Origin of the sequence: Asticcacaulis sp. (assembly GCF_047605585.1) — a bacterium.
Taxonomy (GTDB): Bacteria; Pseudomonadota; Alphaproteobacteria; order Caulobacterales; family Caulobacteraceae; genus Asticcacaulis.
Map to the genome: position 1 here is coordinate 1 of NZ_JASGFK010000012.1, position 57,671 is coordinate 57,671.

At 58.6% G+C, this 57,671-nt stretch carries 49 protein-coding genes (1 of these 49 running past the window's edge); 15 read left to right on the top strand and 34 right to left on the bottom strand.

Annotation, left to right across the window (positions count from 1 at the left end; genetic code table 11):
• The first annotated feature begins 55 nt into the window (after window positions 1-55).
• Window positions 56-514: a methyl-accepting chemotaxis protein gene (locus QM647_RS18165; protein ID WP_414997041.1), complete on the top strand. Its 459-nt coding sequence runs from the start codon at window positions 56-58 to the stop codon at window positions 512-514.
• Window positions 515-879: 365 nt separating this feature from the next.
• Here QM647_RS18165 and QM647_RS18170 read toward each other — a convergent pair whose 3' ends face one another.
• Complete coding sequence (locus QM647_RS18170) at window positions 880-1,578, bottom strand: GntR family transcriptional regulator (RefSeq protein WP_414996970.1); 699 nt, start codon at window positions 1,576-1,578, stop codon at window positions 880-882.
• A 644-nt stretch (window positions 1,579-2,222) separates the two neighbouring features.
• Window positions 2,223-5,162, bottom strand: coding sequence for a TonB-dependent receptor plug domain-containing protein (locus QM647_RS18175; RefSeq protein ID WP_414996971.1), 2,940 nt, complete (start codon window positions 5,160-5,162; stop codon window positions 2,223-2,225).
• 705 nt (window positions 5,163-5,867) lie between these two features.
• Here QM647_RS18175 and QM647_RS18180 point away from each other — a divergent pair.
• Both QM647_RS18180 and QM647_RS18185 read left to right on the top strand, forming a co-directional pair.
• Window positions 5,868-6,476, top strand: a complete 609-nt coding sequence (locus QM647_RS18180; RefSeq protein WP_414996972.1) for a transposase — start codon at window positions 5,868-5,870, stop codon at window positions 6,474-6,476.
• 128 nt (window positions 6,477-6,604) lie between these two features.
• Entirely contained in the window at window positions 6,605-7,465 is an 861-nt protein-coding gene (locus tag QM647_RS18185) for a MerR family transcriptional regulator (protein ID WP_414996973.1), read from the top strand.
• A gap of 451 nt (window positions 7,466-7,916) precedes the next feature.
• On the opposite strand, the gene QM647_RS18190 is transcribed toward QM647_RS18185, so the two are convergent.
• The 13 genes from QM647_RS18190 to QM647_RS18250 form a co-directional block, all read right to left on the bottom strand.
• A complete protein-coding gene (locus QM647_RS18190; protein WP_414996974.1) occupies window positions 7,917-8,129 on the bottom strand; it encodes a DUF2274 domain-containing protein in 213 nt (70 codons plus the stop codon).
• A 2-nt stretch (window positions 8,130-8,131) separates the two neighbouring features.
• Window positions 8,132-9,319 (bottom strand): TrbI/VirB10 family protein, encoded by a 1,188-nt coding sequence (locus tag QM647_RS18195; RefSeq protein WP_414996975.1) that lies wholly within the window; start codon window positions 9,317-9,319, stop codon window positions 8,132-8,134.
• A complete protein-coding gene (trbG, locus tag QM647_RS18200; protein WP_414996976.1) occupies window positions 9,312-10,295 on the bottom strand; it encodes a P-type conjugative transfer protein TrbG in 984 nt (327 codons plus the stop codon). Before trbG ends, QM647_RS18195 begins: the two co-directional genes overlap by 8 nt.
• 11 nt (window positions 10,296-10,306) lie before the next feature.
• Window positions 10,307-11,038, bottom strand: a complete 732-nt coding sequence (gene trbF, locus QM647_RS18205) for a conjugal transfer protein TrbF (RefSeq protein ID WP_414996977.1) — start codon at window positions 11,036-11,038, stop codon at window positions 10,307-10,309.
• A 52-nt stretch (window positions 11,039-11,090) separates the two neighbouring features.
• A complete protein-coding gene (gene trbL, locus QM647_RS18210; protein ID WP_414996978.1) occupies window positions 11,091-12,392 on the bottom strand; it encodes a P-type conjugative transfer protein TrbL in 1,302 nt (433 codons plus the stop codon).
• 43 nt (window positions 12,393-12,435) lie between these two features.
• Window positions 12,436-13,155: a P-type conjugative transfer protein TrbJ gene (gene trbJ, locus QM647_RS18215; RefSeq protein WP_414996979.1), complete on the bottom strand. Its 720-nt coding sequence runs from the start codon at window positions 13,153-13,155 to the stop codon at window positions 12,436-12,438.
• Between the two features lie 68 nt (window positions 13,156-13,223).
• Window positions 13,224-15,653: a conjugal transfer protein TrbE gene (gene trbE, locus QM647_RS18220; protein WP_414996980.1), complete on the bottom strand. Its 2,430-nt coding sequence runs from the start codon at window positions 15,651-15,653 to the stop codon at window positions 13,224-13,226.
• Entirely contained in the window at window positions 15,647-15,910 is a 264-nt protein-coding gene (locus tag QM647_RS18225) for a VirB3 family type IV secretion system protein (RefSeq protein WP_414996981.1), read from the bottom strand. The genes trbE and QM647_RS18225 overlap by 7 nt, the downstream gene beginning before the upstream one ends.
• Entirely contained in the window at window positions 15,910-16,269 is a 360-nt protein-coding gene (locus QM647_RS18230; RefSeq protein ID WP_414996982.1) for a TrbC/VirB2 family protein, read from the bottom strand. The genes QM647_RS18225 and QM647_RS18230 overlap by 1 nt, the downstream gene beginning before the upstream one ends.
• Window positions 16,270-16,315: 46 nt before the next feature.
• The gene (gene trbB / locus QM647_RS18235; RefSeq protein WP_414996983.1) at window positions 16,316-17,287 is read right to left on the bottom strand and encodes a P-type conjugative transfer ATPase TrbB; all 972 of its coding nucleotides are present in this window, start codon (window positions 17,285-17,287) and stop codon (window positions 16,316-16,318) included.
• Window positions 17,280-17,699, bottom strand: a complete 420-nt coding sequence (locus QM647_RS18240; protein ID WP_414996984.1) for a CopG family transcriptional regulator — start codon at window positions 17,697-17,699, stop codon at window positions 17,280-17,282. Before QM647_RS18240 ends, trbB begins: the two co-directional genes overlap by 8 nt.
• Window position 17,700: 1 nt before the next feature.
• Complete coding sequence (locus QM647_RS18245) at window positions 17,701-19,743, bottom strand: conjugal transfer protein TraG (protein ID WP_414996985.1); 2,043 nt, start codon at window positions 19,741-19,743, stop codon at window positions 17,701-17,703.
• 459 nt (window positions 19,744-20,202) lie between these two features.
• Complete coding sequence (locus QM647_RS18250; RefSeq protein ID WP_414996986.1) at window positions 20,203-22,833, bottom strand: ATP-binding protein; 2,631 nt, start codon at window positions 22,831-22,833, stop codon at window positions 20,203-20,205.
• A gap of 615 nt (window positions 22,834-23,448) precedes the next feature.
• Between QM647_RS18250 and QM647_RS18255 the strand changes: the two genes are divergently transcribed.
• On the top strand, window positions 23,449-23,856 hold the full coding sequence (locus QM647_RS18255; RefSeq protein WP_414996987.1) for a response regulator: 408 nt from the start codon (window positions 23,449-23,451) through the stop codon (window positions 23,854-23,856).
• Window positions 23,857-24,134: 278 nt separating this feature from the next.
• Here the strand turns inward: QM647_RS18255 and QM647_RS18260 are convergent, their stop codons facing one another.
• The 8 genes from QM647_RS18260 to QM647_RS18295 all read right to left on the bottom strand — a co-directional run bounded on the left by QM647_RS18260 (window position 24,135) and on the right by QM647_RS18295 (window position 32,665).
• Window positions 24,135-26,099, bottom strand: a complete 1,965-nt coding sequence (locus QM647_RS18260) for a DUF3363 domain-containing protein (RefSeq protein ID WP_414996988.1) — start codon at window positions 26,097-26,099, stop codon at window positions 24,135-24,137.
• 163 nt (window positions 26,100-26,262) lie between these two features.
• Window positions 26,263-26,865: a lytic transglycosylase domain-containing protein gene (locus QM647_RS18265; RefSeq protein ID WP_414996989.1), complete on the bottom strand. Its 603-nt coding sequence runs from the start codon at window positions 26,863-26,865 to the stop codon at window positions 26,263-26,265.
• The gene (locus QM647_RS18270) at window positions 26,862-27,350 is read right to left on the bottom strand and encodes a S26 family signal peptidase (protein ID WP_414997042.1); all 489 of its coding nucleotides are present in this window, start codon (window positions 27,348-27,350) and stop codon (window positions 26,862-26,864) included. Before QM647_RS18270 ends, QM647_RS18265 begins: the two co-directional genes overlap by 4 nt.
• A 535-nt stretch (window positions 27,351-27,885) precedes the next feature.
• A complete protein-coding gene (locus QM647_RS18275; protein ID WP_414996990.1) occupies window positions 27,886-28,302 on the bottom strand; it encodes an ATPase in 417 nt (138 codons plus the stop codon).
• A gap of 11 nt (window positions 28,303-28,313) precedes the next feature.
• Entirely contained in the window at window positions 28,314-28,613 is a 300-nt protein-coding gene (locus QM647_RS18280) for a hypothetical protein (RefSeq protein WP_414996991.1), read from the bottom strand.
• A gap of 317 nt (window positions 28,614-28,930) precedes the next feature.
• A complete protein-coding gene (locus QM647_RS18285) occupies window positions 28,931-30,916 on the bottom strand; it encodes a ParB/RepB/Spo0J family partition protein (protein WP_414996992.1) in 1,986 nt (661 codons plus the stop codon).
• Between the two features lie 373 nt (window positions 30,917-31,289).
• Window positions 31,290-31,631 (bottom strand): DUF736 domain-containing protein, encoded by a 342-nt coding sequence (locus tag QM647_RS18290; protein ID WP_414996993.1) that lies wholly within the window; start codon window positions 31,629-31,631, stop codon window positions 31,290-31,292.
• A gap of 314 nt (window positions 31,632-31,945) precedes the next feature.
• Window positions 31,946-32,665, bottom strand: coding sequence for a DNA methyltransferase (locus QM647_RS18295; RefSeq protein ID WP_414996994.1), 720 nt, complete (start codon window positions 32,663-32,665; stop codon window positions 31,946-31,948).
• A 265-nt stretch (window positions 32,666-32,930) separates the two neighbouring features.
• Between QM647_RS18295 and QM647_RS18300 the strand changes: the two genes are divergently transcribed.
• The 5 genes from QM647_RS18300 (at window position 32,931) to QM647_RS18320 (ending at window position 36,930) form a co-directional block, all read left to right on the top strand.
• Window positions 32,931-33,263 (top strand): hypothetical protein, encoded by a 333-nt coding sequence (locus QM647_RS18300; protein ID WP_414996995.1) that lies wholly within the window; start codon window positions 32,931-32,933, stop codon window positions 33,261-33,263.
• A 160-nt stretch (window positions 33,264-33,423) separates the two neighbouring features.
• Complete coding sequence (locus tag QM647_RS18305) at window positions 33,424-34,032, top strand: GntR family transcriptional regulator (RefSeq protein WP_414996996.1); 609 nt, start codon at window positions 33,424-33,426, stop codon at window positions 34,030-34,032.
• 186 nt (window positions 34,033-34,218) lie between these two features.
• Window positions 34,219-34,359: a hypothetical protein gene (locus QM647_RS18310; protein ID WP_414996997.1), complete on the top strand. Its 141-nt coding sequence runs from the start codon at window positions 34,219-34,221 to the stop codon at window positions 34,357-34,359.
• 63 nt (window positions 34,360-34,422) lie between these two features.
• Window positions 34,423-35,088, top strand: a complete 666-nt coding sequence (locus tag QM647_RS18315; protein ID WP_414996998.1) for a lasso peptide biosynthesis B2 protein — start codon at window positions 34,423-34,425, stop codon at window positions 35,086-35,088.
• Window positions 35,089-36,930, top strand: coding sequence for an asparagine synthase-related protein (locus tag QM647_RS18320; RefSeq protein WP_414996999.1), 1,842 nt, complete (start codon window positions 35,089-35,091; stop codon window positions 36,928-36,930).
• On the opposite strand, the gene QM647_RS18325 is transcribed toward QM647_RS18320, so the two are convergent.
• The 4 genes from QM647_RS18325 to QM647_RS18340 all read right to left on the bottom strand — a co-directional run bounded on the left by QM647_RS18325 (window position 36,899) and on the right by QM647_RS18340 (window position 43,573).
• The gene (locus tag QM647_RS18325) at window positions 36,899-38,980 is read right to left on the bottom strand and encodes an Atxe2 family lasso peptide isopeptidase (protein ID WP_414997000.1); all 2,082 of its coding nucleotides are present in this window, start codon (window positions 38,978-38,980) and stop codon (window positions 36,899-36,901) included. The two genes, QM647_RS18320 and QM647_RS18325, sit on opposite strands and share 32 nt — an antisense overlap.
• A 41-nt stretch (window positions 38,981-39,021) precedes the next feature.
• Window positions 39,022-41,562 carry a TonB-dependent receptor domain-containing protein gene (locus QM647_RS18330; protein ID WP_414997001.1) on the bottom strand — a complete coding sequence of 847 codons (2,541 nt, stop codon included), beginning with the start codon at window positions 41,560-41,562 and terminating at the stop codon, window positions 39,022-39,024.
• 105 nt (window positions 41,563-41,667) lie between these two features.
• On the bottom strand, window positions 41,668-42,642 hold the full coding sequence (locus QM647_RS18335; protein ID WP_414997002.1) for a FecR family protein: 975 nt from the start codon (window positions 42,640-42,642) through the stop codon (window positions 41,668-41,670).
• 58 nt (window positions 42,643-42,700) lie between these two features.
• The gene (locus QM647_RS18340) at window positions 42,701-43,573 is read right to left on the bottom strand and encodes a sigma-70 family RNA polymerase sigma factor (protein ID WP_414997003.1); all 873 of its coding nucleotides are present in this window, start codon (window positions 43,571-43,573) and stop codon (window positions 42,701-42,703) included.
• 207 nt (window positions 43,574-43,780) lie between these two features.
• Here QM647_RS18340 and QM647_RS18345 point away from each other — a divergent pair, with 207 nt between their 5' ends.
• Window positions 43,781-44,119: a helix-turn-helix domain-containing protein gene (locus QM647_RS18345; protein WP_414997004.1), complete on the top strand. Its 339-nt coding sequence runs from the start codon at window positions 43,781-43,783 to the stop codon at window positions 44,117-44,119.
• A gap of 259 nt (window positions 44,120-44,378) precedes the next feature.
• Here the strand turns inward: QM647_RS18345 and QM647_RS18350 are convergent, their stop codons facing one another.
• A complete protein-coding gene (locus QM647_RS18350; protein ID WP_414997005.1) occupies window positions 44,379-45,941 on the bottom strand; it encodes a reverse transcriptase domain-containing protein in 1,563 nt (520 codons plus the stop codon).
• Between the two features lie 217 nt (window positions 45,942-46,158).
• Between QM647_RS18350 and QM647_RS18355 the strand changes: the two genes are divergently transcribed.
• Together QM647_RS18355 and QM647_RS18360 are read left to right on the top strand one after the other, a co-directional pair.
• Window positions 46,159-47,922: an SIR2 family protein gene (locus QM647_RS18355; RefSeq protein WP_414997006.1), complete on the top strand. Its 1,764-nt coding sequence runs from the start codon at window positions 46,159-46,161 to the stop codon at window positions 47,920-47,922.
• A complete protein-coding gene (locus tag QM647_RS18360) occupies window positions 47,919-49,331 on the top strand; it encodes an argonaute/piwi family protein (protein WP_414997007.1) in 1,413 nt (470 codons plus the stop codon). The genes QM647_RS18355 and QM647_RS18360 overlap by 4 nt, the downstream gene beginning before the upstream one ends.
• Window positions 49,332-49,444: 113 nt before the next feature.
• On the opposite strand, the gene QM647_RS18365 is transcribed toward QM647_RS18360, so the two are convergent.
• Window positions 49,445-52,675 (bottom strand): error-prone DNA polymerase, encoded by a 3,231-nt coding sequence (locus tag QM647_RS18365; protein WP_414997008.1) that lies wholly within the window; start codon window positions 52,673-52,675, stop codon window positions 49,445-49,447.
• Window positions 52,676-52,826: 151 nt separating this feature from the next.
• Between QM647_RS18365 and QM647_RS18370 the strand changes: the two genes are divergently transcribed.
• Window positions 52,827-53,135: a hypothetical protein gene (locus QM647_RS18370; protein ID WP_414997009.1), complete on the top strand. Its 309-nt coding sequence runs from the start codon at window positions 52,827-52,829 to the stop codon at window positions 53,133-53,135.
• Here QM647_RS18370 and QM647_RS18375 read toward each other — a convergent pair.
• Both QM647_RS18375 and QM647_RS18380 read right to left on the bottom strand, forming a co-directional pair.
• On the bottom strand, window positions 53,115-54,512 hold the full coding sequence (locus QM647_RS18375) for a Y-family DNA polymerase (protein ID WP_414997010.1): 1,398 nt from the start codon (window positions 54,510-54,512) through the stop codon (window positions 53,115-53,117). The two genes, QM647_RS18370 and QM647_RS18375, sit on opposite strands and share 21 nt — an antisense overlap.
• Window positions 54,513-54,552: 40 nt before the next feature.
• Window positions 54,553-55,311 (bottom strand): ImuA family protein, encoded by a 759-nt coding sequence (locus QM647_RS18380; protein ID WP_414997011.1) that lies wholly within the window; start codon window positions 55,309-55,311, stop codon window positions 54,553-54,555.
• Window positions 55,312-55,585: 274 nt separating this feature from the next.
• On the opposite strand from QM647_RS18380, the gene QM647_RS18385 reads away from it, so the two are divergent.
• Together QM647_RS18385 and QM647_RS18390 are read left to right on the top strand one after the other, a co-directional pair.
• Window positions 55,586-56,050 (top strand): hypothetical protein, encoded by a 465-nt coding sequence (locus QM647_RS18385; protein ID WP_414997012.1) that lies wholly within the window; start codon window positions 55,586-55,588, stop codon window positions 56,048-56,050.
• 116 nt (window positions 56,051-56,166) lie between these two features.
• Window positions 56,167-56,442, top strand: coding sequence for a hypothetical protein (locus QM647_RS18390; protein ID WP_414997013.1), 276 nt, complete (start codon window positions 56,167-56,169; stop codon window positions 56,440-56,442).
• Between the two features lie 5 nt (window positions 56,443-56,447).
• On the opposite strand, the gene QM647_RS18395 is transcribed toward QM647_RS18390, so the two are convergent.
• The 3 genes from QM647_RS18395 to QM647_RS18405 all read right to left on the bottom strand — a co-directional run.
• The gene (locus tag QM647_RS18395; protein WP_414997014.1) at window positions 56,448-56,951 is read right to left on the bottom strand and encodes a DUF1810 domain-containing protein; all 504 of its coding nucleotides are present in this window, start codon (window positions 56,949-56,951) and stop codon (window positions 56,448-56,450) included.
• A gap of 119 nt (window positions 56,952-57,070) precedes the next feature.
• Window positions 57,071-57,265 carry a DUF6496 domain-containing protein gene (locus QM647_RS18400; RefSeq protein ID WP_414997015.1) on the bottom strand — a complete coding sequence of 65 codons (195 nt, stop codon included), beginning with the start codon at window positions 57,263-57,265 and terminating at the stop codon, window positions 57,071-57,073.
• 144 nt (window positions 57,266-57,409) lie between these two features.
• On the bottom strand, window positions 57,410-57,671 hold the end of the coding sequence (locus QM647_RS18405; RefSeq protein WP_414997016.1) for an O-methyltransferase. It continues 392 nt past the right edge of the window; 262 of the gene's 654 nt are visible here — the last part of the coding sequence; the start codon falls outside the window, past its right edge; its stop codon occupies window positions 57,410-57,412.

Sequence of the window (57,671 nt, forward strand, 5' to 3'; positions counted from 1 at the left end):
TGGTCCAAGTTTTCGTCCGCATCCCCCCTGGGTTAGTTCTTCGCGATAATCAACACTGCTTGCCCTAAACGCGACGATCGAAGCGGCCAGAGCCGGAGACGCGGGAAAGGGGTTCGCGGTGGTCGCCACAGAGGTCAAGAGCCTTTCAAATCAGGTGTCGAAGGCTCTAGACGAAATTTCGCAGCAGATTTCCGATATACAGACCGAAACGAGTCTCTCGGTTACCGCGATGACAGAAATCCTGACCACTATTCATGATGTAACCGAAAGCTCAGTCGTGGTTGCGTCCGCTGTCAGCCAGCAATCCATAGTAACGGAAGAAATCGCCCAAAATATTAATATGACTGCCAGTGGGGCTCAAAGTATTGCAGAGACCCTTATCGAAGTGACGACGTCTGCGGACCAGACAGGGCTTTCCGCCAGCAAGGTTCGCGTCGCTGCCGAAAGAATGCAACAACAGTCCGAAATCCTCGAGCAAGAAATAGAGAGTTTTGTACGTCGCATTCGTCCTTAGCGGTTCTCTCCCTTGCGCTTTGCTAATGCGAAAGACATCAACACGGCAAACGCCGTGACGACATCGCTCTGGCGCCATGGAAGCACGCCGGTCCGGTGACGAGCCTTGCGTTGATCCCAACCTAGGACCGTACGATTTATAGCCATCAGGTCAGAGCCCTGCTTTTTTTATATAATAGATATCTCTGGCGTGAGACCGTATCCGGCTACCCGAAGACCTTATCTATTCGGCGTATGAGTAGAGGCGGGCACCTGACGATAAAAAAACCGTGGTTATCAGCAATACAAGCCTCTCTTTCGCAAAGTTTATTCGTCGCTTGCACCGATCCCTAATACCAGTGCCAATTTCTGCAATAGGTGCAGGTATTACGTCGAGTTTGACGGGGGGAAGCAGGTACGACAGTTTCGCTCTATGTCTTCACGAACCTTTGCTGCGACTTCGCTGGATCTAGCCGCTGTCCATGCGTGGTAGATTGATACAGCAGTTTGGAGATTTACTGAATGTGCCCAATCTCCTTGCATGTGTTGGATCCATGCCTGAGCTGAAAGTCTAATAAGTCGAATGAGAATGTCAAAGATTATCTCTTGATTGAAAGGCTGCAGGAGAGAAATGCTAAAACCGCTTCTGGCATACTCAAAGCCTTCCGGATCGCGCTCATAAGCGCTGTTGAGCTGTTGAAGAGCCCTTTTTGCCGAGGACCTCTCCTCGAAGGTCGCTACTGTGCTTGCGAGAGCAATCGAGTCGGGTTCAAGCTTTAACCTCAATGTGTATAACTCGAAGAGTTGTGCCTCGGTAAAACTTCGTACAAAATAGCCTCGATGCGCCAAATAGCATAGCACCCCCTCATGGTGAAGACGTGCCAAAGCTTGGCGTAGCGGTACAACACTTACATTTAGCTCTTCAGCTAGACTTTCCTGCCGGATAACCTTTCCTAGCTCCATTTTACCACGCAAAATTCTTTCTCGCACAATAGCAGAAATCTGTTCAGACATTGTCTGAATACCTATCAACATTTCGTCCTCTAAATTTTCAGCTTTTTGTACTTTCCACCCCAGTGATTTCACCTAACAGCGAACAATGGCGATTCCTTTGGCTGGCAAGTCGATATCCAATTTGCACATTGATTATCGGAGACAACTGGAAAACCACATCGCTCAGAAATAACGCTAAACCCAGCGTTTCGAGGACCATCAGTGATGTTCCAGTTGGACGAGCTCGGGCTGTTCCCGTACGTGCATGGTCATTCAGCGTGCCCTTGATGACGAAGTCGGGGGCCTTTCACAGCACGCAGGAAAGCGACCGCCTCCTCTCCATGAATTTCGCCGGCGATGGGCATATGCCGAAGGGGAATCAAAATGTTTTCCCGCGCCTTTTTCACTTTCATCACGAAAGCACGCGAATAGCCCCTGTATCGTCACGCTTGACCCGATGGCCGATGTCAGGAATACGCGCCCACGATGACAGGCTTGGTGACACAGTTCGACCCATGCGGTAAGCCCCCCCCGCACGTGCTTCGCTGCCGACGGTGTGCGCCGAAAGACCGATCGGCGCGACCAACGATTTGCCGATTGAACTAACATCGCTCCGTGAGATACATTATGATTTCGTCCAAGGACCTCACAGTTGGATGCGCGATATAAAATAATAACCCCCGCCATAGTTGACGGGAGTTATCCTTCATCTGACGCATAGATATCACGAGTGCAATTTAATTGGTGAACTTCAGACCGATGTGCATCGTACGGCCGATGACATCGTAGATGCCCGTTTGCCAGCCTTCGTCACCGAAGTAGGCGCCACCGGCTTCCGCGCCCGGATAACGCGGCGGCGCGGTGTTGAGCAGGTTGTTGATACCCACATTCAGGATCACGTTCGGCTTCAGACGGTAGGTTGCGTAGACATCGTGATAGAAGATCGGCTTGGTCTTGTAGGGGCTGTAGTCTTCCGGTGTGATGGTCGTCGTCTGGCGCATACCCGAGAAGTTGCGGATATTCCAGCTGATCCAGAACGGCCCGCGGTCATAGCTGATGCGCGTGACACCCTTCCATTCCGGGAAACCAAAGACACCGAGGGTATCGGTGATGACCTCGGGATGATCCGGGTCTGCCGTATAGGTGTTTTCCAGCAGGTGCGTATAGACGGTGTTGATGGCGATACGGCCGCTATTGCTGCCCAGGCCCACGTCCGACAGGTTGAAGTTATAGTCCAGTTCCATGTCGACGCCGCGGTTGATACGCTGCGCCAGGTTGATGTTTTGCTGTACGACCGAGACGAGGTTGTTCGTCGTCGGATCGCGCACGATCATATCGCAGTATTCATTGTCGAGGGTCGGCGCATCCATGCACTTGTTGATGATGGTTTGCGGCGCCATGGCCGAGACGACATTACGCATATCGATGTCATAATAGTCGACCGAGGCCGACAGGTTCTTGATGAAGCGCGGCTGGAACACCAGACCAAGCGTCAGGGTCTTGGCTGTCTCAACCTTGAGGTCGGGATTGCCCTTCTTAATGACATCCAGCCACAGCCAGTAATCATTCTTATTGGCAGGCATGACGGCGGCGCAGTTCGCATCCGTATACTGGGTTTTATCGACGCGCCGCGGCAGGTTGTAATAGTTACACGGATCGCTCAGCCAGGCACCGCTGATCGACGAGGCCGTGAAGACTTCGCTGATATTCGGCGCCCGAACAGCCTCACCGAAGGTACCGCGGAAGCGGACGTCCTTCACCGGCGCCCATTGCAGGCCATACTTGTAGGCCGTGGTCTTGCCGGCGGTCGAATAATCGGCGCCGCGGATAGCGGCATCGACCGACAGCTTCTGGGCAAACGGCAGATCGCTCAGGATCGGCACGCTCAGTTCGGCGAAGGCTTCCTTGACATCATACTCGCCGTGCAGCGGATGTTGCTCGATGCCGTAATCGGCGACATAGGCAGGGTTATCCGGGTCATATTCCGGCACGGCGCCGATATCGGCGATTTCCTTGCGGAATTCGCCACCGATCACAACCTGGACCTCACCAGCCGGCAGGTTGAAAATACCGCCGGTGGCATAACCAGACACGACGTGCTGCTGCAACGTCGAGGTCGCCGAGCTGGAATCGTATTGCAGGTAGTTGATAACGTCCTGCGTCAGCGGCTTGAATGGATTGAGCGCTACGCAGTTCGGATCATCGTTCGTCAGGTCGGAGTCAGCATTCACCCGACAGACAGGTGTACCGCCTGGCCCTGCGACCGCATCCAGTGCCTTCACATAGCGGTCATTCGAGGTATTGTTGGTGTCGTGATTGGTTTCCTGCGTCTTGCCGTAGGAATAGTAGGTCGACCAGTTCCAGTCATGGTCTCCGATCAGGCCCGGCAGATCCCCTTCGAAACCGGTGACGATCTGGTAGAGATCGCGCTTATATTCCGACTTGGCGCGGCCCATTTCAGGGTACTGACGCACAAAAGCGAGATCATCGATCGTGCCGCCATTGGCTGCCCGCATTTCGTCCGTGATAAACGGATTATCGCCTGACAGGCGATTGCCCCCCCCTTCATAGAAGACACCATATTCGCCATGGGATTTATTGGTGGCGAAGTCGGCTTCCAGGAAATAATGAATGTTCGGCGTCAACTGATAGCCAAGGGTCGCCTGGGTAATAAACCGCTCGCTCGGCACGGAAAGCAACCAGCCGTCATAACGACCGCCGTATTCACCGCCATCTGTATTGAGATTGGCGATAGTGCCCGAATCCGTCAGATCATAGGTATTCGGCAAAATACCCGATGGACCGAGGATGGGGTCGCGCATCGTGCCGTCGTCATTGAACGTATAGGGCTTGCCCCCGAGCAGGACCTGGGCACGCGGCGAATAAGCAAGCAGTTTCTGACCGTCCAGAACGGTATTATGGCCGCTGGCGTCCCTCACCCACCACGGATTGCCGGTCGCCGTCCACGGGCGATCCTGGCCAGAGACTGTACCATCGGACTGATCGTAGCTGGCAAACAGGGTGAAATTACCGCGATCATTGTTGAAGTTCTTGCCATACAGAATATCGGCGCCGTAGCTCGGCATGTCATTATAGGTAGAATTGCCGTATTGCAGGTTGGCTTCATAGCCCTGGTAGTTCTTCTTCAGGATAAAGTTCGCCACACCGGCCACGGCATCCGCGCCGTACTGCGCCGAGGCGCCGCCCGTGATGATTTCCACACGCTCGACCAGGCTGGACGGAATGGTGCTGATATCAACAGCGGAACTGCCCGGCGCGCCCGGCACATGGCGGCGGCCATTGACCAGCACGAGAGTCCGCTTGGTGCCCAGGCCACGCAGGTCGAGTGCGTTCAGGCCCGGATGGCTGGCATCCATGGAATCCTTGTCGCGGTTGGCATTGGAGGTTTGATCGCTCTGGCTGATAACCAGGGCCGGCGTCTGATTGATCAGGTCAGCGATCTGGCGCGTGCCACTTTTTGAAATCAGATCGGCGCCGATAACCGTTGTCGGCGTCGCGCTGGCGGCACCACGATGGCGGATACGCGACCCTGTGACGACGACAGTGGTTTCGCTGGTTGCCTGATCCGTCTCGGCTTGGTCTGCCTTTTTCTCGGATGTGACCTGATTTGTCTCCTGCGCAGAAGCAAGCCCAAACCCACCTACTGACAAAATCAAAACCAATGCCGAACTGACTTTTAAATAGCTATGGAATTTACTTTTTGACACATTCGTCCCCTTTTTATAAGTCACGAAAAAGAATATAACGTGTTATATAAATTACTACCGTATACGGTATAAATAATTCAATTTCAGTTATGATGTCTCATTTTTGTCGCATTTGCTATCGTGGGAGCCGTGTTTTATGTGTTTGCCGACGCATATGATAACGGGCAAGCAGTCCTCGTGACAGCTTTAACGGCACAGATTATTCCGCCCACTGAGGTAGGCGCAGTGGGTCCTACCCCGAATGTCGCCGCTATTTTTCGACACGGCGGTGAGGATTATCGACGGAGGCGCCATGGGCATATTGGTCGTGTTGAGCGCCGCATTTTGTCTGCGATTGAAGCCGCCCTCGGCGGCCACGCCGAGGCTTGTTCATTGCGGCCTAGTGCGATACGCTTTTAACAGTTGCCGTAACCGCCAATGGCAGAATTCCCAGGGTTTGACGCGACCGCTGGCTGGCGGATCCTAAGGCCGAACTGCTTCAAATGCCTTTCCACGTCTTCTTCACTATGTCAACGCCCCTGGCTGCGACCGCTTTTCAGGCCAAGGACATCGGCTACTCGATCCCACTTCGGGCCATAGCGAGACAGTCCGGACAATCGGTGCGGGCCCGAAACACCTCGGTGCCGAACTCAGTGTAGTCGCTGTGCTTCACACATGGGGCAGAATCTCCATCCCCACCCTTATATCCATTGTATTGTCCGCGGAGGCCGCGCGGCGACAGATGGCTCGGGATGGGGCGGATGCCGGCCTAGATTCTTCCTGCCGGTTAAGGTTTTGTCGCTTCTGTTTCTAGAGGCTTGGCCACCGCATTCGATGCACGCCCACTTGGCTTCTAGGGTGATCTCATTTATCTCGCCTAGCTACCCCCCCCTTTCACTGGCAGATCACCACCTTTCAAACCCATCGAAACGCTATGCCAGACAGATTTCACGGCATTCGCCACTACGGGCTCCTCGCCAATGGCCACAGATCCGAACGACTAGCGATGTGCCAGCAGTGGCTGTCGGCTCCCGCGCCGCCGCTCCCCCTCATCCGCCATTGGATTATCGCGAACGGTATGCAGGGTTGACTGGACAATTTCTTGATATCTGCACGTGTCGTGGCGAGCGCATGCTGCCCCCTAGTGCCCATAGGTCTCAGACAATGGGCGTAGATGGTAATCAATGCAGGTTGGTATCACCTGATCTACTTTGCTACCTAAAAGTTCTCAGGCAACTCCATGCTCCCCGGCTCGCCTCTGATCGCCTTGCCTACTTCAGATAAAGCAAATCCCCGCCCCCTGTCTGGGTAGGTTTAAATGAAATAAAGCACTCGTGGGCGCAAATCTTCTGTCCGCATCCCCTGGGTCGGCATTGCGCGACAGTTATAATTGTTGCGCGAGGTTACATTTTATGCTTGCGCTGGCCCCAAGGGCCGCCTCGATAAACCAGACGGTTCGAAGAAAGGACTTTAGCTTGCAAACGACTGGACCTTATCTCAGCGTGGCGGAAACCTGCCGACGGCTGGGTGTCAGCCGGAAAGCGCTACGCCTCTATGAGGCTCAGGGGCTGGTCCGTCCCGAGAGGACCCAGGCAGAGTGGCGCGTCTTTGGTCCAGAGCAGATCCAGCGTCTGCATCAAGTCCTGGCCTTGAAACATTTCGGCTTTCCGCTCAACCGGGTGGCCGATATTCTGAATGGCGAGGCGCCGAATGTCTCCAGAGTTTTAGCGCTTCACGAAAAAGTCGTGGCATGCGAACTGGAGCGTTTGCAACGGGCCGCCCATCTGCTCCGCGCGGCGCGGGCCAAATGGGAGGCGCAAGGCGACCTCTCTTCGAACGACCTTATAGCTCTTACGAAGGAAACCCTGATGACAAAACGGTCTTATACGCTTGACGATATCTACAAGGACATTGCCGCCAACCACCTTACGGAGGCCGAACGCGCGACCTTGACGCGCGACGGTGTTCCCGTTTTGCTTCAACCCGATCCCGTCTGGCCTTGCCTGCATGCAGAAGCAGAGCGCCTTATGGCGATCGGCGATCCAAACTCGATCGAAGCGATCGAGTTGGCCAGGCGGTGGATGGAGAAGGTCTTTGAGGTGACCGGTGGCAATCCGGCACTCACGCGGAAGGTCCGCACTGTGGCGCGTCATCTGCATGATAACCCGACCTACCAGGCCGCATCGACGTCATCGAACCCGATGATGGATTTCGTCCAAAAGGCCTATGCTTCCGCCATCGCAGCCGGCGTAATGCCCAAACCAATACCATAAATTAGGCCTTGCTGTACCATAATAGCTTAGGGCCGCAAGTAGAGGCGGCCCTAAGCCGATTTGCTGCCATACCTAAGTACCGCATTCCTATCATGATGTGGTAAACGTCAATATCCATGTACCCGATCTCGCATTGTCGTTTCAATGGCCAGACCGTGAGTGCAAAGCCACCACTGGCAATCATCGCGCCGATTGTCTGATCCGGCTAGACAAGTTGCTGGAGTTCGTACCATTTCAGGTGGGTGTAATAACATCCGACCGCGATGACCGCCGCAAAAGTAATGCGTGGCCACGAGGAAGCTGGAAAAAAAGGCATACCGGTTCGCACGGATGCTTGGGAACAAACGCCTCCGTTTTTCATATGCTTTGACAGCACTGCTGCAGGGTAATGGGCCAGCGGCAAATGGGGCGAGCAATTTGTCAAATAATCTGCGCGGGCATGGCCACGGGATTATCTCTTGCCTATGCGCAAAAAGCCTTTATCCGCGACCAAAAACGCCTCGACGATAAACGGAACTAAGTCGGCGACCTGCTCGGCCACCCCGTATGCGGCTTCGTATCGGGCTGCATATTCTCTAAGCGCCTGATTCAGATCGGCGCTCAGAACAATGGTCAGTTTCACCGGCGTGCGGTCCGGTAGCTTTGGCAGTTTCAGCTCACTCATGGTCACAACCCCTCCCCGATAGGCGACAGATCCAGATCCTTCTGCACGATGACCCGGAAGGCGGCCCCTGGGCGTACCGCCAGCGTCGGCTGAACGTCGAGCTGGCGCGAGACTATCTTCTGTCCGGCTTGATTGGACGTGTCTTGAACGGATCGACGCAAGGCCTCGATCAGATCGTCGTCAGTGTCTCGTCCAAGTTCACCTGTGACGCCCAACAAGGTGGACAGACCAATACCCTTCAGCAAGGAAGCTATATGGTAATCCACCTTGTCGGACAGCCCCGCAAACCCGGCGACATCCGCTCCCGGCAGGTTGTCTATGACCAGCGATCGTCCGTCCGGCCAGATCAGCCGCTGCCAGACCACAAGCACGCGAGACTGGCCGAACGAAAGACTGCTGTCGTACTTACCGATCAGTCGCGTCCCTGCCGGAATCAGCGTGAGGCGACCTGTCAGGCTGTCATGGACGTCAGACGTCACCTGCGCCAACACCAAACCCGGCAGATCCGAATTCAGGCCCGTCACCAGCGAGGCCGAAATTACCGTTCCGGCCATAACCATATAGGGCGACGCCGGTGGCTGGACCGCAAAGGGGTTCACCGTCGCGCCAGCTACAGTGCCTTCGATGAATGCGACTTTCGCCGCCTGACCGACCGGCGCCGCACCTGTGGCGCCGGTCGGCAAAGCCATCAATGACCGGTTCAACGCGGTCACCGCGTCGTTGGCATTGGAGGCAACGGTCGGCGCGACCTTATCGTTGGTTGCGAAGAACAGACCGCTTGTACGGGCAGTTTCCGCCGGGGATTGGCGGCCGCCGCCACGATCTGCGGACACCCCGGCCGTCCCGTCGACACCCCCATGCGTGCGCTGGTGCTCCAAAATCGGGCGGCCAAGATCGCCCGGCAAGGGCTGGCCGAGTTGGGGCACATCGGCATAGGTTTTCGGGAGGGCGCTCACCTGGTCCGGCAAGCCGGCCTTGTGCTTTTCCGGGTCTTTGTCCGACGCGGCAGGTGCCGCGGGTTTGAGCATGGACGGGCCGAGACCCAGCCATACCAGCCCGACCAGGGCGACGCACCCTACCGCCGTGACACCGATCAGGAGGTTGCGCTTGATGCGGACGACACGCCTGGGCTTGGCGCGCAGGACGAGGGTTTCGGGATCGAGCTTTTCCGAGGGGATTGTGTCAGTCATGGCGGCCTCCCAAAACCCCGTCGCGGGTAATGCGCACGACGAGCTGCGGCTTGGTCCCCAGGCGCAGCTCGGCCACATCGAACAGGCGATCGATAATGTAATAGTTGCGGTTGACCCGGTAATTAACCAGCTCGGCCTTGCCGCCTAAGCCTGCGATGAACAAGGGCGGCGCGTCGGTGGTCCGGAGTGTTTCCGGGAACTGGATGTAGACCCGCGCCCCGTCGTCGAACACCCGAACGGGGCGCCACGCCGGCGAGGGCCCGCTGACCGTATAGCCGAACCGCAACTGATCCAGGGCGATCCCGTCGACAGTAGGCGCCACGGCTTCCGCCCTCTTAGCCGCCACTTGCATGGCCAGCAATTCGTCCTGCGGGTACCGCCACGAGAGCGCCGCCATAGCGGTGGCGGGCGTGCTCTCCATCTGGAGATGGTAGGTTCGCCGATCGGTCGCGATCACGAGGTTGGTCTTCAGCCCCGCCACTTGCGGCTTGACCAGGATGTGGACCGTCTGGTCGGCGCCTGAACCGCTATGGGTGTTCCCGATCACCCAGCGTGCGGTGTCGCCGGCGGAGATGGCAATGAGCTGCTCCCCGCCCTGGAGGGCGATGTCGGTCACCCGGTCCGGCGCGGTGTACATCCGATACACACTGCCTTCCATAAACGGAAAAATCTGTATGGCCTGAATGAAACCGTCCGTCCGTGGCTCCTGGAGGGCCGCCTTGTTGGCACTGGCCACCCGGTCCAGCGGCTTCGACGGAGACGCCGGCCCGGCGGCGGGTAAAGGCAGGGTGGCAATCATCCCCGCTGGAACCGCCACAGACGGTAACGGCGCGACGACCGCCGCCGGTGCCGGCTCAACCACCCGCGCAGCGACGTGGAATTCGGGCGGCACGCCCGGGGGTGTCTGCGCGCTGACGCAACCGGCCAGCCCGACCAAGGGCACAGTCAGGGAAAGGCACAAAATGAGAGTACGCATTGCAAAGCTCCTTAGGGCTGTGAGGAAACGGGAACGGACGAACGCACCGGGGCCGGCAGATCGCCGGCATAGTCCTTCGACCAGGCGAGACGGGTGACGTAGAGGCCAAGCGGGTTCTTGCGCAGGACATCGGCCGTGGTTGGGGTCTTCTGGCGAATGCCGAGCAGCGCGGTCCAGCGTGTGGTCGATACCAGGGTGCCGGCGTCAAAAGTCTGTTCCACCCATTTGACCTGGAAGGAATTGCTGGAGGCGCGAACCGCGCTGGCGATATTGACGGTGACGGAGCGTTTGCCGGCATCGGCCAGGGGATCGGCCAGGCGGGCCTGCTCATTCAGGAAGCGGCCGGCGTCTTCCGTGGCGAAGACGTAGGCTTCCAGCCAGTTCTGCCGGGCCAGCACTGGATCGGTCGGCAGGGACCGGACGTCGGTGATGAACCGCGACAGGAACCAGGCGATCTGTGCATCCGATGGCGTGATCTCCGGCGCGGCCGGCCCGACCGCCCTCACCCCTTCGCCAGGACCTACGGCCACCACATACGGTGTGACGCGGCTCTGGCTGCCCTGGTAAATCAGGCCGGCCGCTAAGAGCCCGCTGACGGCGACCGCGCCGAAGGCCAGCGCGCGCCAGTTGGCGGCCTGGGCGATGGCCGATCCGATCCGTTGGTCCCAGACCTGTCCGGCCCGCTGATAGGGCGTGGCGGGTTCGGGGGTTACGCCATAGCGCTGAATACTGCGTTTGAACATGGGATCTCCTTCGGCCCGCGTGGGCCGTTCCAAAAAAGGCGAAAACAAAAGATCAGGACTTGTCGGTGATATCGGGGGCCGGCCCGCTGCCCCCTTGGTCGCCGGAGGTAATGGCGGATTGCACCATGTGGATGTGGGCTTGGCGCCGGTGCTCTTCGTGCTGGCGGCGCGCCCAGGCCGGCGCCACCTCGTCGTCAGGCGCGCCGCTTGCGCCTCCGGTGGTTGCCGGTCCTGACTTCGGGCTTGCCGCCCCGCCCGCACCACCACCGCTGCCACCGCCGTTGCCACCGCGGGCTACGGGGCCAGCTGTTGAATTTCCGCCTGCGCCATTGGCGCCTCCGCCTGGACCACCGCTCGGACCGCTGCCCGGTCCTCCGCTGGTCGGGCCACTGCCTGACCCAGCGCTACCGGGCCCACCGGACAGGCCGGCGGCCGCCTGGATGGCGCCCGCTGCGGAGGCGGCGCTGCCCATCAGGCCGCGCACGGCGCCTGCGCCCAGAAGACCGGCGCCAACAGCTGCGGCTGCCGTGCCGACAGCAGCGCCCGCGCCCAGCTGCGGCGCGCCGGATACGAGCCCGGTGGCGATGGTTGGTCCAAAAATGCCAAGACCCAGAAGGGTCAATGATGCCAGGGCCAGGGTCAGGGCCTGCACGAGATCGGGTGTGTCACCGTTCAAGCCGGTGACGTACTGGCTGAAGAAGGTGGCGCCGATCCCGACGATGACAGCCAGAACCATGACCTTGATGCCCGAGGTCACGACATTGCCCAGCACGCGTTCGGCCAGGAAGGCCGTTTTGTTCCACAGCGCAAAGGGCACGAGGGTAAAGCCCGCCAGGGTCGTGAGCTTGAATTCCAGGATGGTGATGAAGAGCTGGATGGCCAGGATGAAGAAGGAGAGGATGACCAGCAGCCAGACGATCAGGAGCACGACGATGACGAGGAAGTTCGTGAAGAAGGTGTCGAGCCCCATCAGGTCGGCCAGCTGGTCCATCAGGGGCTTGGCGGCATCAAACCCGATCCCGGCCAGCCGCCCCGGCTTAAGCAGTTCGGCGGCCGATAAGGTATTGGCGGACGCATCCAGTCCCAGGGTTGAAAACGACGTGAAGATAAGGTCGGCCAGGTGTTTGAAATTGCTGATGATGTAGGCGAACGCGCCGACAAACAGGACCTTCTTTATCAGGCGGGCCAGGACATGGGCCTCTTCGTCCAGCAGCCAGAACAGCGCTGCCAGGGTAACGTCGATGGCGATCAGAATGGTCGCCACATGACCGACGTCGCCTTTGAGCAAACCGAACCCGCTATCCAGATATTTTTCAAACACTTCCAGGAATGCGTCCGCGACGTTCATATTCATTTCCAGCCTCCCAAAACCAAAACACCCCTGCTTCCAACCGGCCCTAATGAGCGGTGTAAGCCGCCCCGGTGCCGATGAAGGCCTTGGTCATGGCCTTTGCGGCCGCCTCCCCTTGCGCCTTGCGCGCCTGGTCGAGGGCTTCGGCACGATACTGGGCCGCCAGCAGGGTTGCGATCTGCATCTGCTGCTTGGTGTTCAGGGCGAGGAGCTGGTTTGCCGCCTGCTGAGCCTGCAAGCTGCCATCTGATGTTTGCGAGGCTGAGACCAGATCGCTCAGTGTGCTGGCATCGCCGGTGAGGCTCTCATTGATCTTGGCCTGAACGATCAGGGTCTGCTCAAAGGCCTCCATGGTGCTCTGCCATCTGGTGACGGCGTCGGCGGCCAGCCCAGACGATTTCACCGTGCCGTAGGTCGTCGGGTACTGCCCCTTGAAGGCCGCCTCCGTCTTTTCGACGGTAAAGGCGATGCCCTTGGCCTGCGTCATCAGTGCGTTGATGGCGGCGATGTCACTATTGAGCTTAGCCAGCTCGTTGAGGTCGAGGTGCTGCAGATGCTTGGCCATGGAGACCAGCATGGTCGCTTCGTTCGAGAGGCTTTGAATCTGATTGTTGACCTGTTCCAGGGCCCGCGCCGCCTGGAGCACGTTCGAGGCGTAGTTGGTGGGATCGTAGACGACGAGCTGCGCCTGTGCCGGTGACATCGCGGTTAGGCCGATCACCAGGGCCATCAGACTGGGCAGAATAGCGGTCTTTACGCGAAACATGAAAACCTCCTGAAAACAGAAAAACGAAAGCGAAAACCAAATGGCGGGCGAACCCGAACGAAAGGCGCTCAGTCGGCCAGGGTGATATCGAACATCGGCAGGATGTCGCGGGCCCAGCCGGGACCGCGCGCATTGATCCAGGCGCAGGCAAACCCGTCTTGGCCGTACTGCTCCAGAAGCTGGTCCATCAGCGTCTGATCTTCCGGCCCGGCGGCCGCGCACACGGCCAGGGCCAACGGCCCCAAATCCAAGTCGAACAGGCGATTGCCCCGTCGGGACTGGAGGTAATATTGCCGCTTGGGCTGCGCCTGCCCGATGACCTCTATCTGGCGGGGGTTCAGCCCCATCCGTTCATACGCCTGCCGCATCTGGGGTTCGGCAGCGCGATCGTTCGGCAACAACAGCCTTTGGGGACAGGACTCGATGATCGCCGGGGCAATCGGGCTGTCGATGACGTCGGCCAGGGATTGTGTTGCGAAGACCACGCTGACGTTCTTTTTGCGCAGGGTCTTCAGCCATTCGCGAATGCGGGCGGCGAACACCGGATTGTCGAGGAATACCCAGGCTTCGTCGAGGACCAGCATCGTGGGGCGGCCGTCGAAACGGCGTTCCAGGCGGTGAAACAGATAGGTCAGGACCGGCACGAGGAGATTGGGTTCCGCCATCAGCTCCTCGGTTTCGAAACAGGCTATGTCGGCCAAGCTGACCTGTTCGTCATCGGCATCAAGACACTGGCCGAAAGGGCCGTCCAGCGTGTAGGGCGCCAGCGCCGCCTTGAGGGTATTGGAAGCGACCAGCATGACGAGGCCCGTCAAGGTCCGCTCGGCAACGGGTGCGAGCGCCAGACTGTTCAAGGCCGACCAGAGCCCTTCCTTGATATCCGGCGTGATCGACACCTTCTCGATCGATAACAGTCCGAGTAGCCAGTCGAGCGCCCAGCCGCGTTCCGCCTCATCGTCGATATGGCGCAAGGGCTGGAAGGCCAGGCCGGCCTGACGGCCGAGCTGGTAGTGGCGACCACGGAGGGCCAGGGTGACAGCGCGGGCCGATCCCCCCTTGTCGAAGACAAAGACCTGGGCGTCCCGGTAGCGCTGGAACTGCAAGACCATGAAGGCCAGCAGGACGGACTTGCCGGCGCCGGTAGGCCCCAGCACCAGGGTGTGGCCGACGTCCCCGACATGAAGACTGAACCGAAACGGCGTCGCGCCGGAACTGAGCGCATGGAACAGCGGCGGCCCGTCCAGGTGGTCGTCGCGTTCGGCGCCGGCCCAGACGGCCGACATCGGCATGAGGTGAGACAGATTCAGGCTATGGACCAGGGGTTGGCGCACATTGGCGTAAACGTGGCCCGGCAGACTCCCGAGCCAAGCCTCGACCGCGTTCAGGCTCTCAGTCAGCGTGGTGAAGCCCAGGCCATTGATGACCTGCTCCACCCGCCGCAGGCGTTCATCGACGACGGCGCGGTCCGGATCGCTGACGGTCAGGGTCGTGGTGAGATAGCCGAAGGACACGTGATCTGCGCCCACGACCTGCAGCGCGGTGTCGGTATCGACCACCTTGTTGTCGGCGTCAGTATCAACCAACCGGCTTTCCTGACTGTACATGACTTCGCGCAGGATCGCGGTGACGGACTTGCGCTTGGCAAACCACTGGCGGCGGAGTTTGGTCAGGGTGGAAACCGCTTCGGTCTTGTCGAGCGGCAGGAACCGCGTCACCCAACGATACGGGATATCGAGATGATTCAGGGCGTCCAGTATGCCGGGATAGGTATGGTTCGGGAAACCCAGTACGGTCAGGGTACGCAGCCAGTCTCCGCCTAGTTGTGGCGCGACGCCGCCAGTCAACGGTGTGTCGGCCAGGATGGCGTCCAGATACATCGGCGTGGCGGGGACGGCGACCGGGTGCGATTTTGGGGATATGCAAGCGTGGAGATAGGTCAGGGTCTTCGCGTCATCCAGCGCTTCGATATAGGTCAGGCATCCGGACAGCAGATCCTGGAGGGCATCGGTCCGGCGAACGAACCCCGCCAAGGCGTCTCGCCAGTCGCGGCCCTGTACCGCCCCTTCCCCCACCTCAAAGGCGGCCGTGGCCAGCGCGTCCGTCTGGTCGGCATCGGGCAGATACACCACCGTGAAATAGTAGATGGTCTCGAAGGTATGCGCCTGCCCGCCCTGGAAGCCAGCGCGGCGTTCCTCATCGATCAGGCGGGCGATGCCACGGTCGAAGCCGGGATCAGGATAGGCCAGCGCCGGCCCCCGCCGCGCCTCGAAAAACAGGGCCCAGCCGGTGCCGAGCCGCCGCAGGGCATTGTTCAGGCGCGCACAGACGCCGACCAGTTCCTGCGGTGTGGCGCTTTCGATATCGGGGCCGCGGTAGCGGAAGGTCCGTTGAAAGCTGCCATCCTTGTTGAGGACTACGCCCTGCGCCACCAGGGCGGCCCAGGGGAGATGGTCGGTCAGGCGATCGGCCTGACGGCGGTATTGCGTGAGGTTCAGCATGTCCAATAGCCTTTCTGGCGGAGATGACGCAGCAGGACCGGCACGAAATCGGGATCGCGCCGGGCAGCGAAGACGGCGAAGCTATGCCCGGCCAGCCACAGGGCCAGGCCGGGCAGCCACAGGTGAAGGCCCAGCCCCAGCGCGGCCGCCAGGGTGCCGTTGACGATGGCGACCGAGCGGGGCGCGCCGCCCAGGAGGATGGGTTGGGTCAGTGCCTGATGAACCGGCACGTCGAAGCCTTCGACCGGGTGCGCCATCAGATGACCGCGCCTCCCCCAAAGCTGAAGAAGGTCAGGAAGAAGCTGGAGGCGGCGAACGCGATGGAGAGACCGAAGACGATCTGGATCAGCTTTCGGAAGCCGCCCGAGGTTTCCCCAAACGCCAGGGTCAGGCCGGTGACGATGATGATCAGGACCGCGACGATCTTGGCGACGGGCCCTTGAACGGAATCGAGGATTTGCTGGAGGGGCTCCTCCCACGGCATGTCGCTGCCTGTGGCGGCCGCTGCCGTGGCCATGCCGAACGCCAGACCGACCGTGAGCGGTGTGGTCAGGTCTCTCCAGACTGGGCGTCCATACGGACGAATGAACAGTGATCGAAAGGCCGGTGTACGCATTGAAATCTCCTTCAGGTTAGGGGTGAGTAAACAAAGGTCTTCGGGCCTAGATCAGCGGCTGAAGCTGATATTCGCCGGTACCGTCGAGCCCATGGATTTCCACGATGGACTCGACACGACGGGCGGTATGGGTGAGCGGGTTCTGGCCGGCGATGAACACGACGACATCGATGCCGTCGGCGATCAGGGCGCGCGGCACATGGGTGACCGCCTCCTGAATGAGCTGCTCCAGCCGAAACAGGGCGCCGCGAGCGGAATTGGCGTGCAGGGTGGCGATGCCGCCCGGATGTCCGGTGTTCCAGGCCTTGAGCATGTCGAGGGCTTCGCCGCCTCTCACCTCGCCGACGATGATCCGGTCGGGCCGTAGACGCAGGGTCGATCGGACGAGGTCGTTCAGCGAGACCAAGCCTGGCCGGGTCCGCAGCGCCACGCAGTCACGGGCGGCGCAGCGCAGTTCGCGGGTATCTTCGATCAGGATGACGCGCTCCCCCAAATCCGCGATCTCGGCCAGGAGCGCATTGGTTAGGGTCGTCTTGCCGGAGCTGGTGCCGCCGGCGACGAGAATATTCCGGCGGTCGCGGACAGCGGTGCGTAGCGCCTTGGCCTGACGAGAGGTCATCACGCCGTCAGCAACATAGTCGCCCAGGCCGTACAGCCGATGGGCGGGCTTGCGGATGGAGAAGCAGGGCGCCATCACCACCGGCGGCAGAAGGCCTTCGAACCGTTCGCCTGTCAGGCCGTTGCCGGCAGGCAGTTCGGCGCTGACGATGGGATTGTCGCGGTGGACCTCGGCGCGCACATGACTGGCCACGAGGAGGATGATCCGCTCGACCTCCGCTGGCGCTAAACAACTGCCGGTCTCGATACGCCCCTGCCCCAGCCGATCCACACGGATCAGGCCGTCGGGATTGACCATGATCTCGGCGATTTCGGGATCGTTCAGGGCGGCCGCCAAGACGTCGCCCATGGCGGTGCGCAACATGGCGCGCAAACGGCGGGCGGATACGGTCTCAGTCATCCATCCCTCCCATCAGCGAGGGATCGAAACTCGGTTCTTCCTGGGCCAGGCGTCGGCCGACCTCGGCGATAAAGGCCCGGAAGCGTTCAATGCCGCGTGCCCGGGTCGCCTCGTCTGTGTCCGGCAGAAACGAGTCCCGCTGCAGGTTCAGGCGGATGAACAGGGCGACGGTTTCCAGGAGGATGCGCTGGTCGCGCTCGAACCGGTCGAGTTGCTGGGTGTAGGTCTTCAGGCGCTGGCTAAAGCGATCATCCAGCTCATTCGCGCCCTTGCGATCCAGCCAGGCCGTGATTGCGGCTGCCAGAATGGCTGACTTGTTCGTGCCGGGGCGGTTTGCTACGGCTTCGAAGCGCTCGGCGACCGGGCCGTAGAGATATATCTGGTATTTTTTCTTGATGGGGAGCTGGGTCATGTCAGAGGTCCCGGAAGAAATCGAGGTTCAGCGCTTTGGCGGATTTGCGGTCGGCGCCCATGGTCGCCGCCTGGGTCACCGCGCGATTGGCGCGCGCCCGGTCGATGGCCTTCTTGTCCTGGACGGCGTCTGCGTCCTCCTCGGGCGTGACCTCCACTTCCGGCGCTGGCGAGGGATCTTCGGTCTTCTCAATGTCGAGTTCGGGGACGCGTTGCAGCTGCTTGCCATCCTCGACATCCTTCTTGTCTGCGACCTTCAGCGCCTCACGCAGGGCATTGGAGATGCCGCGCACTTGGGACGCCCAGTCGTCGACACACGCGACCGGTTTATCAGCGTAGCCTGAGACCTGAAGCATCGGCGGCGCCAGACGGCGTGCGGTGAAGTTGGCGTCCTCAAAATAGCGCAGCTTGCGGGCGCGGATCGGCGCCAGGCCGGAGACGAGCACCAGTTCATCGCGCGGCGGTAACTGCATGATTTCGCCAGGGGTCAGGAGAGGACGGGCGGTTTCCTGACGGCTGACCATGACGTGGGCGAGCCAGGGCGATAGCCGGTGGCCGGCATAGTTGCGCTGGGCGCGTTGTTCCGTCGCCGTGCCAAGGGCATCGGAAATGCGTTTGGCGGTGCGTTCATCATTGGTCGAAAAGGCGACGCGGACGTGGCAGTTGTCGAGGATGGAGTTATTGTCGCCATATGCCTTAGCGATTTGGTTCAGGCTTTGGGCGATGAGAAAGGCGCGGATGCCGTAGCCGGCGATAAAGGCCAGTGAGGTTTCGAAGAAGTCCAGACGGCCCAGGGCGGGGAATTCGTCGAGCATCATCAAAAGCTGGAAGCGGTGCCGGAAGCCTTCGTTGCCGTCCAGCTGTTCGGTCAGGCGACGACCGATCTGGTTCAGGATCAGACGGATCAGCGGCTTGGTGCGCGAGATATCGGAGGGCGGCACGACCAGATACAGGGATGCCGGGCGCGCGCCATCCATCAGATCCGCAATCCGCCAGTCGCAGGCGGCGGTGGTCGCCGACACCACCGGATCGCGGTACAGCCCCAGGAAGGACATGGCGGTGGACAACACGCCGGAGCGTTCGTTTTCGGACTTGTTCAGGACTTCCCGCGCGGCCGAAGCCACCACTGGGTGGACGACCGGCGCTTTCGGCGTGCCCAGATGATTGGTCGTCATCATGCGGCGTAGCGTGTTCTCGAATGTGCGCTCGGGATCGGAGAGGAAGGTGGCGACGCGCGCCAGGGTCTTGACCTCTTCCGCATACAGAACGTGCAGAATGACTCCTACCAGGAGCGCGTGGCTGGTCTTGTCCCAGTGGGAGCGCTGCTCCAGGGCGCCTTCTGGATCGACGAGCACGTCGGCGATGTTCTGCACGTCGCGAACTTCGTTCGGGCCTTTGCGGACCTCCAGCAAGGGATTGAACCGGGCAGAGCGGACGTCCGTGGGATTGAACAACAGGCAGTGTGAGAATTTGGAACGCCAGCCGGCGGTGAGTTCCCAGTTTTCGCCCTTGATGTCATGAACGATGACGGAACCGGTCCAGGACAGCAGGGTAGGAATGACCAGTCCTACGCCCTTCCCGGAACGGGTCGGCGCAAAGGCCATGACATGCTCGGGCCCAGTGTGGCGGATATAGCCGTCGCGCCACCGGCCTAAGAAGACCCCCAGGTCGCGCAGAAGGCCGGATTGCTCGATTTCGCGGTGGGTCGCCCAGCGGGCAGAGCCGTAGGTCGTGACCAGTTTGGCCTGCCGAGCCCGCCAGACGGAACCGGCTATCGCGGTCGAGCATCCGATCAGGCCACTGGCGGCCGCCACCATGCCCGACCGCGCGAAGACCTCCGGCGCATAGGCGTCGTAAAAGTACCACCAGATAAACAGCTGCCAGGGACGATAGACCGGCAATCCAAATAGCCGGAACCAGTCAGGTCCCAGTTGCGCCTGATACCCCAACTGCGCCGCTGCCCACTGGGTGGCCGCCCACACGCCCAAAAGCGCGGTCAGCAGCACGACCAGTATCTGGCCAAACAGCAGTTTCGTCGGGGTCATCGACAGGGTCCGGGATGAGAGATTTCAGTCTCTTCATCTTCGGACAACGGTCTGGAATCAGCGATTCACCGCCGGGGGACTGGCGCGGACATCGAGGGCCACCACGGCTAGTAGCGAAATTATCTGGCTTTTGCCCATTCACTCGAATGATCTCTGCAAATTTCTGCACGTTCAATGCGGGACAGGCTTCTTTGTCCTCAGTCCGAGGACAGCGGACAAGTTTGCCAGGTCGCCCCCGGAAAAATTCCTTGTAGGCCAACCATTTGCGCTAATCTGCTATGCGCCCAATCCGGACCTTAGGTTCCACATTGAATTCAGTGCCTGAAAGCGGACCAAAGGCGGACATTTTCAGATCGGGTTCACCTGCCGAGCAGCAGACATCCAATGCCAATAATGCCAATTTTGCTCTTGTTCGATAGTGGAGAGTGTGAAGTCTGGCAGTCACTCGGCCGTTGAGATTTATTCCGAATCCAAGACCTGACGGAGTTTCGCTGCCAGTTGATCAATGGTGAAGGGCTTGGCCAGAAAATTCGTTCCTGGGTCGAGAATGCCATTATGAACCACGGCATTGCGCGTGTAACCCGTCGTGTAGATCACTTTCAGCTCCGGCTGACTCTTGTGCAACTCGTCGGCCAACTGCCTCCCTGTCATCTCCGGCATGACGATGTCCGTGAACAATAGCGACATGGCCTGGCCCTTGCGTATCAGACCAAGGGCTTCTGACCCGCTCGACGCATGAACGACCGTGTAGCCAAGTTCGCGTAAGGCATCCACGGTCACGCTGCGGACACGGTCTTCGTCTTCAACGACCATGATGACTTCGTGACTATGGCCCCCCTTCGATGGCCCAGTCTGCTTGCGGGCAACGGGCGTCTCCTCTCCCCAAAAGCGCGGGAAGTACATCCTGAAGGTCGTGCCATGCCCAGGTTCAGAATAGGCGCGAACGTGACCGTGCGACTGCCGGACAAACCCGAAGACCTGGCTTAGTCCCAGGCCCGTGCCCTTGCCCACGCCCTTGGTCGTAAAGAAGGGATCGAATGCCTTTGCCAGCACATCAGGCGACATGCCTGAGCCGGTATCTGTTACGGCAAACACAACATACTGCCCCGGCGCGATGTCAGCGTCACGGGCGTAGTCATCTTCGACGTGTGCATTCGTGGTTTCGATTGTCAGTTTGCCGCCGTCCGGCATGGCATCACGAGCATTCACTGCGAGGTTCACAATGGCGTTTTCGAGCTGGTTGGGATCGAGGTTCGTCTTCCAAAGTCCGGCGCCGAGTACGGTCTCCAGGCGAACGGCTTCGCCCAGCGAGCGTGCCAGCAGTTCAGACAGGTTCTGAACCAGGCGATTGCCATCGATAGCTTCGGGAGACAGTGGCTGTTGTCGTGAGAATGCCAGAAGGCGCTTTGTCAGTTCCGCCGCGCGATTGGCACCTTCCATGGCGTTATCGATGTATTTGATGACGTCGGTATCGCCACGTGCCAGACGACGTTGCGTGAGATTGAGGCCACCGATGATGATCGCCAGCATATTGTTGAAGTCGTGCGCGATGCCACCCGTCAGCTGTCCGACGGCTTCCATCTTCTGGAGCTGCCTGACCTGACCCTCGGCATCGGCCCGACCTGCGCGTGAGTCGACCAGATCCTGAGCCGCACCATCGAGTTCGACTTCCTGGCGATCAATTCGGGTATTTAGCCGAACGAGCGCTTCGGCACGCTCAACCGCCAGCCAGGTCAATTCGGCAATCTCCTTGACCAGAGACACCTCGGATGCCGTCCAGTGCCTGACCTCGGCATGGTGCGCGTAGATTCCCGCGCTCCAACGGCCGGCATCCATTAGCGGCACGCAAACACCAGACAAAACGCCGCCGTTGTAATAAGGCGCCAGATCACCGTTTTCCTCGTGCCGGCTGTCGCTGAAAACGAGCGTTTTACCGCTGCGGCGTTGCACCTCGGCGCGGCGTCCAAACGTCGACACCGGATGCTCTCCAAGAAGCGGCGCGAGATTGCCATCGGCCCAGTTGCCGGAGTGGCGCATGCGATCCTGGCTCAGCAGACGATAAAAGCCGACACGGTGAACACCAAGGCGCTGCCCCAGCGTCTCGGATGACAGGCGGATAATCGCTTCAGGGTCTTTCAATGCCCGCTGTTTGGCTGTCAGCGAGATGACAAAATCCCGCTCATCCTTGGCAGCCCGGATCGCTATGTCCGCCAGCTTCCGGTCGGTAACGTCAAAGCTCACGCCCGGAAAGCGGACGCACCTGCCTTGATCGTCAAGCAGGCACTTGCCTTGCGCCGACACCCAGCGCGTCGTTCCGTCGGCATGAAGGAGGCGGTATTCTGAGATGAACGTACCGCCAGACCCGACGGCAACGGCGATCTCATCTTGGACACGCGGCAAATCTTCAGGATGAATACCGGCGAAGAAATTTGCGATAGGTGCGCCCTTCGCGGCTTTTTCCGGATCGACGCCGTACAGGCTGGCGAACCGTCCGTCAGCCGTCACCCAATCCTTGACAACATCCCAATCCCAGGTGCCGATGCTGTTGCCTGCCGACAGCGACAATTCGAGACGTCCCGCGACTTCATCGCGCTCGCGTTCCGCAATCACTCGGGGTGTGGTCTCGCCGGTCACGCAGAATAGCCCAGCGACCGATCCATCTGAATCATAGGCTGGCGAATAGGTGAAGGTCCACCAGCTCTCCTCGGCCGAGCCTTCACGGCTGAGATCAAGCTTCATATCGGTCATCACCGTCGCTTCGCCGGCCAACGTTTTCTCGACCAATGGGCCAATGTCATCCCATATCGTAGCCCAGACTTCCCGAAAACGCCGGCCCAGGGCTGTTTCCAGCCGATAGCCCAGAACAGGGCGGTACGCATCATTGTAAAAACACGCGAGATCTGGCCCCCAGGCCAGAAACATCGGTGTTGGACAAGCCATTACCAGAAGCAGCTGTGCACGCAGAGCGGACGGCCACTCTTCAAGGCCCCCTAATCCACTCGCCGTGAACCCAGGGCTGCACATTTCTTGCCCGGATAAGGTTTGGCAGGCCACTCGTCTGAGGGCATCCGTCTCGGCAGACTGGGTCATTTGCGAGGTGTGCTCCGCGGAATTGTAGCGGACTTACCGCAGGTTTAGCATCGAGGATGTCAGACACATCGTATAGCAATTTGATAATTCTGGCGATATCCCAAGCCTGTATATGCTCTGTTTTTACTGAGCACGTAGAGACAACGAACGCAGGAAAAGCCAATATCCGCAACACTAACCGCTTATAGGACCCGCCAGCTTATATTGGCAGCGGAGGCGGCCTTTGCCGTTTACACCGTGTTGCCACGGCATTGGCTGCATAACGCCGCTTGCCTGATACAGGGATCGATCATAGGTCAGGTCGAAAAAGAAGACGTTTCCGATTTCCTCTGTGCCCTCAACGCGATCGCCGCAAGCTGTACAGCCGATATCCGAAGCGATAACCTCCTGAGCGCGTTACAAAGTTCAGTTCTCAGCGAATGGGTATCTGACCTTCTACAACGGGGGCACTACAACGAACGCCTTTTAATCGACAGCTTGATATCGCTAATCACTATTCGGGCGCATTGCCGAACGCTCGCTTACCCATAAATCACATCAGCTTTTTACTTCCTCAGGCGGCCAATAGCGGTGATATTTGGATTGGATGGCTGGCAACAGAATGGAGAGGTTCCAATGTCCAGGGCACTTCCCAACCTGCCCAAGGAATATGCAGTTCCTACTGGTCGTCGCATCCTGATCATCGACGACAATGAGCCACTGAATCGATCGCTCGCGGAGGCATTGACTGACCACGGGCATGAAGTCCTAGCCGTCGTCGACGGGGAAACCGCCTTCGTACTGGCCCACGACTTCAATCCGCATATTATGCTGCTGGATTTGGCCATGCCTGGGGGAATGGACGGCTATGAAATTTGCCAACGCTTCAGAGCCCTGCCGAAATTTGATGACACCCGCATCTATGCGCATTCGGGCACGGCGGCGTGGACCGACCAGCAAAGGGTCGCGGACAGCGGCTTTGATTTTCTCCTGGGCAAACCAATGAATTGGGACCTCTTGATTACGCTCATAAGTATTCATTAGATCAGACGACAAGGGCGTTGAAACGCACGTGGCTGTCGCCTTTCCGACGTTGGAACGCGAATGCAAAACCCCAAAATAACAAAGTTATCTCAATTGACGCGAGATCGGTGTGCGTGAAGGTACACCTTCATCATCCGGGGGATTCCATGACTAAGCATTTCCGCATTTGGCTTACAGTTCTAAAACGTGGATGTCTCTTAACGGCCATCGACGGAAGCCAGCTAACTTCCGCTTAATCCCAAAAGCTGAAAATCAAGACATCCTGTGTGTGGCAGAAACTAAGAAATCCCCCGCCCGCGACCACGACCGATGGTCCAGTTGATGCCCTGTTCGCGGTGTATGCCGGCGACACGCTTGCCGATATGATCGTCGAGTACCGAACGCCAAGGCACGAGTGTGAATTCCTTCCCCTGCTCGACCATGGCGAATTTCCCACTGGGTAGGTTAACCGACTGGCGGAGCTGCCCGTCAATACGATCGCCGAGCCGAGATGGCAGGTATTCCATCCCAGATTGCTTTGACAGGCGAGTCGCTGCGTTCGCCAGATCACGTCGTTCAAGGGTCGCAAGCATATCAGGCTTGGACCGGAAGACACCATCAGTGTCAAATGCCAGATCCTGTTGCAGCAACCAGGCCTGACGCTGCTGGAGGGCGGCGGCCATAGACTTGCCAAAGCCCGCCTCGGCCGGTGTAACCGTAGGTTCGACGAGTTCCCGATCCAGCCAGGTGGCGCCATTGTACGTTTCGAGGCTGCCCAGCTCGATCGGTGACAACAGGTGAACCTCGACCGGGGCCAGATTTAGGCGCTTCTCCTCATATGCCAGCGCGTGGTCCAAGTAGGCCGGATCAATTCGAATGGCGCCCTCTTCCGTTCGCTCGACCTTGCCGGTCATGCGGCGAATGGCTTCCAACCGGCGAAGATGTGTCTCGGCATATGCTTCTGTGGCGGTCCGATCAAAATTGAGGTGGGCCGCGACATCATAGAGGTCGTTATTGGATGCGGCGACTTCCATGATCGTGCGATCTGCTCCTTTGATCTCCGCGACTTTGAATTCAACTCTGACAAGCGCGTTGTCATCAAGCGGCTTCGTTCGATCGGCCTGACCGATATCGATCCAATGAACCGCTCCGTCGACCCCATCCACCATGAGGAAATGTCGATCAAGGTCGCCGTCCAAGAGCCCGCGCTTGAGGACCTGCCCAACAATAGACGCCTGAGACCCGCGGCCTTCCTCAACCTGATGAATAACCCCCTCTTCGGCGGCGCGCTCCATACCTTTCAACTGAAGCTCGCGGTGAAGGGATTTGATGATGTCACCGCGTTCCCCCATCCGACGGAGTGTCGCGTCCATCCCTTCCGCCAGTCGCCAGCGTCCTTTCCCCATGTCCTCGGCGAGGCCAAATTCATGCAGCTTGCGCAGGCGACCGGTCTGGTAGGCGCGAACTTTCTGATCCAGGGCGTCCGGCTCCACGATGCGATCCAGTGACATGTTGCGGATCAGTTGGCGATCAAGACTGGTAAGCCGCGCCTGATCCACCTCCTGTCGCCGCGCCAGATCGATTTCACGCTCGGATCGAGGCCCAAGGTCTAAGGTGACGAGCGCCTGAAGACGATCGCGCATACCTTCGGCAATATAATCGCGGGCGATGGTCAAGTCCTTCCCATTTTCGTCCCGTCCTCGGACCACGATATGGGTGTGCGGATGACCGGTATTGTGGTGGTCGACTGCGACCCAGTCGAGCTGGGTGCCGAGATCCTTTTCCATCTGGTCCATGAAGCGGCGGGTCAGGGATTTCAGATCAGCATATTGATCGCCATCTTCCGCCGACACTATAAAGCGAAATTGGCGCGTATCGTCCGCCGCCCGGTCCATGAAATCGCGCCCGTCGGATTGGTTACTTGCCCGGTCATACAAGGTGCCTGGCTTCCCTTCCAACGTCACGCCATCACGCTGAAGATATCTCAGGTGCGCCCGCGCTGCCTTCAGGCCTTTGCCGGTTAGGCTCGTGTACCGGGCTTTGAGGATGACACGGCGAGCGGCTGGCCCCCTTACGCGACCGCCGGCTGTCACCGTCGAAATGCCCGCTCCCCTACCCCGGCTAAACCTCTTACCGACTCCGCCTCGTCCGATTGGTTTCAGACCGCCGGATTTGCGTGCGGCTTTGAGCACTTTGGGGACAAAAGACCGGTCGCCCTTGGCCCGAATTCGCCCCAGTCGGGGCGTTACGTCGTCGTCTTTCATCTCAATAGCCGATCTGAACAAATTCAACGAATTACAGCGAAACAACTCCTGGCAAATTTTTCAAATCCCAGAAAACGATGTGCAGACAATCACTTACGCGAAACGAGAGTTGAGCCTTTATCTTGCCTTCATTCTGTTCCCGTTTCGATCACGCTCCAGCCCCTCACTCCAAGGGCACAAAAATGGTGGGCGTCTCTCCTGCCGACCGATCGTCCGCCCCCTCCCTCAAGGTAACGAAGACCGAGGGGGGATTGACGGGCTGATCGGTCGTCAACCGTGTCAGTTTAGCCAGGTACAGCTTTGTTTCCATCGGCAGTTTCTCGCCTGCCAGACTGCGCCCGTAACGATCCGGCCCGGCATTGTAGGCGGCGAACAATCCGGGGTATCCGAAGGCGTCATAAGCCAGTCGAAGGTAGGCCGTGCCTGCCATGATATTGTCCGCCGCATCGTAAGGATCGCTGCCCAGACCATAACGTTGTCGCATCTCGGCGTAGGTCTGGGGCATGAGTTGCATGAGCCCAATCGCGCCTTTTGGGGAGGTGTTCGGGCCGCCGTTCAGCATCGTCTGACCGCCGCTTTCCGCCAGAATGACGGCTTCGATCCAGGCCCCAGGAATGTTGAATTTCAGCGAGGCCTTGGCGATTTCCGAGCGCCATCTCGTGGCGATTTCGGTGTGTGATCCCCCGTCCGGAGGTGCCGCGTCCGCCGTCGCCGATAGACCAAAAATGGCGAGGCTTAAGGCGATCCAGCTGACCCGCCACCTCATAAATGCACCAACCGGGCGCGGATCGCCTGCCGCTGGATCACCCCGAAATAACGCCCGTCGAATGATGACGGGGCACCTCTGTTCAGTACGAAAACCTCGTTGTTGTTGAGGGTCAAGCAGCCGGACCACCAAGGCATAGGCCTGCCTCGATGATCCAAACGCATGCGGGTGGCAACGACTTTCCCGTTGATCGAAATGAGACCGTCGGCGGCGCAAACCCGGTCACCACCGAGCGCCGCCACAGATTTGATCATGGGCACGGTCTTTGGCGAATACCCACGCGCATCGGCTAGTTCACGGGCCGGGTCCGGTGCCGTGATCAAGACCCAATCGCCCCTTGCCGGACTCGTCGGGGCCAACGTGCGATAGTATCCGAGGGGCGCACTGGGGCTGGGGTTATAGATTATGGCGGGTCGTTCGGACCGGCCTGCCAGCGCCAGACAGCCGAACGCAATGGCGGTGGCGGTAAGATAGACGCGCCGCACACTGCGAGCCTGTCCGAGACGGGATCGAGGGAATATGCGGATGATCAAAGCGCCTCTCCTTCGTCCAGGCGCGGCGATTTGGTAGAGGTTTTCCCTTGGCTCCAGGCCGTCAGGTCATCGATATGATATCTGACTGACCAGCTCAGTTGGCGAAATGCCGGACCGGTTCCGGATTGTCTGAGACGTGCCAGAGTTTTGGTCGAAAGGCCCAAATAGTGCCCCGCCTGTGAGGCATTGAGATAAGGGCTACCCTTACGCGCCTGTGCCGCGCGTGCGATTGCGTCGTCCATGTTTTCTGTCCCAAAAACGCCGGGCGCGACGGCGTCCGGTCGTTTGGACAGGGTGGTTTTTGGAGGGGGGTTGCGGGAGATTCGGAAACGGGTCCCACCTGAAATCGAATCCCCCTAAAGGGCCGACTTTACGCGGTGATCGGCATCGATTTCGCCCCCCCGCGAGCCATGCCGCTGGCATGGCGAGCCGCCGGAAACTGTTCCCAATTCCCGGCTTCACGTCTCATTTTAGGGCCAGCCATCCGTTAGTCCGGCGGGTCTTCCTGCCCGTCCGGGGCGGGTCGGCTGGTCATCGCCTCTAAGTGGTCAATCACGGCCTGTTCAACGAAAACACAGGCCTCCGTGTCAGCAAGGGCGACGTTGAAAATGTCCCGCCAGACCGCTCTTCTCAGGTGCGCCACGCGGCCTGTTCGGTAGGCATTTTCGGGTGTGAGCCGCTCATTCGCGGTCGATCCACTGCGGTGTGGATCGCATTCGATAAGGGCAACAAAGCCGTCATCGGCCAGCGTTTGATGCTCTGGACAAAGCCCCCAGCCGGTCGTTGTATGGCGCTCCATGCTGGCGCGTAGTCGCTTATCCAGAAGTAAACTGCCGGTATCAAACATAATACCGCAGATCAAACATGCCCGCTGTTCCATCGAAACAAATGATTTATCGCTCATAGCTGCGGCTCCTAGTACGGCACATAAACGAGGCACGTCAGGGCAAGGTAGTCGGCGGGTGTGAACTCCCAAAGAGCGAGGCAAATGCTGTCAATATCGCTCTTTAACAGAGTGCAGCCACCGTCCGGATTTGGCTTCACATTCAGAATGCCCTCCAGAATGCACACCAGTTCTGGAGCCACAGCCATCGCCTTTGCCATGGTTTCGGTCGGCATATCGTCAAGCCCGTCAGGGGTCATTGTAGCTACTAGGGTGCGCGCAACATCATCCTGAACAATCTGCTTCTGGTCAGGCAGGTAGATCAATTTCATTGAATTCTCTCCTATCGAGGCTGGGTTTCAGCGAGCCTCTTGGCCCGCCTGAAACCTTGGCCGTCGCCGAGACCGGGGTAGCAGAGGTCAAGGGCGGTCAGGGCGGAGGGGTATCTCCCGGTCTGGCAGGCGCTCTATCGCGCCGAAGACTGGGGATACCGCCCTGACCGGTCCCGCTTGCGGGACTTGACCCTTGACCGGCGCGAGGGCAGCGCCCTTAGTCTTGCCTCGCTTGAAATGACAAAAGCCCCGCGCCCTGAGGCGCGGGACTATCCTGTCTAATAAGAAAGAGGCCGCTGACGCGGCCCCCTCCCCGGCTATTCCGCTGCTTCCGGAAGCTCCGTTTCAGCCTCCGCCACAAGGGCCAGAGGTACCACCCGCAACAGTGGCGGGAACCAGCCAGTCGGCATGACCAGCGTCTCAGCTTCGGCCGCCATGTCCGCCTTCTTGAATTTGGCGATGCGGTCAGCGGCAGCATCCCCGACCGCTTCCCGCACGGCCTCCGTGATCTGATCCTTGGTCACGCGACTGAAATACCGGCGCGCCGTAGGCCGCCAATGCGCGCCCATTTCAAGCGATAGGCTGGTGGCCAACGCTTCCGCGAACCGTTCTGCTGGACGCTTGTCAAATGGCTGACGCACCACATTAATCGTGAGGCCAATGCAATGTGCGATTAACAGGCCGAGGTCCTCCGGGTCCATGGCCAGCAGGTAAGACCAAAGCGCATCCGCCTCCGGCAATCGCATAGCCCACGCGTCATGACGCGCCTGCAATGCTTCGACAGCGGTGGATTGATCGTAGTCCTCCATCCACCCCTTGAGGTCGGTGCTGACGGAACGGATTTCGAGGCAAGAACTAGATCGGTCCCCATAGAAGGCGTCCAGCACTAGTAAATGGGCCAAGGCGCGCCCTGCGATCTCCGGTTGCTCGCCCAAGGCCAGACGCATGGCGACTGTGCGATGGGCCGTCAGGTCACGAACCAGCCCGTCTGACAACTTTGTGCTGACGACCTTCTTCTCGTCGTCCTCACCATCCTGATCGTCCCGATAGTCCCCGCCGTCGCCGCCTTCATCTGCCGTCTCGTCATCGTCGGCATCATCATCCTGCCGCTGCGAGGCCTCCCAATCCTCGGCGCGGATGAGGCCACGTTCCACCTTTACACTGCCATCATAGGTCAGACTGACGATGACACCAGCGCGGGCGATGTCATCCGGATCAAAGGCCGAGGCACGCGCCTGAAGTTCAGCGATGTCCGTTTCCAGTTCGGTCATCTTGGCATCGATGTCGTCCGGAAACTCGTCGTAGTCTTCATATGCTTCCGACAGGTTGCGCAGTTCGGTCTTGGCTGCATCCAGCGTCATCGCATCTTCGTCCGACAAAGCCACGACCTTCGGGAAGGCACGGCGCATACCGGCGATATACGGGAAGTCGATATGAGCCTCGACCCATTTCCAGCCTTCGGCAGTCTGGACGGCTGCGCCTTCTTCCATCAGCAGGTCCAGCACCAGCTTATCGAGCAGCACACCATCGGTAAGCCTGCCGCCCCCCTCTTCGGTAAAGAGATCGCGCTCGACCTGCCCGCCCGATGCCTCGTAAGCTTCGATGCCGATGAACTTCGCCCGGCGATCATCGCTGTCCACATCGCCCTGCGTCATCAGACGGCGGATGTGGTGGGGTTCTTGCTGCCACTGGTTCAGCCCAGCATAGATGGCTTCCTGACGCGTGTGGTCCTCACTGACACAGAAGGCCATCAACTGGTCCAGCGTCAGCTTTTCGTCCCGATAGGCCTGCATCAGGCGGGGCGCGACCGCTCCCAGACGTAGGCGCTGCTTGACCTTGCGAACGGTTACGCCAAACCGGGCGGCGATATCTTCCGCGCTGCGACCGTCCTCGATATTCATCTTGCGGAAGGCCTCAAACTCGTCAGCCGGGTGCATCGCCTCGCGGGTTACGTTTTCGTCGAGGCTGATTTCGTGCGGATCGTTGACGGTATCGATGACGCACGGGATCGGTTCGTCGTCGGTGATTGCGCCGCGCGTCAGACGCAGCAACTGTGCCAGCCTGCGCCCTTCACCGATGGTAACGAAGAAGCGTCCAGTCGGACAATCGATCTCGTCCGTCTCCGGCTCCACGACGAGGTTTTGCAGAATGCCCTTGGCAGCGATGCTACCCGCTAAGGCCTCGATGGCGTCGGCGGTATGCGGGACTTTGCGGACATTTCGCGGGGATTTGAGCAACTGGCTCAAGGGGATCAGGGTGTGAACACCGGTTTCGACAGCGGTAATTTTAGATTGCTTATTCATGGTCTGATTTCCTTTAAAGGCTAGGGTTACAGCGGGCCTTTTGGGGCGCGCTGAAACCTTGCCCGTCGGCGAGACCGGGGTAGCAGAGGTCAAGGACGGGGCGGCCGGAGGGGGATCACCCGGCCTGCACAAGCCCCCTGGGGCGCGGAAGGCTGGGGATACCGGCCGCCGCGGTCCCCTTGGACTTCATCCTTGACCGTCGCGAGGGCAGAGCCCTTAGTCTTTTTCTCCTTCCAGGCCTTAGTCAGGCCCTATTTTTCGTCTATAGAAAGAACTTGCCGCCGTTTTCATTCCCCCCCGAATTTGGCGGCGCAGGGCGCGATTGCCCCCCAATCGCGCCCGCCCCTCGCATCCAACGCGCAGCCAAAGCCCCTCAGGTCTCTTTGGGGGGCTTTGCGCTTTTCCGGTCTCCGCCCTTCGGCCGCGACCAAACCAGCATGAACATCTCAAACTCATGGTCGTAGCTAAGGGTGGCGTAGATCGGGTTGGGGAAAATGGGGTCGTCAATCTTGACCGACAGAAACTCACCACCTTGATCATTGGTGCGCCGCCAGCCCGCGCCACATTGGACGCTGCCCCAGTGGATGCGATAGTCGGGTGCGTTTTCGGACACGCGTTCGACGGGGACGATATTGACAGTGAGGTTCAGGGTCAGAGTGAGGATGTTGCCGACATAGATATCGCCAGCCTTGGTGAAAGTTCCGATAATTTGCATGGTGTTACCTTTCCAAATGGGTTCCAGCGCTGAAAAGCCGCGCTGAAACCCTGGCCGTCGCCGAGACCGGGGTAGCAGAGGTCCAGGGGTACGGGCGGAGGGGGATCACCCGGCCTGGCAGGCGCACCGTTCGCGCCGAAGGTTGGGGACACCGCCCACGCCCCTTGACCGCCGCGAGGGCAGCGCCATTAGCCTTCTGAACCTGAGGCGCCACCGCGCCACTTGATAGGTAACGAGCCGCGATTGTCCGCGCCGATCCCTCCTTGTCCCTGACAGACCCCCAAACCTCGCGGCCTGAGGGTCTATCAGTGCGGTCAGTGTCTCAGCGTATTCTGTCCGCCTGGCGCCGGCGGCGTTTGTTGGCTCAATGCTTGGTCAAGGGGTTTCCGGAAACTGGCCAGCCGACGGGTAGCGGTCTCGAAGTGCCCGCGGTCCAGTTCGATTCCCAACCAGGCACGGCCATGCGCATCCGCGGCGACCAGGGTTGACCCGCTGCCACAGAAGGGGTCCAGCACCAGGTCGCCCGGTGCGGTGAAACACAAGATCAAAGCCGACAAGGCTTTGACGGGCTTCTGGGTCGGATGCAGCCTGTTACCGGTATAGTGGAAGTCGATCACGTCCGGGATGGGACAGGCGGGTGGCGTCACGTCCCCCTTGGCCAGAAGGTAGGCCATTTCGTGCTCGTAGCGGAGGAAACGCGCTGAGGATGCGTACTGCTTCCGAAACACGATATGCCCAACCACTCGGAAGCCGGCGGACTTCCAGGCCTCCATGAACAGGTCAACCCGGTTCCAACCATAGAACGATACGCAGAAGCCGCCAGGTTTCAGAACCCGGTGCATTTGATTGAACGCTGGTTTCAGCCAGCGATCGTTGTCGTCATTGGCGACCGACCGGCCGTCCCTGCCCTTATAGCCGACAATATAGGGTGGGTCTGTCAGGATAAAATCGACCGAGCCTTTCTCAAGCTGCTGCATGGTCGCGATGCAATCGCCTTGTAGGACGGTGTTGCGGGTGGTGATTTGAACAGTCATTGCTCTACCCTCTTCAATGGGTTCCAGCGCACTAAGGCCGCGCTGAAACCTTGGCCGTCGCCGAGACCGGGGGTAGAAAAGGCAAGGCCCGCGTCCGGAGGGGGATCGCCCGGCCTGCACAAGCCTGCGAGGAAGGTAGGGGACACCGGAGGCGGACCTTGCCCGCGCGAGGGGCGGCGCCCCTGAGCAACAAACGATTGACGGAATGCGATTTGCTTGGTGAAATTACGCTGGGCTTATCCCATGCGCCGAGGACTGGACTGCGATGACACAGCGACCGCCCGCCTCCGAGACCGATCCCTCGAATACGCCGGCGTTTGATGTCGGCGCGGCAATCGATGAGCTTTTCGAGGAGATCCTCAAAAGCGCGGACAATCCGCATCTCAACACGAGCATTGCCATTCTCCGAGAAGAGACCCTGGCCATTCGGGCCTACGAGCCCGATTGGCTGCCCGATCGGGAGGCGGAATATCAAAGGTTGCTGGACTGCTGGCGGCGGCGGGATAAACAGGGACTGCGGCGTGAGCTGATGGCCTATTATCAGCGCCGCGAGGATATTTCGGACCGGGTGGCGCAGGGCATCTACAAACCCAGTTGATCTGGACACAGAGGGACCAGGCAGAGCGTGCCCCCTCCTCCCAGCTTGATTTTACCGCCTTCTCATTCTATTCTGAGGCGACTACTTTCCTCACAATATCGCGCCCAAGCTGAAACCGGCGGGTCCGCTGCCCAGGCCTCAGGCGCCGACAAGGACCGTCATGGGTAAGCCGTCCCGAAGCGAAGGCATCTATGAGGATCTCCGGAAGGAGGTCCTGGCTGGCCGCGTGCGCCCTGGTCAGAAAGTCGATATCGAAGCGCTGGCAAATAAGTACGAATTCAGCACCCAGCCCATCCGACTTCTCGTCAATCGGATGATAGGCGAGCGCGTGGTCGAGGTGACCCCGCACGACGGCTTTATGATCCCGGCGGCGAAGGAGCGCCGAATTCGCGAGGTGCATAAGTGGAACAAGCGCATCCTGCTAATGGCGATCGAGATCGCGATGCGCGAGGAGACCGATCCCGAGTTCCCACCGCTGGACTTAAGCGAGGACGATATCGTCACGGCCACGGAGGCGCTGTTCCTGGCAATCGCGGCATTTAGCGACATGGACGAAACGAAATACGCGGTCGCCAATGTGAACGATCGCCTGCGGCCCATCCGCCAGCTCGACACAGGCACACTCATCGATCATCCGGCGGAGTTAAAAGCGTTCCAGGACGCGTGGGATGCGCATGATCTAAAGTTGCTGCGGCGCTTGGTCACCAAATATCACCACAAGCGCCTGAGACTGGTCACCGAATTCGTCGCCCTCGCCTACGGGCAATAGCGCAAAACCCTTACAATATAACGATTGCAAAATTGGCCAGGCTATAAAGGTCCGGCGCCAAAAGATAATCGTTTGATCATTCAATGATCAAAATAAGATCAGTTTGGGATCATTTTCGAGGAGGCATACCCTCGGGTGGCCATGACTTTCCATGGCATTTCAACTCAAACCCGAAAGGATAAGACCATGACCAAGTATGATCGTGAATCCGAAGCCCTCGTCGATCTCGGTGCCGCCACCGTCGAAACGAAGGGCCAAGGCCGTATCGTTCAGGCCGACCTGGCAACCGAGCAATTCAAGCCCGGCTCCATGCTGTCCGCCGACTGATCCTTCGTGCGCGCGTGGCGTGATGCCGCGCGCGCATCCTTCTCTCAAAACAGGAGTGTTCGCATGGGCTTCGCACTCCCATCGCACCAGTACGTCTGCATTGCCAATCACCGGTGCGTGTTCCTCAATCTGGCTCAGGACCGATATTTCTGCCTGCCGCCCGATTTGGAAAGTCCATTCCTGAGCCTGCTATCTGGAGCGGAACCACCGAATGCCGGGACACGTGACATCGAGCGCCTGGTCGAACTTGGTGTCATCGTTCCCTCGGTCACCCATGACTTGACGTCTCCCTCTCGCGAAGTCCTCGCCAGAACCTCCAGCCGTTTCGACGTCCTGCATTCGGCCCCGAATCCATGGCTGGTCCTCCGCGCCGTTCTGTCCCAAAGGCGTGCGACACGTGATCTTTCCAGGCTGCCGCTCCTGTCCGTGCTCACGTCCCTTCGTGAGGCAAAGGCTCAAGACGGCCAGCGTCACGGCAATACACCGATCCCATCTCGCCATATCGCTGCCTATCGGACGGCGACCCGCATATTGTCGTCCCAGGATCAGTGCCTGCGTACGGCCGTAGGTTTTACCCGCTTGCTGAACCGCGACGGATATTTCCCGAACATGGTGATCGGCGTCCGCATGTCTCCTTTTCGTGCTCATGCCTGGGTTCAGGATCGTGGAACGGTCCTGACGGACACACTCGACACTGTTCTACCGTTCACGCCCATTTTGGTGATTTAAATGGCTATTCGTTATCTGGCGCTTGTCGCGACCGCTTCCGATCAATTCGAGGCCATGGCCAGGCAAGTGGTCGCGCAGCACGGCTTCACACCGGTCTATATGAGCGACTTCCTCTGCGTACTCGTCGGCAATGAAGATGTTGAGGCCACGACGCACATGGCCGGTGGCGTGGCGGTTGGCCACCTCTTCTCCAAAACGGCCGGATCGCCTCATATCAAACGAATTGAAGCGCCAGAGGTGAAACAGGGCAAGGCCTCTGCAGGAGCCAGCTTATTGAACACGGTTTGGGGCGGATATGTTTCGTTCGTTGAACCCGAAGGCGGAGCGATCGCGATCATGCGCGATCCGTCAGGCCTAATGCCCTGCTATTACGTGCGTGTGGGCGACAGCGTGGTCATAGGCTCAGATATCGAAGCGCTCTGCGAGGCCGGCTACGTGCCGTCCGTCAACTGGTCGTTTCTGCCTCGCCATTTGTACTGCCGGGATTTGCGTACGCCGGAAACGGCGTTGATCGGTGTGACCGAATTGTTGGCGGGACACTGCCTGCTGGTAAAGGGCGAGATGACGTCGATACGCCCTGTTTGGTCCCCCTGGGATCATGCCGGCATCGACCAGCGAAGCGATGCAGATATGGCGGCGGACTTGCGCGAAACAGTGCTGTCTACGGTGAAAGCCTGGGGGAATGCCTTCGATCGAGTTTTGCTCAGCCTCTCGGGCGGGCTGGATTCATCCATTGTCGCCGCGTGCCTCGCACGGGCCAAATGCAGCGTCAATTGCGTCACTCTGTCAACCGATGAGCCAGAGGGCGATGAACGCACCTATGCCGAGACCGTGGCGAGCGGTCTAGGGCTGCCAATAGTTAGTGCCTGGCACAACAGCCTCGACATCAACATTCGTCAAAGTGCGTCCGCACACCTGCCGCGCCCCAGCCAGACCGCGTTCACCCATGCTGTCAATCGCCTCCGCTTCGACGCGGCCGAGCAAGTCGGCGCGACTGCGATCTTCGAAGGCGTCGGCGGTGATAACGTCTTTTGCCACATGCGGTCTGCAACGCCCCTTCTGGACCAGATCGCCGGACAGGGCCTTGGGCTCGGCACATGGAAAACAATCCAGGACATCTGCGCGATGACCGGCAACAGCAATTGGGATGTCATCAAAATGGCTGCCCGTCGACAATACGCCGGCAGCGCGCGCTACGCATTTCAAGGCCATCAGGGTTTCCTCAGCGATGACGCGCTGTCGCCAGCCGATCTGACGCTGGACCATCCGTGGCTGGAACCACCAAAAGGCGCGCTGATTGGCAAGGCGGTGCATGTCGCCATGATGGCACGCATGCAGGGGAGCATTGACGGTTTCCCACGGCGCGGCATCCCCGCAGTCGATCCATTGTTATCGCAGCCGATTGTAGAGGCGTGCCTTAAGATACCCACCTGGAAATGGGTATCAAAAGGGGAAGATCGGTCCATCGCCCGGCAAGCGTTTTCCGACCTCATACCTGGCAAACTGGCGCACCGCCGGTCCAAAGGTACGCCGGACACGGCGGTGTTCCAGATGGTTGAAAAGCACCGTGCCGAGATGCAGGACTTCTTACTTGGCGGTCTCCTGGCCGACACAGGCATGCTCGACCTGTCTCGACTGGAAACGGTCCTGTCACCGCGCTCGGTGCTGGCTACACCCAACCATATCCTCTTGTTGGCGCTGACCGAGTGCGAAGCCTGGGTGAGGCACTGGCAGTCTCTGGCCGACAACAAAAGGCGGAAACGGCCCCGTCCGGGAGTGAGGACAGACGGGGCCGGCCTTGCGCGCTTACCTATGGCCCCGGAGCCACGCGCAAGTTCGTAGCGGGCGCGCCGCGAAGCGCATCCCACAATTTGTAATCCGCTGCCCGATCAGGCGACGGGTCCTTTATGTCCCTCAGCCAGTAGTCGAACCAGGCCAGGTTTCGCTGATACACAGCGAGGCGATGCGCCGGCTGCCACAGGATGTGGTTTTCATCGGGGAAGACATAGGTCTCGACAGGCTTTTGCTTTTCCTGAAGGGCAACAACCCCCTCCAGCGCCGCCGGGAACTCGACATCGGACACCTGAACCAGGATCGGTGTCTCCAGATGGTCAGCGTTTGCCCGCAATGAGATGTGCGACCAAAATCCGTCCGCACTATCGGTCAGTGCTGGAATCCCCCACGTTCGCATCCTCTGGCGGTAACCCGCCCCATTGAGAAAGCCGGTCACCGAGGGTTCCATGCAACAAGAGCCCAGGCTGGCGGCCTTGTACCGGTTATTATGGATCAGGGCGAAGATGGTCGAAGCCGCGCCCTCACTCAGACCGCTGATACCCATGCGATCTGGGTCGATGACGCCCTCACTGATCGCAACGTCAACTCCTTTGTCGAGCGATGACAATATGCTGCGCCGATCCTTCCAATCCTTGAAATCCTCGCGATTGGCGTCCTCCCAGGTCTTCGCGCCGGCAAGGTAACTAACGCTCATGGCGCCCTGAACGCTTAAGACCGCATACCCATGACTGGCCAGGGCTTGGATCGGATACTCATCCCCCGTCCCGCCCCGTAAGAAACCTCGGGTCTGGTACTGCACCACGATGAGCGGGTGCTTCTCGCCAGCCTTATGGTCCGGTGGCAGGACCAGGTCTCCGAAGCCGGGCACGCCAAAGGCGTTCGTCCATTCGAGGCGATGCACGCTCCCTTTGCGCAATAAGGCGAAGTCGGGATTGGGGTCATATAGCTTGGTGATCGCGCCGGTCTTGATGTCAACCGACACCAGCTCGCGCGGTTGCGTGGACGCCTCGTGGCCGCAAATCAGATGGTCGGTGAGGAACTGGCAGCCGATCAGCATATCCCGCGTGCTGAACACGGGCCGAAGCCCCCGTTCGCCCACGTGCCAGGCGTAGAGCGAGGTGAAGCTCAATCCCCAACCATCGCGCTTCAGGACATACAGCGTGCGACCATCCGGCGACCAGAACAGGGATGAGATTTCGTCATGGGGCTTTACGGTTACAGACTGGACTTTCCGACCAGGGCGACCAATCGAAATCAAGGTCGGGGCGCTGACGTCGTCCTTGACCTGCGGCTCACTCCAGGCCCGCTCTCCCGTGGGCAAGCTCGCTATGTGCGTCGCCAGGGTCGGATATCCTTCGGCAGGTGCTGGTCGGAGACGCGCCGCCTCGGCCGCCGTCGTCGGCACCATCTCACCCGTCTCCAGATTTACGGTAAATTGCGCTGAGGGTACCGGTGACGGAATCTGCGGGTAGCTGCCGGCAAACGGGACAAAACGGTCATCAAACACGTAACCCGACCGGCCCTCCGTCTTGAGCTTCTCGGCCGATTCAAGAAGGCCAGGTCTACCTGTCACGACCAGATGTGTTCCATCGTCGGTCCACGCCACGACTTCAATGTCGTAAGTGACGCGCGTGACAGCCTTCGATCCGCTCCCATCCGCGTTGGCTATCCAGGCTTGGGTGACGCCGTTGTCGCGGCGGAGATAGGCAATACGGCTTCCGTCGGGTGACCAAACAGGGGTTATGACGGCGCAGGCCCCGCTCGGGATCTGCACAGCGAAGCCCCCGCCTTCCCATTGCTCCTTCATATATTCGCCACCCCGATCGACCACGACGGGGCTGGCACCTATCTTAAGCGCCAGGGTGTACATGGTCAGCCGGTAGGCATTGGCGGCGGCGTCCGTTTGTCGGACCTGAAACGCGATGCGTGTCCCGTCCGGAGAGATGCTGAATATCTGATCATCGGCGCTGGCATGCAGGGTGCCTATGTCGCGCAGTGCCATCAGGTCGTCGATGTCCACCGTCCTCGACCGAGCCGGCATCACGGTTCCCTCCCCCGCTTGCGCGGGAGAGGTCAGCGGATGGGCCAGCACTGCCATTAAGCAGGCCCCGCCCAATAGTTTCGAAGGCAGTCTCATGGTTACCAGGCCTTCGTTACGGTTAGGCTGGCATATCGCCCCATGATGGACGTGTTGGTGCTGTCAAAATTGATACCTGGGAGGTGCGATTGGCTGGAGTAGATTTCCGGCGGGCGCTGGTCCAGCAGGTTCGAGATGGACAGTGACAGCTTCAGGCCGTGCGTGAACCCGCTACCGTTGGCGAAAACATAGGCACCTGTGGCGTCTAGCGTGGTCCATGAGCCAACCTTGGCATATGGCAACACACCCGTGTCCACCTCATCTGAGAGGTAATTGACGATGCCAGTCAGCGTGACCGCGGCCCTCTGCCAGGTCAGCCCGCCGCGCGCCTTGAACTTCGGGGTATTGAAGACTGTGCCCGAAAGCCTAACAACCGGCATTGTCGAGATGGTCTGCTGTTCCAGGCGTGCCCATGTGCCGTTGAGGAAGCCACTGATGGTGCTTTCGCCGACATCAAACGACTGGCGGTAGGACACATCCAGCCCCTTTATGGTCTGCGAAGTCGCGTTCTGAAATGTGTCACGGATCACCGCAACAACTTGGGACGGATCATAGGCCCCGCTGGAGTAGTTGTAGAAGATAGCCGCATTTGCCATCAGTTCGGCTTGATATTCGGCCGAAGGGTTTTGATCGACAAACGGCGCGTAGATTGGGTTGCTCAGGCCCGTGCTGAACAGAGTGACGGGTTGTACGACCCGGTCCACATAGTCGATGTCGAAATAAGTGGCGGAAAGTTTCAGTGCCGGGAGGCTCGCCGGCGTGTAGTCAGCCCCCAGTGTCCACGATGTCGATTTCTCGGGCTTGAGATCGGGATTGCCGCCCCAAGTCATCAGAGCCGTTCCTCCGGCAGCCCCGCCGACACTCGCGGCGTCCCAGAGGTACAGCGTGGATTGGAGATGCGACTGGAGGAAGGACGGCGCCTTGAAGGACTTACCCCAGCTGGCGCGGATTGCGAGGTCGTTCAGCGGCACATAGCGAATGCCGACGCGAGGATTGGTCGTGCTGCCGAAGTCGCTGTAGTGCTCGGTGCGTCCGGACAGGCTGAGATCCAGGCTATGCAGGCCGGTCCTGGTCTCCGAGGCGGCGACCACGGGTATTTGGGTTTCGGCGTAGGCATAAGCGACATCCCGTGTACCTTCGTAGGCGTCACTGGTCCCTGGCCGCCCGCTCATGAACCCTTCGTGCCGGTAACCGCCGCCCACGGCCAGTTTGACATCGCCCGACGGCAGGGTGAAGAGCGTGCCGTCGGCCGTGGCTTCTGCGTATTGCAGGTAGTTCTTGTAGGTGATGGCATAGGACCAGTCGTAATCCGGATAAAGGGACCACTCATTGTCCAGGCTGCCAGAGGCCACGCCCGTGACATGCGCTTTCCATCCGCCGCCCAGATGGAAGTCAAGATTTGCCGCGACACTGTAGGCCGGCGTGTAGGTCGTGGACTGATAGAAGTCCCAGGTCGAGAACGGCTGCGAATCCGCCGTATTGTATCGATCGCTGTAGAGGCCATCGAACGATATGGAAACCGCATTGGTCAGATCCCGCCCCAGGCTCACAAAGACCGAGTTCCGATCTTGCGGCCGAATAATGGTTTCGGTCGGCAAGTAGGTATCGAGGCCCGCTTGCTGACCGGTGACGGCATTCTGCTCCTCGTGCTCCCAGTTCAGCATGGCGTACCAGTTGCTGCCGGATACCCCAGTCAGGACGCTGTAAAGCTGGTCTTCGCCGCCGCCATCGGTGCGGGCGCCATAGCGAGCGCTGAGTTCCGTACCGTTAAAATTCTTGCGGAGGATAAAGTTGACAACGCCTGCGACCGCGTCCGAACCGTACAGGGCGGACGCACCATCTGGGACGATTTCGATGCGTTGGACGGCCGCCAGAGGCACACCGGATATGTCCGAGCCCTGGCTGAAGCTGTCTGATGAAAGGCGATGGCCGTTCACCAGGACTAGGGTGGCGTCCGTGCCGAGACCGCGCAGATTGACGGTCGCGGCATTGGAGTCATTGTGGTTCGCAATGTTTCCGCTTGAAGCCGCCACGACACCAGGGTTCTGTCCGCCGGAGAAGTTCTCCGGGAGGCTGCGGATAATCTGGCCGACGTCCGAATAGCCTGACCGCTCGATGTCTTTCCGATCTACCGTGTGAAGTGGTGACGTCGGATTGATGCCACGTAGGTGGGTGCCGGTAACAATAATTTCCGCGGCCGGCTCGGTCTTAGTTCCCGCCTCCCGGAGCGAAATGGTTCCGTCTATGTCAGAAGCGATCTCAAGACCGGAGCCGGCCAACAGTTGCCGTAATGCTTCGTCAACTGAATATGTCCCCTTGACCGCCGGCGCGGTGGTGCGTGCGGCAATGTCGTAGGGAAAGATCAGGTGGATATTGGCCTGATTTGCCAGATCATTGAGTGCGGACGCGGTGCTTTCAGCCGGAATATCGAACGCCACTTTGCGGTCGTCTGCGAGGGCTGCATTTGTTGAGAGCAAGGCGGCGCCGACCGCAAGGGCGATGGCGGATGTGCGTAAAGTAGTCAGATAGCGATGATTGGACATGGTCGTTCCCCTTCTTTGCGTGTCACTTTTGTGACCGTGGGGGTAAAGGGCGGGGACGGGTGAAGTACCCCACACGCTTCGATCATGATTTTGCAAATTCACGCATTATCGCGTCAAAACAGTCACATCGCCTTCCGTCAAAACCTTAATGCCAAATGCGGAGGTCAAGCCCTGGAGAAACCCGGACGTGTCGCGGGTACTGAAACGTCCGCCGAGACGAATTCCGGCCAGAGATGGATCTCGGATCACGATTTTCCGGGTGAGATAGCGGTTATATTCCGCGACAGTCGTGGCCAGGGTTAGGCCGCTAAGTACTATCTCGTCTGATTGCCAGGCTTCGACCGTTTCGATGTCAGTGTCCTTTAAGGTCCGAACACCATACGTGCTGACCGTCGAGGAAAAGCCCTGCCCTGCCCTAACCTTCTGCGCCACTTTGTCAGCGTGGGCGTCCGGTGACAGTTTTGATTTCGGCGTGATCATAGTCTCACCATGGAGACAGACGACCTCAAGCTGGCTCCCGTCAATCCGGACGTTCGTTTCTCCGAATTCGGGCTCGATACTGTGGTCGAGGGCATAGATGGTAAGACGTTGCAATGATGCAGGTCCCAAAACGGCAATCTCGCCACGATCCAGCCAAATCTCTCTTTTGGCGTCGCTAAACCGCCATGACACCTTCGTGTCCGTATTCAGGTCAAGGTGACTGCTATCGGGCAAGACGATGCTTCGCCGCTCGCCGACGCGTGTCTGAGCGTGGGCGCGCCGATTGACAAAGGCGAAGAAGCCGCCGCCGGCCACAAGAACAGCGCCGGCACCGGAAAACGCTCCCCGCAGCCATTGCCGACGGTCCAGGACCGCAGGTCGAACCTCGAATTCATCGATTTCGCTCGGGATGAGATGTTTGACATCGTCCACGGACGCGTCAGTCCCGACAATACGCGCGAACGCTGCAGCATGTCGCGGATCGGCCGCGCGCCATCTTTCAAATGCCTTTTCGTTTGCCGTACCGAGGTCGAGCCGCGTATGCCAACTGGCCGCAGCTTCCAGAATGTCGTCCAGCTCTTTGTCGAAAGGTTCAGTCACGTCTGGGTATCCGGCGATGGGAGGTCGCGCCTCCGCCACCTGTCCAGCTTAAGTCAAGTCAATCAGCGATGGAAGTGTCCGCGGGGCTCTCTTCCTCGGACAAGACCGCACCCAGGCCCAACCCCACTTCATCGGCCTCTAAAAGCTTGTTCAACGCGACCTTGCCTCTGGTGATATGAATCTCGACGCCTTTTAAGCTAAGCCCCAGACGTGCGGCGATTTCAGGACCAGATAGTCCATCAACCTTGCGCATCATCATGACGCGTCGGGATTTTGTGGGTAGCTTGTTTAGCGCCGCCAGCACCCGGCGCAAATGGTCCCGGTGGGCCGCTGCGACGTCAGGAAGCGGCGCCTCACATTTCACCCCGCCCCCGTCCGCGCCGGTTTCGAAGGCAGTTAGCGGCACCACCTTGCTTCGGGCGACAAACCGGCGCGCGGACTGCACGACGGCTTTCGTTATGTAGGCCATGGGATGATCAATAGTCTGCCAGCGATCTCCCACCAGCAAACTTGCATAGACATCGTGAACCAGGTCGCGTGCCACACCTCTGGAACCGACCACGTCTTTAGCTATGGTCAGGAATAGTCCCTCATTTGGTGCGATCTGGTCGCGGAACCAGCAATCGACGTCGCGCAGCCACTCGCGCCTTCGCTCGCCCCCCTTATACTTCCCCGTAAAATCCAAGAAGAAATACCTGTCGGCAACGTCCAGCGCTGCGGCGACGAACGCCAACCGGCGCGGCCCTATACGAAGCGTACCAGCCTCCATCGCCTCCAATTGATCCAACCGTAGACCTAGAGCATCCGCCAGCCACTGCTCGGACATTTGTCGAAGGATGCGCCGCGAGCGTAGCCGTGCACCGATGTGGCGGTCCAAAACCCCTACACTGCGGGCCAAATTGTAAAGCTGTTCGACTTTATCGGTTTCCATTTTGGCCAACTTTTGATGCTTCTAATGTCCATTCCGATCATGTGGATAACCATGAACGCCGTTCGTTGTAGTGCGGGGGATTTTGTGTGTAGTCGCAGAGCCAGAGCACAAACATGTTCGCAAATAGACCGCATAATACGATGTTACATTTTTATCGTATCGTCAAGCCGTTTTTGAACTATCGATTCCGGCCTACGGTCATGAGTAATGGCCGACCAACTGAAAGAGCGTTTTCGAAAATTATTGGTATTGCACCGAAAGCGGTGCGGTATGACCCAACCTGCTCTCGAGGAAAAATCGAAAGTCGGCAAAGAAATGATTTCGCGTATTGAGCGTGGTGTCAGCGAACCAAGCTTTGAGACTATCGAAAAGCTTGCCAACGCCCTCGGTATAGATTTTGCCGAACTGTTCACGACCGAAATACCACGAAGTTCTCTCCGTTCTCCCGAAATAGCGGAGATTACGGTTCGCGTCGCCGGTCTAAATAAGAAAGACTTACCGGTGCTACATAGCTTTTTGGACACATTAGCTGGGCGTGAAAAATAGGCCGAGGCACAAACTGAAAATTCGTCGATTGGCGATTGAACTAGCCTGATATTGTAGAAGGTCAGGCCGCTGGAACTAATCATTCCACATCGGAAAATTGAAAATCGGTATATGTGTTTTCCCGTTCACCCGGCATGCAGTATCACGCTGGATTTTCGCGCCCTGAAAGCGGTTGCAGTGTCGGCGATAGGCCATGAGTTGAGGATGGGCGCAATTCTGATTGCTGGCACCTGAGGATTGCGTCGTCTATCCATTGCCTCTAAGGCAAATTGTCGAGTTCATTTACATCAACTGCCAATTGCTTTGATTCGAGCGCTCCGCCGCTATGACCTATTGCAATGACCTCATAGCGATCATTGATCACAGGGCATCCGCTTAATCCATCGCCAATAACTGCCGAAACTTCAATGTACTTAACCAATTGTCGGGTCGTTCGCGCGATAACTTGGCCAGTGCGTTCCGATAGGCTGTCGGCGGGCCCAAATTCAGGATAGCCGGCGGCAATAATATTAGACTTATTCGGTGTTGGACCATTCGCACGTTTTAGAGAATGTTGAACATGAGCCGGTATATTATGTTCAAGGATAGCTAGGTCGTGGTGCTCACTAAACTTTGGGCTCAGTTTAGCTCTGTATTTTATAGTCGGTCGATGCGGATGGAAAATTTCTGCCCACTCGACAGGCATGTCCTTTAGGCAGTGATGTGCTGTCACTAAACCCACACCCTCTAGGAAAAACGCAGTGCCTTGAGCGTCTTGATCTCCAGTGTCACCCTCGTCCCATTGAACGACGAGCACAGCTTCCTTTAGAATTTCGTCAAATGTCGGATCGATTGGAATTTGATTTAGGGGGAATAGATCGTTGTATCGAAAAGCCAAAGTACGATAGGCACTGAAGCTACGCGATCGAACCTGTCCCAACCACTCTAATCGTCCGCGAAGCATACGTTGCAAATCGGTGCCAGGTCCGTATTTAGCATCGTAATCCGCTTGTGCCGCCGCTAAGCCCAGAGTTTGTACTTTAAAAAGCGCTGCACGCAAATCGCGTACGAATGTCCTTCGCACATTTGTAAATTCGTTTACGACCAGACCAGTCACTTCCTTCCGTCGCTTTTTGCCGAAGTAACGAGTCTTATCCGAATTAATAATGAAAGCATTTCTAAGTATTATGCTTTGCAATTCGGACGATAGCTTGTCTTGCTCCACGATTCCAGACGCGGGCATTGAACCTTCGAAAAGCTGATGTGGCTCGACGTAGCTCGAAATTGTCAGATCGTCGGCATACCGTGTGTATCGAAAATTATGAGACTTGCAGAACCTGGTTAGTTCATTGTCCAGTCTGAAGCTAACCATGTTCGCCAAAATTGGTGACGTTGGCGCGCCTTGTGGCAGGGTGTATGCGGCTGTACACACGGCGCCAATCGCTTCAGAAACGTCGAGTGGCACTCCAAGATATCGCAGGAGCCCCTCGACTCTATTTCGGGTTATCGTCCCGAAGAAATCCTTAAGGTCCAGATTTAAGATATATGGTCGCGATTGATGAGAGTTTGCATTCGTAATCACGCTCTTGTTTTTTACGAATCCATGCACGGGATATCGCGGTTCATAAATCTGCTCTAGCAGCGGTAATATTTTGCGCTGAAGATATTTCAACCGTTTGTCAGGAATCAATAATTCTCGAGTGCCGCCCCTCCTCTTGGGTACCTGAACTCGATTGTACCGATAAATCGCATATTTTTTTAAGAAAGCGACTTCTGAAGTAGCCAAGCCCATAAAGGCATAGAAGTCAGCCAGAGATAACAGTTCAGCCGGTATTGCCGCCATAAGTAAGAGCGCCCTCTCCCTCTCCGCCCGTTCCGCATCATTCGGCGCGGCGGATCTTTTTAGCAAGCATTCTGTCAAACGTCGCAGTAACAACAACGCGGTATGCGAGAGAGCGCTCTTCCCACTAGATTGAATTTTCCGATACCGTTCGTCAAGAGTGAAGGCTAAACACACCTTTGACTGGTATTTTAATGCAAGCGCTGTAATATGGCACCTAATGAATCAAGCTGAACTGATCGCACATTTTTCTCAACGTCCTTCGGCGTTCGCCTGGCTAATTGGTGCTGGCACTTCGCGTATGTCTGGCCTCCCCACAGCAAATGACGTCATTGCTTATTTGAAACGGCGTTACTATTGTCAGCAAGAGAGCGCCGAAATCAGTCTACAAGACATGACAAATGAAGCCGTGCGAGCGCGTATTCAAAGTTTCATGGACTCCAAGGGCTTCCCTCCCCTTTGGTCGCCCGAAGAGTATTCAGGCTACTTTGATAAGATCTTCGGAGACGACAAAGAACGTCAACGAAATTTTCTTCGCGGCATTCTCGACGAAAGCAAAGTCAAGCTGACTGTTGGCAACCGTGTAATGGGCGCACTTCTGGCGGCCGGTCATATGCGCGCGCTTTTTACCACCAACTTTGACAGCGTCGTTGAACGTGCCTTCGCCGAAGTGTCCGGTCGATCTTTAGCGGCATATCATCTGGAAGGATCTCACGCGGCGCTACAAGCCCTAAACAACGAAGAGTACCCCCTCTACGTGAAGCTTCATGGCGATTTTCGTTATGACAGCATCAAAAATCTGACCTCCGATCTTCTTCAGCAGGATCAGGAACTAGCGCGATGCCTGGTCGCGTCCGCCGCGCGCTTTGGTTTGATTGTGGCGGGCTACAGCGGTCGCGACGAAAGCGTGATGGTCCTGTTGAATGAAGCTTTGGATCAAACAAATGCTTTCCCAGCGGGCCTATTTTGGACGGATATTGCCGGCTCGCGTCCCCTCCCCGCCGTAACAGCGCTGATCGCCAAGGCAAAAAGCAAAGGGATTCGCACAGACCTCATTGAAATAGAGACATTTGACACACTCATGCTTCGGCTGTGGCGCAACATCGAGAATAAGCCGATCGATCTGGACGCAAAGGTTCGCCGCTCAGCTACGACCGGCGTAGATATTCCTGTGCCCACACCGGGCAACTCCCGTCCTTTGGTGCGGCTAAATTCGCTACCAATCCGACAGTTCCCGATGCAGGCACTACGCGTCGACACAAGCCGTGGTATTGACTGGTCCGAACTTCGGGACGTCCAAGCCAAGGCAAGAGGCAAGGTGATATTTACAAAAGGCGAGCATATTCTTGCCTGGGGCGGAACGAGTGATATCAAAGCCGCGTTCGGATCGCTGGTTACTAATCTGACACCCGTTGATCTGCCGACAGACCTTTTCGGCTCAGACTATCTCTATCTCCAAGGGTTTTTGGAAGAGGCCCTGATAAAGGGATTGGCACGAGGTCGACCATTACTGTCCAGAACAACACGCAACGGCAGTTATTTGATTGTCGATCGCAACGCCAAAGACCTGACGCAACTCAGCGCGATCAAAGCAAAGGCGGAGGGGCTCTCTGGAGCCATTCCCGGCCTAACCACCACCGTAACCGACGAACACCCCCAGTCTGAGCCTCTATACTGGACTGAAGCACTCCGGGTTTCGCTCACCTGGAAAAATGGTCAAGGCTGGATGCTTATTGATCCCGATCTGTGGGTTTGGCCGCCGCGCGGTCGCGAAATAGCAAAGGATTTCCTCGATACCCGGCGGCGCAAACGTTATAACAATCGCCATGACGATCTATTGTCGGCGTGGATTGAAACCGTGTTCGGCAAACAAGCACAACCAACTGTCCATACTTTTACGCCGTTTGAGAGCGGGGCATCGTCGGAAAACCCCGCCTTCTCCATTGGTAGCCAGACAGGGTATTCCTGGAGGCTTACAGCATGACTGGCCTCAACTCGGCCCTAGCCGGCTATACCTCAATTCCGGACCCCGAGCTGCTCTTCAACGATGGGAGGCTTTATAAGCACCCCCTTGTTGGACTGATTGAAGCGGGCCCTTATAGTGCGAAACTCGGCTTTCCTGCCTCTGTTAGGTTGGCAGTCGTATGTCGTCAGAGCGATCTTCCCCGTGTACAAGGGATGATCCGTGAACTGAACGCGCCGGCACGCCCGAAAGAAGCTCTCAATTATTACCCGGAGTATCCTGGGTTCCAAAAGCTCTTTCGCATTCCGCTAATCGCCCCTACCGAACGGACCACGATCGCAATTTCAGCAAACCTTGATCAACTTGCCGCTGAGGGCAAGAAGAATGATCTCGCCCAGGGCCTGTTTGGCGCAATCGCCCGCCTGCGGCAGGTTCGGGCTGAATTCGACGCAGCGCTAGTATTTCTTCCGCCGAACTGGGCAGCGTGTTTTGAAGGCGAAAGCTTCAATTTCCACGATTATCTTAAAGCCTATTGTGCGCCGTCTAATATACCCGTGCAGATTTTGCGGGACACGAGCTTTACCCGGTCATGCCGAGCGAATGTCTTGTGGGGCATTAGCATCGCACTTTTCGCGAAGGCCGGGGGTGTACCTTGGAAGCTGGAGGGCGTTCGAAAAGACGAAGCATTTGTTGGCATCAGCTATGCTATGAAGCCCGGAAAGGATGGCGCCAACTATACGACCTGCTGTAGCCAGGTTTTCGATCCCGACGGCACCGGTTTCGAGTTTGTCGCTTATGATACCAAGGAATTCAAAGAGGACGAGCGCCGCAATCCCTACCTAAGCTACTATGAAATGCAGTCTGTGTTGTCACGAAGCCTGAACATCTACCAAAGCGGCCACCAAGGCCGCGCCCCTTCAAAGGTTACGATTCACAAAAACACGCCATTTAAGGAAGAGGAGGTGCTTGGAGCACTGGACAGTTTTCGAGACGGAACTGAGGTCGAGCTTGTTCAGATCGTCAAGGATACGGCATGGAAAGCCATCCGGTTCGATGACAAATCACCTCCTAAATCTTTCGGCTATCCAATCCTTCGCGGCACTTACATTCCATTGAACGGTTCCGAAGCCCTTTTATGGACGCAAGGTAGCGTCCCAGGCGTAAACATCCAGCGAGCAAATCAGGACGTATATAAAGAAGGTGTTTTGAAGCCCGTCCCCTCGCCAGTCCTCCTCCGGCGCTTCTCAGGTGCCGGCGGTTGGCATGAAACATGCGCCGGTATCCTTGGCCTCACCAAAATGGATTGGAACAACAACACACTATATAAAAAGCTACCGGTGACGCTGGTTTACTCGGCTCGATTTGCTTCGATTATCCAGCAAAACCCTAATATTGTTGATTGCGTGTACGACTTCCGGAATTTCATGTAATGGCGCTGGTGCTAGGATAAGCGGCGAGTGGGCGAGCAGCCAATGCAACTTCCGCTTTTCGCGACTTTCGATTAGGGACCAACGTCAGCTATGGACCAAAATCCGAACTGCCCTTACTTAAAATCCCGGCTCTTGTGATCGATCCGCGCCTGCCTGACGACACGCGGATCTTCACCCGGTCCGCCGTTCCGGAATTCATCCCCCGGCTGGTGCGGCGGGTTTAGCGGATCATCGCGGCCGCCAATGCTGGCCAGCATGTGGGAGAGATCGACCGCCGACCGGGCAATGAGGTGGACCACCTCCCCTTCCCGCTGGATATAGCCCGTGATCAGGATAAGGCTGGCGCCGAAGACCGCCTGCTTGTGCTGCTCCCCCACCTTCTCCCAGACGATAACATTGGCGTCCCCCGTCTCGTCCTCGATAGTCATGAAGATCACGCCATTGGCGGAGCCCGGCCGCTGGCGGACATTGACCATGCCGGCAACGGAGACATAGCGCTTGTCCTTTGAGCCCATGGCCTCTTTGCAGGTGACATAGCCCCGCTCTTGCAGGTCGCCTCTGAGGAAATGAACCGGATGAACCGTCTGGCTAAAACCGACGCTGTTATAATCCGCTACCACCTGGGCGCCATTGGTCATCGGCTTGAATTCGATCTTCGGCTGGCTGACTTCCTCGACGCTGCGCCCTTGGTCATCCAGTACGCAGTCGAACAGCGGCAGGACATCTGAGCCCAGCGACCGGACCGCCTGTACGACATCTGGTCGCGATAGCCCAAAGGCAGCCGCAAAGGCGTTGGCCTTGCCGAGTCTGCGCAAGGTGGCCTGGGGTGTCTTGGCCCGACGCCACAGATCGGGGATCGATTTATAGGGCGTCTCGCCCCGGTAAAGGATCAGGTTAGCGACATCCGCCGATCGAATACCGCTGATAAGGCGGAAGCCCAGGCGCACCGCGAACCTGCCGGGCCGATTGGTCGGCTCCAGGGTGCAGTCCCATCGACTGTTGTTGACGCAGAACCATCGGACCTCGACACCGTGCAGTTTGGCGTCGCGGATCAACTGCGCCGGCGCATAGAAACCCATCGGCTGGCTGTTGAGAATGGCGGCCAGGAACACATCCGCATGATGGCATTTCATCCAGGCGGAGGCCTCGGCAATGATGGCGAAGCTGAAGGCGTGGGATTCCGGGAAGCCATAGGAACCGAACCCCTCCAGCTGCTTAACCAGCCCCATGGCGAATTCCTCGGTGTAGCCGTTTTTCAGCATGCCATTGATGATGTCCTGGGAGATAGGGCCAATGCCACCCGTCTTCTTGAAGGTCGCCTGGGCGCGACGCACCAGATCGGCCTGACCGGGCGAGAAGCCGGCGCAGGTGATGACGACCTTCATGGCCTGCTCCTGGAACAGAGGCACCCCCAACGTCTTGCCGAGGATATTGGCCAGCTCCGGCTTCGGGAAAGTGACCTCCTCCTCTCCGCTTAGGCGCCGCAGGTACGGATGGACCATGTCGCCCTGGATGGGGCCCGGCCGGACTATCGCCACCTGTATGACGAGATCGTAGAAGGTCCGCGGCTGGGTGCGCGGCAGCATCGATATCTGCGCCCGGGATTCTATCTGAAAGGTGCCGATAGTGTCGGCCCGCCGGATCATGGCGTATGTCTTGGGATCTTCAGGCGGGACACAGGACAGGTCCATCGAAATGCCCTTGTGGTCCTTCAGGAGATCGAAAGCCCGCTTCAAGCAGGTCATCATGCCCAACGCCAGACAATCGACCTTCATAAACTTCAGCGCATCAATGTCATCCTTATCCCATTCTATGACTTGCCGGCCCGCCATCGCCGCCGGCTCCACGGGGACCAGTTCGTCCAATCGGTCGTGCGTCAGTACAAAGCCGCCGGGATGCTGGGAGAGCTGCCGCGGGACATCCAGCAGCAGGAGATGAATTTCAAAAGCCAGACCCAGGTTGCGATCACCGAGGTTCAGGCCCAGTTCCTCGGCCATCTCGGGCGGGCAGCCATTGCCGTAGTAATGGCGGACATTCTTGGCCAGCACCTTGATGGTATCCTGGGGGAAGCCAAGGACACGCAGACTATCACGCATGGCGCCACGCGTGCGGAAGCGCGAGACCACGGCTGTCACTGCCGCATGGTCATAGCCATAGGTCTCCCAGATCCAGACATAGACCTCCTCCCGGCGATGGTGCTCGAAATCCACGTCTATATCCGGCGGCTCGCGCCGCTCCAGGCTGATGAAGCGCTCGAACAGCAGATCGTTGCGATCAGGATCGACGCTGGTGATCCCCAGCACAAAACAGACGCAGGAATTGGCGGCCGAGCCCCGCCCCTGGTGCAGGATATCGCGGGACTGGGCGAACCGGACGATCGAATAGACGGTCAGGAAGTATTTGGCGTAGTCCAGCTGTTCGATCAGATCGAGTTCATGCTTAAGCAGGTCGATGATCTTCTGCGGCACGCCTTCGGGATATCGCCACTTGGCGCCGGCCCAGCAATATCGCTTCAAGGCCTCGATCGCCGACATGCCGGGCAGCCACCGTTCTTCCGGGTATTGATACTCAAGCTCCGACAGGGAAAACCGGCATTTGTCCGCGATCTCTTCCGTCCGGCGCATGGCCTCGCGGTAATCCGGAAACAGGCGGTGCATTTCCTCAGGGGATTTCAGGAAGCGGTCGGCATAGAGCCCCCGCAGATCGCCCATAGTGTGAATGGTGCAGTTATGGCGGATGCAGGTGATGACATCATGCAGGAATGCCCGCTCGTGGGTGGCGTAGAGGATGTCGTTGGTCACCACGGTCGGCACGCGATATTTGACGCCCAGGTTCGACAGGGCATGCAGGCGCATATGGTCGTTCTGCCGATAGCGCAGGGACATGGCCATATAGGCGTGCTCCCCAAACAGGGCCTTCACCTTGCGCAGGCGAATGGCGCACAGGGCATCGGCCTCGTCGGGAATGAAGATGGCCAGGAGCCCCTCATGGAAGTCCTCGACGTCGGCCCACTCGATGTCGCATTTGCCTTTCCCGGCCCGCCGCTTGCCCAGAGACAACAGCCGGCAGAGATTGCGATAGCCGTCGCGGTGCAGGGGGTAGACCAGCAGTGACATGCCGTCCCGGAGCACCAGGCGGCAGCCGATGACCAGACGAACGCCAGTCTCATGCGCCGCCACGTGGGCGCGGACCAGGCCTGCCAGGGTGTTGGTGTCGGCGATGGCCAGGGCCTCCATGCCCAGATCCTTGGCGCGCGCGAACAGCGCATCTGGCGCGGACACTGCCTGAAGGAAAGAGAAATAGGAGGCGCATTGCAGCTCTACATAGTCAGATGACCTGGACACAGCCGACCTCCCACGCCCTCTGCCAGTTGTCCTGGCCAGATATGTGCGTCATGGTCGTCAACCCCTTTAAAAACATGGGTTTTAACCATGGCTTTCGCATCGCCAATTTATGGTGGGTCGTCTTTGTTTGCAGGTGCGAACGGAGGACCAAATGGTTGAAAACAGCATCATCGATTTTCTTATGGAACAACTGGCGCATCCAGCCACATGCCCGCGCAAGATCCGCCAGGCGGTCAAGACGCTGATAGAGCCTGGCACCAGCATTGGCCGACGCATGCTGACCGACCAGTTGATCGACTGCCTGTTCGACCTCTATGCCCATGGCCTGGCCGATACCGTCGAACTCGGTATGGCGCTCAAGGCCAAACTCAACCGCTATCTTCATGTCCGCTTCCAACCGGTCCGGCAGAGCTGCACCGTCCTGCCCTTGCGGCCTCCCTCACTCAAATTTTCCATGTAGGTACCATTTCAGGGACCCGGTATCGGCGTGCTGACCGTCACCGGTGCGGAACACCCAGAAGCGTTCGCCACTGTCAGCTTCCAGTATGAAGTAGTCCCTGACCTTCCCCTTTTCCCGCTCGGTCACCCACCATTCCCCGTGGATGCGTTCCGGCCCGTCGGCGCAGGCGATGCCGTAGCGCTGGCCGCGCCAGGTAAAGGCCCGCGGCGGATGGTCCGGCAAAACCGCCAGGGCCATGATTTCTTCCGGCTTGCGATAGAGGCGTTGCGGCCGGCGGAAGCCGGCATTGCGACCCGAGCCCACGGCCGTTGACGTTGGCGGCAGACGCTTGACCGCCCGTTCCGGGATATCGGTGGCCACCGATACCGCCCGATAGAGACTGTCCTCGCCATAGCGATTGCCCATGATGTCCCATAGCTCCTCGACGTCAGGCCGCGCCGGCGCCTCAAACGACGCCAGGGTCTGTTTCATGGCCAGGGGCTCGGCCAGGCCCGCGACGATTGTCATCTTGTCGATGCCGAAGCCTGGATCGACAGTCTCTATCTTGTCGACGAGTAGCCGTGACAGCCGGCGGGCATCACGCACCGGCTTGGCCATAGCCACGCAGATGGTCTCGACGCGGTTGTCATTGCGCGTAAAATGCAGGTCCAGGCGCCTTGCGCCTAAGCCCGCTTCTTCCATACGTAGGCACATCCGGTCGGTCAGGCGGCGGGTGTACTTCTCGATCGTCTCAGGTGCACTGATGGGCTCGGCGAAGACCCGCTCGATGCGGATCAGTTCCGGCGCCGCCACGGGCTCGATCGGCTCCGCCACCCGCCCGAGGGCCTGATCGATGCGCCGGAACAGCCCGGTGCCAAAACTACGGGTTAGCGCCGGGCGCGGCTTGGCCGCCAGTTCACCAATGGTACCCAGACCGAGCAGATGCAGGTCAGGCACCTTGTCAGGGGGCAAACGTAGGGCTTCGATCGGCAGTCCCCGCAGGGCATCCCCTGTCTTAGTGGGTTCGATGATTTGCACTGGCTGCCGGCCGAACCGCGCCAGGGCGTGCGCCGCGCCCCAGGTGTCTGCCAGGGCCGCGACGGAGGCGATACCGAGATCGCTTAAGCGCCGGCGGGCGTCTTCGATTAAGCCTGCCTCTCCCCCAAAGAGATGGGCGGCCCCCTGGATATCGAGGACCAGCCCGTCCGGTGGATCGGCCGCGACGATGGGCGAGTAAAGTCGTAGCGCCCAGACCGCCAGTTTTTCGAGGGCAATCGCATCGGCATCGGGTTCCGCGTCCTGAATGACCAGTCCGGAAAATAGCGCTTCGACCTTAGCCACCGGCATGCCGACATGGACGCCCATCTGCAGGGCCAGATCGTCGGCAGCGGTTACCACCCGCTGGCGTCCCTCTGAGCCTTTCAGGACCAGAGGTCGATCACGAGACGGCGCGGCGGCACCCATGGCCCGCCGCATCCGATCCGTCGGCCAATAGGGCAGGTATATCGATAAGACCCTTGGCATCACACGCCTCTACTTCAAAATCCGCTGTCCTTCCGCCCCGGCACCGCATCAATTCCAGGTGCCACCGCGCCCGTCCCACGCCGCGCACCGGCAATCGTTCCGAAGGCAGTTCGGTCACCCGCCAGCGCGTGAAGGCTGCCGTCTGCATCCCGAAATCACGAGCATCGACAGGCTTTCGCCAACGCCGCAGAGCAATGGCCATCGTACCGGTCGCCTCCGCGGCCAGTTGAAGCCGTTGGGACGCCACCTGCTTGAGGCTGGATAGCTCACCGACCACAGCCGTCGGTCCGCCGTGCTTCAAGGCATCTTCGAAGCCCCTGAGCAGATCGGCATCGTCTTTCGCCTGGAAGTAGACGGCCTGGTCTTCGCTTAAACCCGATCGCGCCAAAGCCGGCTCGAATAGATCCCCTTGGCAAAAGCACCACAGGACCTTGCCGCCCGTGCGTGCCGCTATACTCGCGGCGAAGGCGGCGGCGGTTGCACCATCTATTGCGCCGTTGGCCCCACCGGCAACTTCATGAAGAGCGCCCAGGGCGAGCCCTCCCCCTGGTAACAGGTCATCGATTGCGGGGACATGGAATGGAAGGACCGTTCGGGATCTGGCGTGAACGCGTTCGATGCCTGCGATTTGCTGGCGGAGATCTGCGAGTGTGGCCGTACTGGCGACTGACATTGCATTCAGGGTCCTTTCTTGAACACGAAATGGGTCTTCATAAAATATGTTCCCTTTTTGTTCTTTTGAAATTCAAGAGTCAAGACGAACGGATCAGGCCAAGTGTCGGATTCGTAAAACGATACCGGCCTGTTTCAGCCGGTTTCATAAATGGGACAGAGGCTTACAGGGAAACGTCGCGATCAAAAAAAAAAGTCGCCGGCGACGTTATTGACGATTTGTTTGCCCCCTTTCGATATAGATAACGAGGTTATCACCTGCGTAGAATACGTGTATGCGTGCGAACCGTGAATTCCGTCTCGTTTTCCTTGTCGACAGGGATACCGACCTTCTGGTCATTCGGCCCATTGGCCGCGCGACCGGTCAGCAATTTCTTGAAAAGCTGTTTGAGGCCTACCATGCCGTTGAGGCCGTCTGGCGTTACAAACGGGTGCATGATCATCGCCGGTTCGACGGCTTCATGACCACCTTTGATTATGAAGAAAACGCGCGTCGCTGGATCGCCTTGACCGATGGCAATCCCCTACCCGCCTTCGCCGCCATCGTCATGCTTGAGCCCGACGAGACGGTACGCATCGCTCGCCCCTCGCACTTCCTGCCACACGAAACCGTTTGCCGGTTTACCGATTACCACGAAGCCGGACACTGGCTAAATGCCGACAACAAGGAAGACTATCTGGCCCGCTTGCGGCAATCTCCCGAAACCACCCATAGGAAAGATTCAGGCGAAATCTATTGAATCCACTGGGTTTTGCTCCCAGGAAATCCATTTTCCGCAACTAAATGGGTATTTGGAATAATATCCATTGCATCGAATGGATAAGGCGCAGACAGTTCGCGTGATCGGAGAGTTGCGTGGCCCAATTTATTTCCCAAACCCTGGAATTACTGGCAACGGGAGATTTGTCGACGCATCAGGCATGCTATAGCCTTTCCGTTTATCTCGCATCGGTATCACCTGCCGAAGGGTTTACGGCGCCGCCCGAAGCCGACATTCAGCATGTCGTCAACCTGCTCGTCCACGCGGTGGCAAACGGTACACTCACGGCGGAAGCCGCCGCCGCGCGGCTCGTCAGTCTAAAGGGGCGCCTGAGCGTTGGCATTCCCACGGGAGAGACTTTACACGCCTGACCGCGTCACAGCCGGGGCGAACGTAACAGCTCCAAGGTCCGTGTGTCCGGCCCCATCGTCACCTCTTCGAGCGCCCTATGAAACACGCTGGCCGGTTTCATACTGGCTACGGCGAACAGGGTCATCGACGATCGGAATTTCTCATCATCCGGTTTGCCGAACAAGGCCGTCACGGAACTGGCCGGCGACTTTAGGACCAGCTGTGTGCATTCCGTAAGACGCTCGGATAAGGTCGGGTGTTCCAGATAGGCGGCGGCCTCCGCGAAACCGGATATCCCGTAAAACTGCGATGTCTCTGACCGCCCGAGGCCGCGCAACTGCGGAAAGACGAACCACATCCAGTGGCTTTGCTTTTGGCCGCTCCGAAGCTCTCTAAGCACGGTCGGATAAAAAGGCGCCTGGGCGGTCACGAAGCGCTCCAGGTCGTAGGTGTTGTCGGTCAGGCTCATCGTGTCTGTCATGGTCGCGGCCTTGTCGTAGGCCATTTGGATGGGAGGATCGAAAATCACGTGGTGCGCCGGGGACAGTATGATACGCGAAGTCCTAATAAAAAATCAGTGAGTAGCTGCGAGTGCGACGCAACAAAGCCGGTGGCCTGAAGCCGCCGGCTTTGGTCCATCGGCCCCACTCAATGATGAGCGTGGCTACCCAACTTATGGGACTTTGCGCCTTTTTTAGGGATATGGGCTTCGTGCATGGCGATGGCGACGGCCTGTTTGTGGCTGGTTACCTTCTTGCCGCTTCCGGACTTGAGGTCGCCATGCTTAGCTTCGTGCATGACCTTATGCACCTTGTCTTTCTGGGCTTTGGTTTCCTTGGGCATCATAGATCTCCATGACAGCCCCCACGAAGTGAATAGACCAATATCGCTGTAAGTCCGCCATGCTGATCCCCATGCCGGACATGGCTAATCTGTAAAAAAGCCGACCGTCTGGAGTCAGTGTTTTCCAAATTAACGACCAGAGTTTTATCCGATGCGCATCGACAGTTCGATGTCCTCGGCAAAGGGAACAGACAGGTAATTACCTCCGGATCGGACGCGCTCGACATAGTCGAGGCAGTAATCGGTATTGTCCGCCACGATCAGGCTGCCTGGCTTGAACCGATCTTCCAGCAAATCCAGCACATCGGCGTAGAGCGATTTGGCGCCATCCAGAAGCACCAGATCGATCGTTTCGGGCAAATCCTGGCTTAAGGTCTTGAGCGCATCGCCTTCGCGGATGTCGACG

Bases quoted from the DNA above. Each gene is read 5' to 3' on its own strand.
- QM647_RS18255 (WP_414996987.1), top strand. From the start codon at position 23,449: ATGTCCAGGGCACTTCCCAACCTGCCCAAGGAATATGCAGTTCCTACT.
- QM647_RS18290 (WP_414996993.1), bottom strand. From the start codon at position 31,631: ATGCAAATTATCGGAACTTTCACCAAGGCTGGCGATATCTATGTCGGC.
- QM647_RS18370 (WP_414997009.1), top strand. From the start codon at position 52,827: ATGGTTGAAAACAGCATCATCGATTTTCTTATGGAACAACTGGCGCAT.
- QM647_RS18320 (WP_414996999.1), top strand. From the start codon at position 35,089: ATGGCTATTCGTTATCTGGCGCTTGTCGCGACCGCTTCCGATCAATTC.
- QM647_RS18300 (WP_414996995.1), top strand. From the start codon at position 32,931: ATGACACAGCGACCGCCCGCCTCCGAGACCGATCCCTCGAATACGCCG.
- QM647_RS18195 (WP_414996975.1), bottom strand. From the start codon at position 9,319: ATGACTGACACAATCCCCTCGGAAAAGCTCGATCCCGAAACCCTCGTC.
- QM647_RS18330 (WP_414997001.1), bottom strand. From the start codon at position 41,562: ATGTCCAATCATCGCTATCTGACTACTTTACGCACATCCGCCATCGCC.
- QM647_RS18360 (WP_414997007.1), top strand. From the start codon at position 47,919: ATGACTGGCCTCAACTCGGCCCTAGCCGGCTATACCTCAATTCCGGAC.
- QM647_RS18315 (WP_414996998.1), top strand. From the start codon at position 34,423: ATGGGCTTCGCACTCCCATCGCACCAGTACGTCTGCATTGCCAATCAC.
- QM647_RS18275 (WP_414996990.1), bottom strand. From the start codon at position 28,302: ATGAGCGATAAATCATTTGTTTCGATGGAACAGCGGGCATGTTTGATC.
- QM647_RS18185 (WP_414996973.1), top strand. From the start codon at position 6,605: ATGCTTGCGCTGGCCCCAAGGGCCGCCTCGATAAACCAGACGGTTCGA.
- QM647_RS18245 (WP_414996985.1), bottom strand. From the start codon at position 19,743: ATGACCCCGACGAAACTGCTGTTTGGCCAGATACTGGTCGTGCTGCTG.
- QM647_RS18265 (WP_414996989.1), bottom strand. From the start codon at position 26,865: ATGAGGTGGCGGGTCAGCTGGATCGCCTTAAGCCTCGCCATTTTTGGT.
- QM647_RS18225 (WP_414996981.1), bottom strand. From the start codon at position 15,910: ATGGCGCACCCGGTCGAAGGCTTCGACGTGCCGGTTCATCAGGCACTG.
- QM647_RS18355 (WP_414997006.1), top strand. From the start codon at position 46,159: ATGAATCAAGCTGAACTGATCGCACATTTTTCTCAACGTCCTTCGGCG.
- QM647_RS18385 (WP_414997012.1), top strand. From the start codon at position 55,586: ATGCGTGCGAACCGTGAATTCCGTCTCGTTTTCCTTGTCGACAGGGAT.
- QM647_RS18250 (WP_414996986.1), bottom strand. From the start codon at position 22,833: ATGACCCAGTCTGCCGAGACGGATGCCCTCAGACGAGTGGCCTGCCAA.
- QM647_RS18240 (WP_414996984.1), bottom strand. From the start codon at position 17,699: ATGACCCAGCTCCCCATCAAGAAAAAATACCAGATATATCTCTACGGC.
- QM647_RS18230 (WP_414996982.1), bottom strand. From the start codon at position 16,269: ATGCGTACACCGGCCTTTCGATCACTGTTCATTCGTCCGTATGGACGC.
- QM647_RS18400 (WP_414997015.1), bottom strand. From the start codon at position 57,265: ATGCCCAAGGAAACCAAAGCCCAGAAAGACAAGGTGCATAAGGTCATG.
- QM647_RS18310 (WP_414996997.1), top strand. From the start codon at position 34,219: ATGACCAAGTATGATCGTGAATCCGAAGCCCTCGTCGATCTCGGTGCC.
- QM647_RS18190 (WP_414996974.1), bottom strand. From the start codon at position 8,129: ATGAGTGAGCTGAAACTGCCAAAGCTACCGGACCGCACGCCGGTGAAA.
- QM647_RS18380 (WP_414997011.1), bottom strand. From the start codon at position 55,311: ATGTCAGTCGCCAGTACGGCCACACTCGCAGATCTCCGCCAGCAAATC.
- QM647_RS18295 (WP_414996994.1), bottom strand. From the start codon at position 32,665: ATGACTGTTCAAATCACCACCCGCAACACCGTCCTACAAGGCGATTGC.
- QM647_RS18305 (WP_414996996.1), top strand. From the start codon at position 33,424: ATGGGTAAGCCGTCCCGAAGCGAAGGCATCTATGAGGATCTCCGGAAG.
- trbB (WP_414996983.1), bottom strand. From the start codon at position 17,287: ATGACTGAGACCGTATCCGCCCGCCGTTTGCGCGCCATGTTGCGCACC.
- trbJ (WP_414996979.1), bottom strand. From the start codon at position 13,155: ATGTTTCGCGTAAAGACCGCTATTCTGCCCAGTCTGATGGCCCTGGTG.
- QM647_RS18345 (WP_414997004.1), top strand. From the start codon at position 43,781: ATGGCCGACCAACTGAAAGAGCGTTTTCGAAAATTATTGGTATTGCAC.
- QM647_RS18180 (WP_414996972.1), top strand. From the start codon at position 5,868: ATGGGGCAGAATCTCCATCCCCACCCTTATATCCATTGTATTGTCCGC.
- QM647_RS18285 (WP_414996992.1), bottom strand. From the start codon at position 30,916: ATGAATAAGCAATCTAAAATTACCGCTGTCGAAACCGGTGTTCACACC.
- trbE (WP_414996980.1), bottom strand. From the start codon at position 15,653: ATGCTGAACCTCACGCAATACCGCCGTCAGGCCGATCGCCTGACCGAC.
- QM647_RS18340 (WP_414997003.1), bottom strand. From the start codon at position 43,573: ATGGAAACCGATAAAGTCGAACAGCTTTACAATTTGGCCCGCAGTGTA.
- QM647_RS18260 (WP_414996988.1), bottom strand. From the start codon at position 26,099: ATGAAAGACGACGACGTAACGCCCCGACTGGGGCGAATTCGGGCCAAG.
- QM647_RS18280 (WP_414996991.1), bottom strand. From the start codon at position 28,613: ATGAAATTGATCTACCTGCCTGACCAGAAGCAGATTGTTCAGGATGAT.
- QM647_RS18350 (WP_414997005.1), bottom strand. From the start codon at position 45,941: ATGGCGGCAATACCGGCTGAACTGTTATCTCTGGCTGACTTCTATGCC.
- trbF (WP_414996977.1), bottom strand. From the start codon at position 11,038: ATGTTCAAACGCAGTATTCAGCGCTATGGCGTAACCCCCGAACCCGCC.
- trbL (WP_414996978.1), bottom strand. From the start codon at position 12,392: ATGAATATGAACGTCGCGGACGCATTCCTGGAAGTGTTTGAAAAATAT.
- QM647_RS18325 (WP_414997000.1), bottom strand. From the start codon at position 38,980: ATGGCAGTGCTGGCCCATCCGCTGACCTCTCCCGCGCAAGCGGGGGAG.
- trbG (WP_414996976.1), bottom strand. From the start codon at position 10,295: ATGCGTACTCTCATTTTGTGCCTTTCCCTGACTGTGCCCTTGGTCGGG.